Annotated in this window: 50 protein-coding genes; 27 read left to right on the top strand and 23 right to left on the bottom strand. The window is 33.7% G+C overall.

Going from position 1 to position 55,079, the window contains the following annotated elements; genetic code table 11:
* Both AA089_RS25595 and AA089_RS23880 read right to left on the bottom strand, forming a co-directional pair.
* Positions 1-4,339: PKD domain-containing protein (locus tag AA089_RS25595; RefSeq protein WP_241480012.1), on the bottom strand; the 4,339-nt coding region annotated here is incomplete at its 3' end.
* Positions 4,340-4,355: 16 nt separating this feature from the next.
* Positions 4,356-4,775, bottom strand: coding sequence for a hypothetical protein (locus AA089_RS23880; RefSeq protein WP_156169110.1), 420 nt, complete (start codon positions 4,773-4,775; stop codon positions 4,356-4,358).
* 376 nt (positions 4,776-5,151) lie between these two features.
* Here AA089_RS23880 and folE point away from each other — a divergent pair, with 376 nt between their 5' ends.
* The 16 genes from folE to AA089_RS25690 all read left to right on the top strand — a co-directional run bounded on the left by folE (position 5,152) and on the right by AA089_RS25690 (position 16,836).
* A complete protein-coding gene (gene folE, locus AA089_RS18185) occupies positions 5,152-5,832 on the top strand; it encodes a GTP cyclohydrolase I FolE (protein ID WP_046758419.1) in 681 nt (226 codons plus the stop codon).
* Positions 5,833-5,855: 23 nt separating this feature from the next.
* Positions 5,856-7,340: a cysteine--tRNA ligase gene (gene cysS / locus AA089_RS18180; RefSeq protein WP_046758418.1), complete on the top strand. Its 1,485-nt coding sequence runs from the start codon at positions 5,856-5,858 to the stop codon at positions 7,338-7,340.
* 38 nt (positions 7,341-7,378) lie between these two features.
* Positions 7,379-8,071, top strand: coding sequence for a hypothetical protein (locus tag AA089_RS18175; protein WP_046758417.1), 693 nt, complete (start codon positions 7,379-7,381; stop codon positions 8,069-8,071).
* Positions 8,072-8,076: 5 nt separating this feature from the next.
* Positions 8,077-8,325 (top strand): membrane protein insertion efficiency factor YidD, encoded by a 249-nt coding sequence (gene yidD, locus AA089_RS18170; protein WP_046758416.1) that lies wholly within the window; start codon positions 8,077-8,079, stop codon positions 8,323-8,325.
* A gap of 163 nt (positions 8,326-8,488) precedes the next feature.
* On the top strand, positions 8,489-9,352 hold the full coding sequence (gene lgt, locus AA089_RS18165; protein WP_046758415.1) for a prolipoprotein diacylglyceryl transferase: 864 nt from the start codon (positions 8,489-8,491) through the stop codon (positions 9,350-9,352).
* Positions 9,349-9,825 carry a DUF192 domain-containing protein gene (locus AA089_RS18160; RefSeq protein ID WP_046758414.1) on the top strand — a complete coding sequence of 159 codons (477 nt, stop codon included), beginning with the start codon at positions 9,349-9,351 and terminating at the stop codon, positions 9,823-9,825. The genes lgt and AA089_RS18160 overlap by 4 nt, the downstream gene beginning before the upstream one ends.
* Positions 9,826-9,924: 99 nt before the next feature.
* On the top strand, positions 9,925-10,062 hold the full coding sequence (locus AA089_RS24950) for a hypothetical protein (RefSeq protein WP_156169108.1): 138 nt from the start codon (positions 9,925-9,927) through the stop codon (positions 10,060-10,062).
* 3 nt (positions 10,063-10,065) lie between these two features.
* Positions 10,066-11,250: a glycosyltransferase family 2 protein gene (locus AA089_RS18155; RefSeq protein WP_046758413.1), complete on the top strand. Its 1,185-nt coding sequence runs from the start codon at positions 10,066-10,068 to the stop codon at positions 11,248-11,250.
* Positions 11,251-11,380: 130 nt separating this feature from the next.
* On the top strand, positions 11,381-11,542 hold the full coding sequence (locus AA089_RS25830; RefSeq protein WP_082113316.1) for a tyrosine-type recombinase/integrase: 162 nt from the start codon (positions 11,381-11,383) through the stop codon (positions 11,540-11,542).
* A 188-nt stretch (positions 11,543-11,730) separates the two neighbouring features.
* A complete protein-coding gene (locus AA089_RS18150) occupies positions 11,731-13,080 on the top strand; it encodes a hypothetical protein (RefSeq protein WP_046758412.1) in 1,350 nt (449 codons plus the stop codon).
* 225 nt (positions 13,081-13,305) lie between these two features.
* Entirely contained in the window at positions 13,306-13,983 is a 678-nt protein-coding gene (locus tag AA089_RS18145; RefSeq protein WP_046758411.1) for a CPBP family intramembrane glutamic endopeptidase, read from the top strand.
* 161 nt (positions 13,984-14,144) lie between these two features.
* Positions 14,145-14,801, top strand: coding sequence for a hypothetical protein (locus AA089_RS18140; RefSeq protein WP_156169106.1), 657 nt, complete (start codon positions 14,145-14,147; stop codon positions 14,799-14,801).
* 127 nt (positions 14,802-14,928) lie between these two features.
* Entirely contained in the window at positions 14,929-15,453 is a 525-nt protein-coding gene (locus tag AA089_RS18135) for a hypothetical protein (RefSeq protein WP_046758409.1), read from the top strand.
* A gap of 136 nt (positions 15,454-15,589) precedes the next feature.
* Positions 15,590-16,036, top strand: coding sequence for a hypothetical protein (locus tag AA089_RS18130; protein ID WP_046758408.1), 447 nt, complete (start codon positions 15,590-15,592; stop codon positions 16,034-16,036).
* A 116-nt stretch (positions 16,037-16,152) separates the two neighbouring features.
* On the top strand, positions 16,153-16,677 hold the full coding sequence (locus AA089_RS18125; RefSeq protein WP_082113315.1) for a tetratricopeptide repeat protein: 525 nt from the start codon (positions 16,153-16,155) through the stop codon (positions 16,675-16,677).
* Positions 16,678-16,710: 33 nt separating this feature from the next.
* Positions 16,711-16,836, top strand: coding sequence for a hypothetical protein (locus tag AA089_RS25690; RefSeq protein ID WP_262495029.1), 126 nt, complete (start codon positions 16,711-16,713; stop codon positions 16,834-16,836).
* 181 nt (positions 16,837-17,017) lie between these two features.
* On the opposite strand, the gene secDF is transcribed toward AA089_RS25690, so the two are convergent.
* From secDF to AA089_RS18095, 6 genes are all read right to left on the bottom strand, one after another.
* Positions 17,018-20,074, bottom strand: coding sequence for a protein translocase subunit SecDF (secDF, locus tag AA089_RS18120; protein ID WP_046758406.1), 3,057 nt, complete (start codon positions 20,072-20,074; stop codon positions 17,018-17,020).
* Positions 20,075-20,228: 154 nt separating this feature from the next.
* A complete protein-coding gene (locus tag AA089_RS18115) occupies positions 20,229-20,861 on the bottom strand; it encodes a hypothetical protein (RefSeq protein ID WP_046758405.1) in 633 nt (210 codons plus the stop codon).
* Positions 20,862-21,019: 158 nt separating this feature from the next.
* Positions 21,020-21,973, bottom strand: a complete 954-nt coding sequence (locus AA089_RS18110; protein WP_156169104.1) for a SecDF P1 head subdomain-containing protein — start codon at positions 21,971-21,973, stop codon at positions 21,020-21,022.
* A 131-nt stretch (positions 21,974-22,104) separates the two neighbouring features.
* Complete coding sequence (locus AA089_RS18105) at positions 22,105-22,758, bottom strand: hypothetical protein (RefSeq protein ID WP_046758403.1); 654 nt, start codon at positions 22,756-22,758, stop codon at positions 22,105-22,107.
* 289 nt (positions 22,759-23,047) lie between these two features.
* Positions 23,048-23,974, bottom strand: coding sequence for a malate dehydrogenase (mdh, locus tag AA089_RS18100; protein WP_046758402.1), 927 nt, complete (start codon positions 23,972-23,974; stop codon positions 23,048-23,050).
* An 87-nt stretch (positions 23,975-24,061) separates the two neighbouring features.
* On the bottom strand, positions 24,062-25,075 hold the full coding sequence (locus AA089_RS18095; RefSeq protein WP_046758401.1) for a DUF6588 family protein: 1,014 nt from the start codon (positions 25,073-25,075) through the stop codon (positions 24,062-24,064).
* 225 nt (positions 25,076-25,300) lie between these two features.
* On the opposite strand from AA089_RS18095, the gene AA089_RS18090 reads away from it, so the two are divergent.
* Entirely contained in the window at positions 25,301-25,582 is a 282-nt protein-coding gene (locus tag AA089_RS18090; RefSeq protein WP_046758400.1) for a hypothetical protein, read from the top strand.
* A gap of 62 nt (positions 25,583-25,644) precedes the next feature.
* Positions 25,645-26,025, top strand: coding sequence for a T9SS type A sorting domain-containing protein (locus AA089_RS18085; RefSeq protein ID WP_046758399.1), 381 nt, complete (start codon positions 25,645-25,647; stop codon positions 26,023-26,025).
* 70 nt (positions 26,026-26,095) lie between these two features.
* Here AA089_RS18085 and gyrB read toward each other — a convergent pair whose 3' ends face one another.
* Positions 26,096-28,033, bottom strand: coding sequence for a DNA topoisomerase (ATP-hydrolyzing) subunit B (gyrB, locus tag AA089_RS18080; protein WP_046758398.1), 1,938 nt, complete (start codon positions 28,031-28,033; stop codon positions 26,096-26,098).
* A 388-nt stretch (positions 28,034-28,421) separates the two neighbouring features.
* Between gyrB and AA089_RS18075 the strand changes: the two genes are divergently transcribed.
* Entirely contained in the window at positions 28,422-29,435 is a 1,014-nt protein-coding gene (locus tag AA089_RS18075; RefSeq protein WP_046758397.1) for a T9SS type A sorting domain-containing protein, read from the top strand.
* A 56-nt stretch (positions 29,436-29,491) separates the two neighbouring features.
* Here AA089_RS18075 and AA089_RS18070 read toward each other — a convergent pair whose 3' ends face one another.
* The 3 genes from AA089_RS18070 to AA089_RS24945 all read right to left on the bottom strand — a co-directional run bounded on the left by AA089_RS18070 (position 29,492) and on the right by AA089_RS24945 (position 32,773).
* Positions 29,492-30,526, bottom strand: a complete 1,035-nt coding sequence (locus AA089_RS18070; RefSeq protein ID WP_046758396.1) for a dipeptide epimerase — start codon at positions 30,524-30,526, stop codon at positions 29,492-29,494.
* Positions 30,527-30,730: 204 nt separating this feature from the next.
* Positions 30,731-32,395 carry an asparagine synthase B gene (asnB, locus tag AA089_RS18065; protein WP_046758395.1) on the bottom strand — a complete coding sequence of 555 codons (1,665 nt, stop codon included), beginning with the start codon at positions 32,393-32,395 and terminating at the stop codon, positions 30,731-30,733.
* 216 nt (positions 32,396-32,611) lie between these two features.
* Entirely contained in the window at positions 32,612-32,773 is a 162-nt protein-coding gene (locus AA089_RS24945) for a hypothetical protein (protein ID WP_156169102.1), read from the bottom strand.
* 350 nt (positions 32,774-33,123) lie between these two features.
* Between AA089_RS24945 and AA089_RS18060 the strand changes: the two genes are divergently transcribed.
* Positions 33,124-33,663 (top strand): DUF2911 domain-containing protein, encoded by a 540-nt coding sequence (locus AA089_RS18060; protein WP_046758394.1) that lies wholly within the window; start codon positions 33,124-33,126, stop codon positions 33,661-33,663.
* A gap of 394 nt (positions 33,664-34,057) precedes the next feature.
* Here AA089_RS18060 and AA089_RS18055 read toward each other — a convergent pair whose 3' ends face one another.
* The 3 genes from AA089_RS18055 to AA089_RS18045 all read right to left on the bottom strand — a co-directional run bounded on the left by AA089_RS18055 (position 34,058) and on the right by AA089_RS18045 (position 40,766).
* A complete protein-coding gene (locus tag AA089_RS18055; protein ID WP_046758393.1) occupies positions 34,058-35,683 on the bottom strand; it encodes an amidohydrolase in 1,626 nt (541 codons plus the stop codon).
* Between the two features lie 234 nt (positions 35,684-35,917).
* The gene (locus AA089_RS18050; RefSeq protein ID WP_046758422.1) at positions 35,918-37,678 is read right to left on the bottom strand and encodes a TonB-dependent receptor; all 1,761 of its coding nucleotides are present in this window, start codon (positions 37,676-37,678) and stop codon (positions 35,918-35,920) included.
* 52 nt (positions 37,679-37,730) lie between these two features.
* On the bottom strand, positions 37,731-40,766 hold the full coding sequence (locus AA089_RS18045) for a tetratricopeptide repeat protein (protein ID WP_046758392.1): 3,036 nt from the start codon (positions 40,764-40,766) through the stop codon (positions 37,731-37,733).
* 710 nt (positions 40,767-41,476) lie between these two features.
* Between AA089_RS18045 and AA089_RS18040 the strand changes: the two genes are divergently transcribed.
* From AA089_RS18040 to AA089_RS18025, 4 genes are read left to right on the top strand one after another with little or no spacing between them, the layout of a single operon-like run.
* Positions 41,477-42,157 (top strand): cell division ATP-binding protein FtsE, encoded by a 681-nt coding sequence (locus AA089_RS18040; protein WP_046758391.1) that lies wholly within the window; start codon positions 41,477-41,479, stop codon positions 42,155-42,157.
* Positions 42,150-42,887, top strand: a complete 738-nt coding sequence (locus tag AA089_RS18035) for a class I SAM-dependent methyltransferase (protein ID WP_053002557.1) — start codon at positions 42,150-42,152, stop codon at positions 42,885-42,887. The genes AA089_RS18040 and AA089_RS18035 overlap by 8 nt, the downstream gene beginning before the upstream one ends.
* Positions 42,887-43,783: a glycosyltransferase family 2 protein gene (locus AA089_RS18030; RefSeq protein WP_046758390.1), complete on the top strand. Its 897-nt coding sequence runs from the start codon at positions 42,887-42,889 to the stop codon at positions 43,781-43,783. Before AA089_RS18035 ends, AA089_RS18030 begins: the two co-directional genes overlap by 1 nt.
* Entirely contained in the window at positions 43,783-44,724 is a 942-nt protein-coding gene (locus tag AA089_RS18025) for a glycosyltransferase family 2 protein (RefSeq protein WP_046758389.1), read from the top strand. Before AA089_RS18030 ends, AA089_RS18025 begins: the two co-directional genes overlap by 1 nt.
* A 75-nt stretch (positions 44,725-44,799) precedes the next feature.
* Here the strand turns inward: AA089_RS18025 and AA089_RS18020 are convergent, their stop codons facing one another.
* Both AA089_RS18020 and AA089_RS18015 read right to left on the bottom strand, forming a co-directional pair.
* Positions 44,800-45,225, bottom strand: a complete 426-nt coding sequence (locus AA089_RS18020; RefSeq protein WP_046758388.1) for a sugar 3,4-ketoisomerase — start codon at positions 45,223-45,225, stop codon at positions 44,800-44,802.
* A gap of 3 nt (positions 45,226-45,228) precedes the next feature.
* Positions 45,229-46,314 (bottom strand): glycosyltransferase family 4 protein, encoded by a 1,086-nt coding sequence (locus AA089_RS18015; RefSeq protein WP_046758387.1) that lies wholly within the window; start codon positions 46,312-46,314, stop codon positions 45,229-45,231.
* A gap of 40 nt (positions 46,315-46,354) precedes the next feature.
* On the opposite strand from AA089_RS18015, the gene AA089_RS18010 reads away from it, so the two are divergent.
* On the top strand, positions 46,355-47,494 hold the full coding sequence (locus tag AA089_RS18010) for a glycosyltransferase (protein WP_046758386.1): 1,140 nt from the start codon (positions 46,355-46,357) through the stop codon (positions 47,492-47,494).
* A gap of 470 nt (positions 47,495-47,964) precedes the next feature.
* Here AA089_RS18010 and AA089_RS18005 read toward each other — a convergent pair whose 3' ends face one another.
* Together AA089_RS18005 and AA089_RS23875 are read right to left on the bottom strand one after the other, a co-directional pair.
* Entirely contained in the window at positions 47,965-48,423 is a 459-nt protein-coding gene (locus tag AA089_RS18005; protein WP_046758385.1) for a tRNA (cytidine(34)-2'-O)-methyltransferase, read from the bottom strand.
* Positions 48,424-48,972 (bottom strand): CIA30 family protein, encoded by a 549-nt coding sequence (locus AA089_RS23875; protein WP_053002555.1) that lies wholly within the window; start codon positions 48,970-48,972, stop codon positions 48,424-48,426. It abuts the gene before it with no gap.
* A gap of 502 nt (positions 48,973-49,474) precedes the next feature.
* Here AA089_RS23875 and AA089_RS17995 point away from each other — a divergent pair.
* Positions 49,475-49,978, top strand: a complete 504-nt coding sequence (locus AA089_RS17995; RefSeq protein WP_046758384.1) for a Dps family protein — start codon at positions 49,475-49,477, stop codon at positions 49,976-49,978.
* Positions 49,979-50,089: 111 nt separating this feature from the next.
* Positions 50,090-50,614 (top strand): hypothetical protein, encoded by a 525-nt coding sequence (locus AA089_RS17990; protein WP_046758383.1) that lies wholly within the window; start codon positions 50,090-50,092, stop codon positions 50,612-50,614.
* A 70-nt stretch (positions 50,615-50,684) separates the two neighbouring features.
* On the opposite strand, the gene AA089_RS25685 is transcribed toward AA089_RS17990, so the two are convergent.
* Genes AA089_RS25685 through AA089_RS17970 form a run of 4 tightly spaced genes read right to left on the bottom strand, consistent with a single transcriptional unit; the run spans position 50,685 to position 54,517 of the window.
* On the bottom strand, positions 50,685-51,248 hold the full coding sequence (locus tag AA089_RS25685) for an acyltransferase (RefSeq protein ID WP_046758382.1): 564 nt from the start codon (positions 51,246-51,248) through the stop codon (positions 50,685-50,687).
* 28 nt (positions 51,249-51,276) lie between these two features.
* Complete coding sequence (locus tag AA089_RS17980) at positions 51,277-52,578, bottom strand: O-antigen translocase (protein ID WP_046758381.1); 1,302 nt, start codon at positions 52,576-52,578, stop codon at positions 51,277-51,279.
* Complete coding sequence (locus AA089_RS17975; protein ID WP_046758380.1) at positions 52,575-53,678, bottom strand: DegT/DnrJ/EryC1/StrS family aminotransferase; 1,104 nt, start codon at positions 53,676-53,678, stop codon at positions 52,575-52,577. Before AA089_RS17975 ends, AA089_RS17980 begins: the two co-directional genes overlap by 4 nt.
* On the bottom strand, positions 53,675-54,517 hold the full coding sequence (locus AA089_RS17970) for a GNAT family N-acetyltransferase (protein ID WP_156169100.1): 843 nt from the start codon (positions 54,515-54,517) through the stop codon (positions 53,675-53,677). The genes AA089_RS17975 and AA089_RS17970 overlap by 4 nt, the downstream gene beginning before the upstream one ends.
* Positions 54,518-55,079 lie beyond the last annotated feature (562 nt).

The raw sequence follows: 55,079 nt of genomic DNA, 5'->3' as shown, positions 1-55,079 counted from the left end.
TTAAGTGATACGAAACACTTAAATCTGGATTGGCAATCGTGATTTCATCATTTTTAACCGTTAAGTCCGTTGGTGCTATTCCATCCGCCGTTTCATCGTCACAAGCTTCAAGCGTAGTTGGAGCGACAAAGACTGGTAATTGCGGTACTTGCAACTCAAAGCTTCCAACTTGAATACATCCGAGAAGATTCACAGCTCTTACCCATATGAACTGACCATCTGTACCATTTGTATTAGTAATTGCTCCTGCATTAGCATTAGCATCTGCTTCACTTAAATGGTATGATATTGTAAGACCTACTTGCCCATTTTCAACTACAGTTGTATGCGTAGTTAGATCGAACATTTCCATCATATCCGTTGGATTGTTCACATCACAGGCTATCATTGGAGGAATATTATCTAGGTTTGGAAGCGGATCTACTAGCAAGATAAATTCAACTACATCATAACAACCTGTTGTGGTATCTTCTACACGAGCATATACAGTTTCTAGAGATGGTGCTGTATGCAAGCCAATGATTTCAAAAGCTGGATCTGCTGTTTCGGCTGCTAGTTGATTTGTATAGTATGTTACCGTAGCTGTTCCCGCTAAGGCACCTAAAATTTCAGCATCTTTAGTTGTAAGATCAAATGCTCCTAAACCGTCGTCGTCGACTCCATTGGTATCATCACATACTGTAAAATTTGTTGGCGTTGTTGCTACAATACCAGCATTTACTTGTAGATTTAGCATTGTTGTATTAACACAACCTGTAACCGTATTTACAATACGAACAAATACCGTTTCATTGTCTGCTGTAGTATTTGTGTATGGTGAAGTTAGTGGTGTTCCTGTTCCTGCAAGTGCATCTGTTTGATTGTCATAGTATGTAATTGCCATTGGATCTGTAGATGTCTGAGCTGCAATGATTTCTGCATCCGCATCCGTTAAGTTAAATGGTATGAATCCATCCGTATCATCATCACATGCTTCTAATGTTGAAAGCGGTACTACTACAGGTAAAGGATTTACACGCACTTCAAAATCTGTGGTTGCGAAACATAAATTATTTACATCTGTACTACTTACTCTTACATATATTGTTGTTGAAGATCCTGTGTATGTTGTTGGTAACGCTCCTGTATTAAGATTTGCATCACCTGGTGTTGGATGGAATGTAACAGCTACATCCGCCATGTTTTGTGTTCCAATGATCGTTGCGATCTGAGTTGAAAGATCAAACGTTTCATTACCATCGTTTGAAGCATCATCACAAACAATCATATTAGCAGGTTGTGCCGCTGTTGGTTGTGGATCTACACAGATTTCAAAGCTTGTTGTATCGTAACATAGACTATTCAGACTGTTTGCAATACGTACATAGATGATTTCACAGTTACTTATCGTAGGATCATTTGTATATGGACTTGGCAATTCATTTGCGCCTGAGTCGGCATCTGCTTGTGATCCGTGGTAGGTAACAGAGAATACTGATGCATCTTGAGTTCCTAATATTTGCAGGTTATTATCTGTTAATATAAAGTCTTCAACACCATCATTTGAAGCATCATCACAAACTGTTATATCTGCAATTGGATTTGCTGTTGGTACTTGATCGACTCTGACTTCAAAGTCTGTTGTCGCATAACATAAATTATTTACATCCGTACTACTTACTCTTACGTATATTGTTGTTGAAAGTCCTGTGTATGTTGTTGAATACGCTGCGGTGTTATTATTAGCATCTGCTGGTGTTGGGTGAAAAGTCACCGCTACATCTGCCATGTTTTGTGTTCCAATTATGGTTGCAATTTGCGTTGTAAAATCAAAGGTTCCAATTCCGTCATTTGAAGCATCATCACACACCACCATGTTAGCTGGTTGCGCAGCTGTTGGTTGATAATCTACACAAATTTCAAAACTTGTTGTATCATAACAGTCAGTATTCGCATCATTTTCTATACGAACATATATGATTTCACATTGCGCTGTATTTGTATATGAGTTTGCCAACGGATTTGTATTGGCGTCAGCATCTGCTTGTGTTGGGTGAAACGTAACCGTAAATAAATTAGCGTCTTGTGTACCTAGCACTAATGGTTGTAATGTTGCAAAGTTAAACGTTTCAATTCCATCATTTGTATCGTCATCACAAACCGTAATATCTGCTAGAACGTTTGCAATTGGTTGTATATTTACAATGACATCAAATTGAGTTGTGGAGAAACATCCTGAAGAAATTTCAGTAACTCTTACAAATATTGTTTCTGGTGAAGCGCCGTTGATATATACATCTGGATTTGCTATAGGAACGGTATTAGCATCTGCATCTGCTTGTGTTGGATGGAAAGTTACATCAAATAATGTAGGATCTTGTGTCCCTAAAATTTGTGGAATTTGAGTTGTTAAATCAAAAGTTTCCGTTCCATTATTTGAAGCGTCATCACATTCTACCATATCAGCTGGTTGTACAACTGCTGGTCCTGCTCCGTAAGTGATTACTACGCTGTCTCCAATATCACAACCATTGTCAGTTACGATAACACTGTATGTTCCGCCAGTCATTCCTGTAACTACAAACGTTGGGTTTGTTGCTCCTGCAATATCAGTTCCACCTAAAGCCCATTGGTATGTAGCTGTTGGTGAGCCAATATCTGCATCTAGCGTTATATCTCCTGTACTTGTATCACATAAGTTTTGGTCTGGCCCTAAATCTACTACAAAGTCTCCTAAAATTTCTACAGTAACATCATCAGTAACTGTTACCGTATCTCCATTACAGTTTGTATAGATTACACGTGCGGTGTATACTTCTGTTGAAGGCGGACAAACATTGATTGTAGGTGTTGTTCCTACAACGTTTCCTGCTGAATCTAACCAAGCGAAATCAACAACACTCGTTCCTGCTGGTGTAAATCGCCATGCTTCATCATTTGTTACCCAAGGAGAATCAGAAGTGTTTCTTCCTGGCGGTACAAAAGCTGTTGTTCCAGCATCATTTTGAATTCCAAGTGCCGTAGCGCCACCTTGCCAAGTATTACATGTTGGCTTATCTTTTATATAAATATCTATTACGTTTGTTGTTTCATAAAAAACAACCATATGCGTCGCTAATAAACTGTTACATGCACTTGAATATAAAGGTACCTCAAAGTAAGAAACTGCCAATACTCTGTTTGGTGCTGTTCCAATAATTTCCCATGCTATTTCTTCAGAGTTACTTTGTGTAGGATCTATATCATGAATCGGAAGAAATACATTTCCATCTCCAAGTACATCATTTGTATTGTTTGGTAAATCTTGACTAAATGCATACCCACTAGCCGTGTCAGTAGGATCAACATCAAAACGAACTACTCCGTTGGATCCAATTTGAAATTGTGTTTCGGTATTGGTAAAGAAACAGAAATCGAACGGTAAATTTTCAACTGCTGACCATCTATCATCCGCATTTGGATTCAATGAGTTTGTTAAGCCACTAAAGTTAAATGGTGGTACAAACGGAATTTGATCAATTCGATAGGTATTGGTTTCTCCAATATTTAAAAATTCGGCGGTAATGTCAGTACAGCCCGAACTTGCACAATCTAATGTGACATCATCTCCTGCATCTACAAACGGATTTCCAGGTGTTGATGCACCTACAATGACTCGTAAATCAATGGTATTTGTATTTTGACAACCTTCTGCATCTGTAATTGTAAGCGTTACTACATATACGCCCGCAGTTGGATAATCGTGCGTTACTGTTTGTCCGTTTACGGTTGGTGTTCCATCTCCAAAATCCCAAGTATACGTTGCTCCTGTTCCATCTGAAGAAAATGTACCACTACCATTAAAGGTAATTGTTTCAGCGATATCAGCATTCACAATATTAGAAGCGTCAAGAGCAGGTACTGTACTATCTACATTGGCAATAATTTCCTGACATGCGCAGGTAACTGTAGCTTGCCAACCAATATTTACTCCTGCATTATCCGACACAAATCGGATTGTTAAACATCCTGTAGGATTCGTTCCTGAAGCCACTACAATTCCTGGCGAAGCCGTTCCTGTGTAGTTTCCGAGTAATGGAGCCGTTATGTCATCTCCATCAAAAATATCCATAAAATCACTTCCATTTTGAAGACCAAAAGACGTGAAATCCAATTGTACTCTTTCTCCTGGTGAGGACGGACAAATAGTTAAGACAAGATTTTCATTATTTGAATATTGTCCTGCGCCGCCGCCGCCTGTATCAAAAAATGTTGGAGAATCTCCACAGGTAAGAGAAATATTGCCATTTTGCATATTGAAATCTTGACTCAAAACAACAAAAGGCAATAAGAATAAAAGGCTAGTTATTATTTTTTTCATTGGTACTGCTTTTTTGTTAGTTCTTTTGAGATTTAATAAACAATATGTGTTGCTTGTCAATTCTGTAAATCACATCTTCATTTGAAAACAAATTGATGTCGTACTTTAATGGATTGAAACTACTTTGATTAAAAGAAAAATCTTTGTGAAGATTGCTATTGAAGGTTTTCAACAAAGGAACACTGGAAAGGTTTTGATACGCTTCTCCTTCCTTAAATTGTTGCTTGTAAATTGTGATTCGGTGTAATAAAAGTCTTTTGAAACTGTCAAAGCGAATTTTATCTGAGAAAATAATAGTTTCCGCTTTTTCTTGGTATACTTCTTTTATTAATTTATCTATTTGATGTGCTTTAAATCTGATTTCATTGTTTTGAGACTGTGCATTAACAAGCAATCCCATAAACAAGAACATCACATATACATAAAGTCTACGCATAATAAAATAGTGTTGGTTGTGTTAGTATTTCGATAGTATTTTATATGTTATAAGCCATTAACAGTTTGCCCTAAAAACAACTCATAACGCTCCTTAATATATATAACAACAATGTCTATATAAATCCGACATTGGGTTAAAAAAAATATTTTGAAACGCGGAAAATTAAGAAAATTTTGTGATATACATAATTCTTTAACACATTTATTTACGGCACGTTCCGTGAAATCATATGCAATAATTAATTATCTTTGCTGTCTTGTTAAATTTAGAAAAAACTTGTGTAAGGATACTATGCAATTTGAAGATTTAAAATCTTCTGTAAAATCAGTAAAATACATCACAATTTTTCTTACGTTAAAGAAATACCGAATAGATGAAAATAGATAAGGCGCTTGAAGAAGAAATACAAGCTATAGGAGACGATCATATGATGTCTTCATATGATACACCTTTGCGTGAAGATGCTTTTAATTTAAGTGACGACGAAAAAATAGCAAGCATCAAAAAAGATGTAGCTAACATTATGCATACGCTTGGCTTGGATATGACAGATGACAGCCTAAAAGGAACACCCAATAGAGTTGCCAAAATGTTTGTCAAAGAAATTTTTGGCGGATTGCATCCTGAAAGAAAACCAAAAGCGTCCACTTTTGACAATAAGTATAAGTACAACGAAATGCTTGTTGAAAAAAACATCACTGTATATTCTACCTGTGAACACCATTTACTTCCTATTGTCGGTAGAGCACACATTGCGTATATCTCAAACGGAACTGTCGTAGGACTTTCTAAAATGAATAGAGTGGTTGATTATTACGCAAAAAGACCACAAGTTCAAGAACGCTTAACCATTCAGGTTGTAAAAGAGCTACAAAAAGTACTCGGAACCGATGATGTTGCCTGTGTTATTGATGCCAAACACCTTTGTGTTAACTCTCGCGGAATCAGAGATATAGAAAGCAGCACCGTTACAGCAGAATTTGGCGGAAAATTTAAAAATGAAAAAACGCGTCTAGAATTCCTAGATTATATTAAATTAGATACAAAATTTTAAACAACCACATTTTATAGTACACCATGAAATTATACCAAGAACAAGAACTGAAAATATACAATTCCCTCACAAACGAAAAAGAAGTTTTTACACCTATTAATGAAGGTCACGTTGGAATGTATGTATGCGGTCCTACAGTGTACAGCAATGTTCACTTAGGAAACGTACGCACGTTCATGTCTTTTGATATGATTTTTAGGTATCTAAAACATCTTGGCTACAAAGTTCGCTATGTGCGAAACATTACAGATGCTGGACATTTAGAAAATGATGCGGAAGAAGGTGAAGATAAAATTGCCAAAAAAGCACGTTTGGAACAACTTGAACCAATGGAAATTGTACAACGATATACTATTGATTTTCATACCATTCTTCAAAAATTCAATTTTTTACCGCCAAGCATTGAACCAACGGCAACGGGACATATCATTGAGCAAATTGAAATTACAAAAGATATTATAGAAAAAGGATTTGCGTACGAAGTAAATGGTTCTGTATATTTTGATGTCTTAAAATTCAATGAAACCAATCATTATGGAAAGCTAAGCAAGCGAAATGTAGAAGATTTGGTACACAATACACGTGTTTTAGATGGACAAAGTGACAAGAAGAATCCACAAGATTTTGCACTTTGGAAAAAAGCCGAACCGACACACATCATGCGTTGGCCATCTCCTTGGAGTGATGGTTTTCCAGGTTGGCACCTAGAATGTACAGCCATGAGCACCAAATATTTAGGAGATCAATTTGATATTCACGGTGGCGGAATGGACTTAAAATTTCCACATCACGAATGTGAAATTGCACAAAATGAAGCGTCCAAAGGAACGTCGCCAGTAAACTATTGGATGCATGCTAACATGCTGACAATGAACAGTAAGAAAATGGCGAAATCGACAGGAAATAATATTCTACCTGGAGAAATTTTCACTGGAAATAACAAAAACTTATCAAAAGGATTTGCGCCTAGCGTAGCACGTTTCTTTATGATGCAAGCACATTACAGAAGCATTCTTGACTTTAGTAATGACGCTTTATTGGCTTCTGAAAAAGGATTCAATAAGTTGATGGAAGCAATGAAAACGCTTGAAAGTTTGCAGCCTGTTGGCGATAAAACAAGCTTTAATTTTTCAGTGTGGAAACGCAATTGCTACAATGCAATGAATGACGATTTCAACACGCCTATTTTAATTGCAGACTTGTTTGAAGCAGTAAAATACATCAATCAATTGAAAGATGGAAAAGCAACAATTCTCGCTGAAGATTTAGCGGCATTAAAAGAAAGCATGCATGCGTTTGTCTTTGATATTTTAGGATTAGAACAACAAAACGGTTCATCAGATGATGGCGATGCACTCTCAGGTGTCGTAGAATTACTAATCAGTCTTAGAAACGAAGCACGCGCCAATAAAGACTTTGCAACTTCTGATAAAATTCGTGATGAATTATTGGCTTTAGGAATTCAATTAAAAGATGGAAAAGATGGCACTTCTTTTTCTGTCAATTAATGTATTGCACATATAACTAACTTAATAACGTAAATCCCATGGATGGTTTAGGAATTATTTTCCTCATTGTTGGTGGTATTATTGTTTTGTACAATATTATCATTCAATTTTCGAATTTGACAAAAATTATTCAATATACATTTGCAACAAATTCACTTAGCAATTATTGGGAATATTATTTCAAAACCAATTTTAGCCTACGCGCTATCATATCATCAATCATAGGTTTAGTTATTGCCATTGCAATGTTTTTCATCATCTTACCGTTTGTATTGTACAGAAAATTTGTGCTAAAAAATGATGTAGAGAGTCAACTAGCTTCTGGACTTATTTTTGATTATAAAGAAGAATACAATACGGTTGAAGTTGGCGAAATTTTTAACACAAATATTGACTTTTTACATATCAAAGATATACATGTAGCTACTAGCGGCATGTTGAAGTTAGATTTGATGAGTATTATTGCCAAAATTTCTGAATACTGCGAAGCAAACAATAAAAAGGTAGATTTTGCTTTTATGGAGAAAGTAAAACTAAGCGACAAATCAGTTGCAACTGTTCCTGTAATGCTAACCGTCAATGAACGTAAATATCCGCTATATCTTATATATACACCTGAACATCAAGCGCAATATAATACGTTAAAAAAGAAGTTATTTGAAAGTGGTTACAGAGATACCATCTATTTTTCTATAGATCTAAATAACGTTCGTGTTTCTAATTTAAAGTAAAGAACATTAAAAAAATACTGATATATCCGTTTGTGTTACTGATTCGCTTTTATCAAGGCGCTATTTCGCCGTTTACACCTGCAACGTGCCGATACACGCCCACATGTTCACAATATTCGTTAGAAGCTTTACAAAAACACGGTTTGTTTCGCGGTGGAAAACTTGCGATAAAACGTATTTTTAGCTGTCATCCTTTTGGCGGAAGCGGATACGATCCTGTGCCAGACGAATTGCCTAAAAAGAAATCAGATTAAATGTTAAGCGTTTCAAATACATTTTTAGTTTCAAAATAATAGGTAGCAAAAATGCGCAAACTATTTCAAAACTGACTTTCATTAAAAATAACATTCCTTTCACTTTTTAGGACTTTGATTTTCGTTTCGTTTGCCTATATTTACACTTTATAAATAACTCCATATGCACTTTTTAAGTATTTCGTGGAATCCTAGTGAAATTTTATTCAGTATAGGACCAATTCAAATTAGATATTACAGTTTAATGTTTATTATAGCGTTTACCTTGGGCTATTTGATCATGAAACGTATTTACAAAGCTGAGAAAATTCCCTTAGAATATTTGGACTCTTTGTTTATGTATACCGTAATTGCTACGTTACTTGGTGCACGATTAGGAGAGGTTTTCTTCTACAATTGGGGCTATTACCAAGATAATTTGGTGGAAATTTTACTACCAATAAAAGCAGATCCAAATGCTACCTTAATGGGCTTTATTGATGGTTATAAATTTACTGGTTTTGCAGGATTGGCAAGTCACGGAGCCGCAATTGGAATCATTACAGCGATGTATTTATACAGACGTAAATACAAATATAAAACCTTACTTTGGATTTTAGATAGAATTGTAATTCCTGTCGCTATTGGTGGTGTTTTTGTACGATTGGGGAATTTCTTCAATTCTGAAATTGTTGGAAAATACACAACATCAGACTTTGGTATTATTTTCAAAGGAAGAGGCGAAACACTTCCGCGTCATCCAGCACAATTATATGAAGCTATTTGCTATGTGTTTGTATTTGTCATTTTATGGTATGTATATTGGAAAACGGACAAAAAAGAAAAACACGGTTACATTTTCGGCTTGTTTTTAGTACTCTTATGGACGGTTCGTTTCTTTGTAGAATTTGTAAAAGAAAGCCAAGGTGGATTTGAAGATAAACTCGGCGATATCTTGACGACTGGACAATGGCTCAGTATTCCGTTTGTACTTGCAGGATGCTACTTTATGTTTAGAAAAACAAAAAATAGCGAAGCCAAAGCATGAGAAAAATTATCCTCCTACTTTGCCTGACCATTACTTTTGTTGCATGTAAAAATGATGAAAATAGAAAAGTAAAAACGGTTGAAATAAAGTTTACCAAAGAAGGCGAACTAACACTTTATAAAGCCAATGGCGACGAAGTAGTTACACTTGATGTAGAGTTTGCTGAAACTAATTATGAGCGTGAAACGGGCTTAATGCATCGCACATCGATGGAAGAAAATCAGGGAATGTTATTTATATTTTCTGCGGAATTTCCTCGTAATTTCTTCATGAAAAACACTTACATTCCTTTGGACATTATTTATTTAGATCAAAATAAAAAAATTGTCAGTTTTCAAGAAAATGCAATTCCACTTGATACTACAGGATTACCTTCTGAAATTCCTGCTATGTATGTCTTAGAAGTAAATGCAGGCTTGGCTGAAAAATGGTTGCTCGAAATTGGCGATTTTATCTCTTTTGAGAAGAATTAAATTATAAAAAATACATTTTTCAATATTTCATAATCGCTTCACATTCGTGTTAGTTAATTTCTTTTTAGTATATTTAGATATCACAAAACTGAAACTATTATGAGTCTATTACATTATTTATCATCTACACTTTTCAACAAAACAAAGAAAAAACGTATTAGTGATCCATCAAAAATTGTTGGTGGCGCAAGCGACGAAGCAGAACAAAATGAAGTGGCTTCTTTTTATCACTCGTAACTTTTGTTACTATCCGCTTGCATTATCACAAAAAATGAAGCATCTAACATAAAATCTTGTCTTGAATCTATTAAGGATATCGCTGATGAGATTATTATATTAGATGCTTTTTCTACGGATGCTACACTAGAAATTGCTAAAAAATATACTGCAAATATTTACACTAAAGAATGGATTCATGACTTTTCATATGCAAGAAATTTTACTATTTCCAAAGCCAAAGGCGAATGGATATTAATTATTGACGCTGATGAAGTATTTACGTATGATTCACATTTCGCATCAAACTTAACAGCTACAAAAACGGATGCTTTTTCTATCACAAGAAAAGAAATATACCGACAGCATCACGACTTAAAACAGGTACAATTTCCTGTTCATATTATTCGACTGTTTAGACGCAGAACGAATGCTACATTTCGTTATCCAATTCACGAAAGACTGGATGATTATTTTATAGAAAATGCTATTCCTGTATCTATAAACCGGCATTGTCATTTGGATCATCATATCAGTTCGAATATCGGTTTTGTTCAATCAAAACAAAAGAAATATCTAGCACAAATAAAGCACTACTTAGAAAAACAGCCAACAGACGATTGGTTACGCTATCAAAAAATAAAAACGCTAAAGTATTTTAAACAGCATTCCAAAGCACTACAACTTATTGATACTTTTAAAACGAAAAACTACAAAATTTCTGTAGCAACTCGCGTTATTGAAAGTCAAATCCATGCTGAAAATGGCGCATTGGATAACGCGATCCGTATTTTAAAAAATATTCCAAAAGCCAGAAACAGTAGTATTGTACAAATGTTACTAGGCGATTTTTATTTCAAAAAAAAAAAGTTTTTTTCAGCGTTAAGACATTATCTAAAACTAAAAACTTCTACAAAAACCATTGATTTTGAAAATGCAATGTACATCGTGAGTTATTGCGAAAAGAAAGATAAGGTGTATAAAATCGCTAGTGTTTTATATGCGCTAAAATTATACTTTTGTTGCATTCTATTTTTGAATCTACATAAGAAACACTTACAAGCCGATTCACTACTGTTGTATGCTTTTATTTTCTTGAAGAAAGATAATATACCGCAAGCGCTATTATACATTAAAAAAGCGCGTGTTCACGATCCACATTGGAAAAAGTTAATTGCGCTAGAGAAAAAATACGATCAAACTATCTAAATTTAACATCAATTCTACATAAAAAATTAGTTTCAACCTTTTCTTTACCGAAGTATAGCGAAGATTTTCGTTAACAATTTTCGAATCCACATCATTTATTAATCTAAGTTTAAGGTAGAAAAACGGTTATATAACTTTAGCCGAAAGAACTAAGAAACTCATAAAATTTATAAAGAACTATTGTAACGAAGCAGGTCTTACAAAAAATGTAACTTCACACACACTCAGACATAGTTTTGCGATGCATTTATTAAAAAAAGGAATCAGCCTGCGATACATACAATATATATAGGACATCAAAATTCTAAAACTACAGAAATCCATATATTATTCAAACTGGTATTAAAAATCCTTTTGATGATTTTGACTTTAGGTAAGAAAATTGTAGTTTTAAAAATAACTAAATTCTTAAAAATAAATGTATTTGGTTATAGTAGAAATATACCGAATTCGGTATATACATACGTTACCTGCCATTAGATGAAAAACGCAAATCCAATAAATAAAAAACTTTTTGACATATATCTTCTCTTCACAAGAGAACCATTTGTCAGATATTTTTCAGAAGAATTAGAATTTTACACAAATGGAAATGGTGGATTATTAGGACTTATAACACTTGACTTAACAGATAATGACTTTTCAGTTTGTATTCTATCACGAGATAAATCTAAACAATATAGAGCTGAATTAATTGAAGTTAGCATTCCAACTATTGAAGAAGCAAGAAAGTGGATTGATGAAAAAATGGGTAGCAATTCAATTGTATTTCACGATAATAAACACGAATACTTTGACCTCTTTCAAGATTTAAATAATGAAGAAAAGCAACATCCAATTTATAAATTATTAAAATCTAATATTTCTCAATCAATGGCTAAAGAAACTATAAAAGAAGTTTCTTACCACTACAAAGATATAGACGGCAATTTTATTGACCAATTTCAATCAATAAACGGATTTGATTCCAGAGTTTGGGAACTTTTTTTGTTCTGCTTTTTTAGAGAACAATTCTTTTCTTTCAAAAGAAATTATAATGCTCCAGATTATATGATTGAAAAATTTAATCAAGAAATTGCTGTAGAAGCGGTTATTATTAGTAGAAAAACCGAATTAGAAAGCGAACCTAAAGAGTCTAAAGAAATTCAAGAAAAACTTGACAATGATGTTCCACTACTTTTTGGGAGTGCTTTGTTTGATAAAATGAAAAAGGAGTATTGGAAAAAAGAGCACGTGAAAGGTAAACCGTTTTTAATTGCAATTGCGGATTTTCACGATACGATGTCAATGACTTGGACTTTTAATGCTTTATCAGATTATCTTTATGGTTATAAATATGAGCATTCATTTGATAAAAATGGAAAACTCACCATTAAACCAGTCAAAATTGGAAATTATACAAAACCAAATGGAACAAAAATTCCAAGTGGTTTTTTCTTTCAACCAAATTCAGAAAATGTAAGTGCAATAATTTTTTCGTCTTGCGGAACCCTCTCTAAATTTAATAGAATGGGAAAACAAGCTGGACTTGGTAGCGATATTCCTATTTTACAAAGAATGGCTAGTTTTTATAATCACGACCCTAATGCTGACAAACCACATCTTGTTACATATACTGTTAGCGAAAAAAGCGGTGAAACTTGGTCAGAAGGAGTTGTTGTATTTCATAATCCAAATGCTAAAATCCCTTTGAATCCAGCCTACTTTGATGATAGAGTTGCTCAATGTTTCTTTGAGGATGAATTTATACATAGCAAGATGCCTAGATATTTTCCTTATAACTCATTTACACATAACTTGATTCCAAAAGAAGAAAAAAAAGAAAAATAACGGCAGGTAACAATGTATAAAAAAACATAGGGCGTTTGTGCTAAACCAAAAGTTCTGTGAGTATTAATAAAGTCTGCTAAATATAAAATTTGGCGTTTAATAGAACAAAAGATAAAAGCAAAATATTTATATTTAGCTAATTAATAAACCGAAACGAAAGTGCTTTTTAACTGCCCTACGTTTCTTATACTAAACGTTAGGCACAAGCTGAAAAAACCAACGATATTGAATAACGAATTGATAAGCATCCCAAAAGCCATTTTAGCTACTCTACTCTATCTTATTGGAATTGAACTTATCGGTTCTTGGGTTCTAATAGCTGAAATGATTGGATTTAAAAGCTATTATAAATATTATTTATTGATTCAAGGAACTTTACAATTAATTGGAGTTTTGATTTTTATCTATTTTATAAGAAAGCGGAATTTCAAAAATCTGATTAAAAAAACTCAGCGAAAATGGTATTTATTCGCCCTTGTTTTGGGAATTTCATTTGTATTTATGCAAACGCCTCTAAAATGGATTTACAACTTGTTATTCGGAACTGAATATTACATTACGTATAGATTTGACGGCTTACCAAAATTCAAGAATATAAATATGATTTCAGCTATCCTAATGATTCCTATCGGAGAAGAATTTTTCTTTAGAGATTATATTCAGAATAATTTACAGAAAAAACTAAATAAAATAATTGCAATTTTATTGGCTTCTCTATTGTTTGCTTCAATTCACTCGCCTTATATGAATTTGATATTGGAATCATCAAAAGAAAATTGGCATTTATTCTATTTGACAATATTTGGTGGAATAATATCTGGAATTCTATATTTAAAATCTAAATCAATTGGACCATCTATTGTATTTCATATGTTTTGGAATATCATGGTTTACATCGTCTGAATTGAATAAAAAACCAGTGCCTAACACCGTATATAATTTATTGCTAGTTCTAGCCTACTTACGAAAGTCCTCGCGGATTTTCTATCTGTGATTTATTTGCTAACTTTAGTGCTTGACTCACACAACAAAACATATACAAACACGTTGCCAGTAATATGAAAATGAGATTACTCACAATACTATTTACATCATTTATTTCTACTTGTGTATTTGGTCAAATTGACGAAAATCTAAATTCACGAAATAACATAATTACACCAAAAAAGATTGTAACAAAGCAAATAAAACATATTGATATAAAAGAATTTAAAATAATTGACACAATACAAAATCCTTTAGGTTATTTAATACAAAACCTTGAAAATGAATCCTATTCAGTTGCTTTGAAAAAATGTGGAAAATTTATCACATTCAAGTTGACAGATTATGAAAAGATTGATAGTATTTCAAGAGTCCAGCTGAATAAAAATAACTATAAAGAATTAATTATTTTTTTCAGTCAAGAATGGGAATGGTCTCACGCAGATTTAGGCTTAAAAGGAAATAGTGAATATTTGGCAGTTTTTGACCTTCATAAGATGGAAATTATTTTTAACGAAGAAATATCTAATTATGAAAATACCTGGGGACACAACAGTGACGGAATTGAATATAACAATGAAAAGTTTTTTAAATATGACATTGAACTAAATGAGAAAGAAATAATAATGAAAATTAATAAAGACTCGTCAAATGAAAAAAGTCCATTAATTATTTACGAATATAAGCGAAGGAAATTAATAAGGAAAAATACCATTGGAAACACTGCGCATAATTAATTATTAGTTTACTGCCGACTTACGAAAATTCCGCTGGAATTTTCTATCTGTGATTTGTTTGTTAACTTAGTTGCTTAACCACACAACTAACAATATACAACAACGCAGCGCATTTGACAAAAACAAAATGGGTAGTATTTTAGAAACTTTTGGATTAAAAAAAAACTTGAATTTGACTGTGAAAATGGAAAAGTCTGAATTCACTCAACTTTTAGAACAGAAAGTTAAACCAAATAGACTCTTCTTTTTTGACATATTTGATAGCCAACAAAAAGAATTTTACGGAAATGTTAATAAAGACAGTTTCTGGTTAAGACTTGGCTCAAAGTCAATTACTGGTGGTTCTTTCGCAAGTGCAAACGGAAAAATAAAATATTGTCCTAAGAAAACTGAAATGAATATAAGTATAATCGGTTGGAATTGGTTTATATTATTATGGTTTTTAGGTATTTCTCTAATTTTTGGTCTTGTATTTATTGACGCTCTTAAAAAAGATTCCTTTGGGCTTTTAGCTATATTTGGACCTGTATTTTTAATATTTTATTTAATTGGAATATTGAAAATCAGGAATGGCGTAAAAAGATTTGAAAAATTTATAACATCTGAATTTATAACAATAGAAAATAAAAACGTGCTACAACACCGTGTATAATTAATTGCTAGTTTCTCAATTATTTACGAAAGTCCTCGCGGATTTTCTATCTGTGACTTATTTGCTAAACTAGGTGCTAAAACACGCAACTAATCTTATACAAACACGTTGTCATTAATTTGGAATAACGAGCATAATGGAAATACCAAAATTCAAACTACAAACTGTTAGTCCAATTGAAAAAAGTAAAGTTGAAAAATTTTTCAACCCTCTTATTGAATTAAATGAAAAACAGAATTCGGAAATTTATTTAACTAAAGATGGTTTTTTTCTAAAGTATATAAAAACTGAACTTGAAAACTTTCTCATTGTTGAAATTCATTGTGTAATAAAACCATTGGAAAAATCAGCTGGATATAGCTTGCATGGACTAAGATACTTTTTAACCTTTTGCCAAGAAACTGACACTGAAATATTAATTATTGAAAATGGAAATAAAATTCAATGCTCAGAAGGTGCTTTAATGTCTGAATTCTATTCTTTTTACAGATTAGGTAAGCATAGAAGAGTAAAACATTATATAGAAAACCCTAAAGATAGGGAACGAATGAAAAAAACTAATACCAACACCATGGATAATTAATTGCTTTGGTAAGTGCTTATTTGGAAAATTACTTCGGAATTTTCTCTGGCAAGTTTTTGTTTATTAAATTAGTTGCTTAACCACACAACTGACCATACACAAACACATTGTAAGTAATGCCGAAAAATTTAATCTACATACTATCGATTTCACTTCTGTTGAGTTCTTGTGACTTTAAAACAGCCGAAGATTATTACAATTTGGCTTACGAACTTGAAGAACAAGGAAAATACCGAGAGGCGATTGTTTTTTTGGATAAAGCAATTGAGAAAAAACCTGACTTAAAACCTGCATTATTGAATAGAGGTTCGGACAAATCTGCGCTAAATGATTATAGTGGAGCGATTAAAGATTACAAACTAATCCTAAAATATGATTCTGACAATACGCTCGCTCTAATGAACATCGGAAACAATTATAAGCGATTAAAAGATTATAAAAAATCTATCGAATTTTATACTGAGGCATTGAACTCTATGGGAGCAATTAAATCTGACAGTATCTATCTTGAGATAAATTTCTCAAACGACTGGGACAAGGAATCGGATTATTATGTTCGCAAACACGAAATTGAGTTTGAACGTGGAATTTCATATGTGTACTTGAAAGAATACGCAAAGGGAATAAAAGATTTGAAATAAGCTATCAAATACAACTACGAATTACCAGATGCATTGAGTTGGATTGGAGAAGCATACTACGAATTGAATGACACGCTGAATGCGAGAAAATTTCTGACCGAAGCTTCAAAACACGGAATGATTGACGCAAAGGAATTATTGGAAAAAATAGATAAATGAACCTTTTGAAATAACTAAAGGAAGAAAAGCACAATCAACATGAAATGTAACAAACGTAACTTGTGAAAATTCAGTAATTATCTGTCATAAGTAGCTTTTTGATATATCAATAGTATATTTTTAAAAACAAAAAACGCCACTCAATTGAGTGGCGTTTTTTATGAATGTTATATGAAATTGCTTATTCAGCTTCTTCTAATCCTTTGTTGATATCTCCTTTTTTGATCGTATCAAACATTACAGGAGTTGCAATGAACATAGATGAATATGTACCTACAATAACACCTACAATTAAGGCAAACATAAATCCACGAATAGATTCTCCACCGAAGATAAAGATCGCTAATAATACAACTAACGTAGTTAACGAGGTATTCAGCGTTCTACTTAAGGTACTGTTTAATGCCGCATTTACCACCTTGCTTAGTTTCCAAGTTGGACGCTCGTCCATAAATTCACGGATTCTATCAAATACAACCACGGTATCATTCAGCGAGTATCCAATTACGGTTAATATTGCCGCAATGAATGCTTGGTTGATTTCCATGGTAAATGGTACATATTTCCAAGCTAATGAGAAGATTCCTAATACAATTAATACATCGTGGAATACCGCGATTACCGCTCCAAGCGAGAATTGCCATCTTCTGAATCGTAATAAAATGTATAAGAATACCACTACTAACGAACCTAATACTGCCCAGAATGAATCTTTTTTGATATCATCCGCAATCGTTGGTCCAACTTTAATAGATTTCATGATTCCGACTTGCTTGTCTTCTGCTCCATCAACAAATTTATCCAACGTCATATCTTTTGGTAAGAATGATTTTAACCCATTAAATAAGTTTTCCTTGATTTCATCATCAACTTCAGTTCCAGTTTCATTCACCTTATATTTCGTAGTAATTTTTAACTGATTGTCTTCTCCAAATGTTTTTACTTCAGGAGAAACGACAGCACCATCAACTACAAATTGTTTTTCTAATTCAGCTTTTACATCTTGTGGACTTGTAGTTCCTTCAAAACGAACTTGGTATGAACGTCCTCCGACAAAATCAACACCTTGATTTAACTGGTTTCCAAAGATAATAGATCCTAATCCTATTAGTATTACTGCTCCAGAAATGATATACGCTACTTTACGCTTTTTCAAGAACTCAACAGTATTGTTTCTAAATAAGTTTTTCGTTGCTCCTGTAGAGAATGCTAATGTGTTTCCTTTTTCAATATACCAGTCAATTAACAAACGTGTGATAAAGATTGCTGTAAATAATGAAGTGAAAATACCGATTAATAAAGTAGTTGCGAAACCTTTAATTGGTCCTGTTCCGAATAGGAATAAGATTAAGGCTGTTAATCCTGTTGTAATGTTCGCATCCAAAATAGAAGACATGGCTCCTTTCCAGCTAAACGCATGGTTGATAGCTTCTTTCAACGTTTTACCCTTGGCTAATTCTTCACGAACACGTTCGTACAGAAGTACGTTTGCATCCACCGACATACCAATGGTTAATACAATACCAGCAATACCAGGAAGTGTTAATACAGCTCCTAAGTTTGCCAATACACCAAATATTAATAGAATATTGAATACTAAGGCAACATCTGCAAATATACCAGCTCTACCGTAGTAGAAAATCATCCAAACTAACACTAATACTAATGCAATAAGGAACGACATTAAACCGCTATCAATTGCTTCTTGTCCTAATGATGGACCTACAACTTCCGACTGTAAGATATCTGCTGTAGCAGGTAATTTACCCGCACGTAATACGTTTGCTAAATCTTGCGCTTCGTTAATTGTGAAGTTTCCAGAAATTTGAGAGTTTCCTCCTGAGATTTTTCCGTTGTTTACACTTGGTGCAGAGTATACAATGTTATCTAAAACAATGGCAATAAATCCTCTTTCTTTATGTACTTCTTCGGTTAATTTTTCCCATTGCTTTGCTCCAATTCCGTTCTTTTGCATGTTCACGTTTGCTTTCCCGTCTTGTGCAAATCCTTGGCTCGCTGCATCAATTACATCACCTTTCATTTGAGGCTCTATCTTAGCGCCTTTTCTTTCTCCTTCTAATACATATAAATCTTGGAATCCTAGATCATCTTTTTCTTTACCAAATGCGAAACGAATAGCACGTAATTCTGCTGGCTTCACTTGCTTGATAAGATCATTGTTAAGCAATTTCATCACAGTGTCTTTGTCTGCTTCTTTTACTTTACCAACAATTCCTCCACCTTGGAAAGTGAAGTTAATTCTGTCGAATAATGGATTTACAACAGCTAAGCTATCTTCTTCAGTAGACGTTAATAAGTCTTCTGCTTTTTGCTCTTCTTCTCCTTCTGTAGTTTCTGTAGCTTCTTCTTTTTTGTCTTCATTTTGAGAAGCATATTGAGGAAGTTCTTTTAGTTTTTCATTCGCTGCTGCGAAGAACGTACTTAGTTTTGAGTTATCGTTATACGTTTTCCAGAATTCTAATTCGGCAGTTGTTTGCAATAACTTTTCAATACGAATTACATCTTTCGCACCTGGTAATTCAATTAAGATACGACCTGAAGTTCCTAAACGTTGAATGTTTGGTTGTGTAACACCAAATTCATCAATACGTTTGTTTAGTACTTCTTTTGCAGAAATGATAGACTCATTTATTTTTTGTCTAATAACACGTTTTACATCATTGTCAGGTGTATTAAACGTTGGAATATCTTCTTCTAACGCTTGTGTAAAGAAAATATCTGGATCTGCCAATAACAAACCTTCTGGCTTCAACTCGTCAAAGGCTCTAAAGAACGATTCTACGTAATCTTCTTGTGCTTCAGCTTGTAATACATCAGCTCTTTCTAACGCTTTGTTAAACGTTTCATTTTCTGTTTGATTCGTAAGTCCTCTTAAGATATCTTTTACAGAAATTTGAAGAATTACGTTGATTCCACCTTTAAGGTCTAATCCTTTGTTTAATTCCTTGTCTTTAGCTTCAGAGTATGTAAATGATGTGAAACCATAACTTATTGGTTCGTTTACATCAATAGAATCTAAATACTGTTTTTCAACAAGTGCTCTTTTTGCTGAGTTTTCTTTAGTATCAGCACCTTCAGTTGGTTTTGGTACTTGCGCTACCGCATAGGTTTTTGCTTCTTTTTCAATTTTATTCGTGATAAACGTAAACGATAATTGGTAAATACTTACCAATCCGAATAAAATGGCAAACAATTTTATTAATCCTTTGTTCTGCATTATTCAATATTTTTGGTCAAATTTTTTTAAAACGAGCAAATATATAATTTACCGTATGATTTGACAATTATTTTTTTCGTGATTTAATTGTGATGAAACAACCTTTTACCCAATAGAGAATGGCTGCTTTTAATTGAACCGTGTTCAATTGAGTTTAAGAATGTAAAGAAGAAGTAGGTCCTGCGCGCACATCAGGAATTTCGTATGAAATGTTTTCTTTCAGAATCGTTGTATAGGTTGATTCTGTATACGCTAATGCAATGGTGTTTTTAAATTCTCCCGTAAAGAATGTATGCGTGTTTCCAAATGAGTTTGGATTTGGCGATTTGTCGTATTCTTTTTGTAAAGCTAAGATGTACTTTCCATGAACTCCTGCATATGGATTTAACGACGTTTGTATTTCGTATACATCTAGTTTGAAAGTTTCTACATTGCCATCGTTTTGAAACGCAACTACTTTTTTGTTGTTGGGAAGTTCTTGAGAATCTTTTTCAGAATGAATTCCGTTGGCAGCAAGTATTTTTTTAATGTCTGCTACCTCAGCGTCACTGTAGTATGCTATTTTTAAGATACCATTTTCTTGCTCGGTAACTTGAATGTCCGTAACACCTACTGATTGTAATTGCGATTTGATCGCATCAATGATATTTTGTGAATCTTCAACTACGACTGCTTGATCTACAAATTGAAGTACAATTTCCTGATTTGGCACAGGAGTTTGCTTCGTGTAAAAACCAAGGAGTGTAATAAGTATGACTAAAGCACTAAAATACTTTTTTGCAATCATCCGCCAAATATAAAAATAAAGACTGCATTTTAGTAATCTTTATACAATTAATTTCATTAAAATATTGAATATGACATGACTACTCATTCTTTTTTAGTCAATGAAGCATTTATATTGTTTATTCTAGGTTAGGCTATTATTTTATAGGATTGAACTACTTATTGGATACTTTTCATTTCAGAAATTTTCACCTTTGGAAGCGCTCCCGAATGAATAACACTTGCTAGAATAGTGGCTTCTGATTGTGTAAAGCTTCCTGAAATTTCAGATCGTCCGCCTGATATTGGTCCAGAAGTAACAAATGGCGCTGAATATACAAGACCATCTATGACAATGGCAATATTTGATCGTGTTTGATATGCGTCTTCTGTGAGTTGTTCCCAAATTAATGCGCCTTCATCATTCAATTGAAAACTTACTACATAGTTTCCTTGAAAATGTGTTTCTCTTGCTGCGGCATTTACAACATAACTTCCATCTAAAGGAGCTTTGTTTTCTGAGGCAACAACCAATGCATATACTGGAAATGTACCGTTAGTTTTCTTCCCAAATAAAAATTTTATTTTTTTACCAATCGATGGTATGAATACAGGTTCTTTGTCTACTAAAAGTGAGGCAACACGCAATTTATTTTCTGCTGCTACATAGCCAAATATATAGTCTTCGGTTGGTGCAGGCGTCATTCCGATATAATCAAAAACCTCAATTGTAGTAATTTTTGTTGCGTTATTACTATCGACTAAAGTATCTTTCATGCGAGGTTTGAATGTTGTTTCAAGATGTGTAAATAATTCATTTTTAGACGAATGCACTTTAAAAAACTCCAGCTTTCCTACCATTTGAAAACTTTGCCAAACCAATATTGAATCGCCTCCTATTTCATAATTCACAGTCAATTTTTTGTTTTTACCCAAGATTTCTATGTTATTTCCACCTAGCTTGCGCAAGCGTTTTTGAATGACTTCTTTTGTTTTTTCTAATTGATTTTGATCTACATGATCAGCTACAATTTCTAGTTGCATTTGGTGCTGGTAACCTGAAAAAATTCCTTCACAAGCAGTTAGCAACACGATTAGTACGACGGCAAGATTTATAATGTATATTTTTTTCATGAAATCTATCATTTATTATGAATAAGAAAAGGCTGTCTAAAAAGCGAAATTTTCATCAAACCGAATCATACACTGAATGACGCTTTCTGATGCTTTTGGGACAACCTCTTTATAGTAGGTGTATTAGAAGTTTATTGGTCTTCCATATTTTTGTAACCTTCTGGCGGTACAGTACTGAATAAACTTTCAGAAACTTTTTCTTCTTTGATCTCCGTAACTTCCGTTGCAATTTTCATATCAATTCCCATTTGATTCATTTCAATGACAAGATATAAAGGAAAACCTTTTATTTTATCTCCATATTCCAATGTTTGCGGCGATATTATAGGAATTTCTTCTGTAGTAAATATTTCCATTTTTACGGTAGTTCCGTTTTTTGTGTTCTCAACGAAGTATTGTTGACATGTATATCCTAAAACCGTTTTTGTTTCAGTTCCTTTGGTTACTTTAATATTCTTCATGTCTTTTGCTTCGACAAGATTTTTTTTCAGCATATACATTTTACCCAACATTGGATTGTCCATAACCATTAACATCTCGTTTGTATCAGCATTTATCACTGTTGCTACTTTACCTGTTGTTGGATTTTCAATTACGGTACGCGAATTTTCACCTTTAAAGTGTGCAACAGATTCTACACTTCCCATGGCAGCAAACTGTTTTTGCATTTCTTCGTTGTCAGTTGACATTGTTTGTGTAGCAATAATTTTTCCTTCCGTGATTTTCTTTTGAGCAAAAACTGTAATACTAGAGAGTAATGCGATTGCAATAATTATTTTTTTCATTCTATATTTTTTAAGTTCTTATTGGTATGTGTGTTGTATTGTGTATGAATGTTACATTGACTTATAGAACTCGTTTAAACTTTTTTAATTTGCTAAAAAATTGCTCTTTTCAGCCCTGCTTTTACCTTTTTTTCGTTCCGTAGCGCTGCTATGAAACTCAAAAAAGCTGTCAACAGCACTTAAAACTGCTAATTTTCGCCTAAATCCGAAAAGTTTAAACGAGTTCATAACTAAAAATCCTCACGACAGATAATCATGAGGATTTTATAGTAGTATATTGATATCGAATTTATAATTCTAATAATCCGTTTGTTTTCTTAACACCTGCAGCACTTTCTTCCATATGTGCTTTTTCAGCATCGCTTAAATCGATTTCAACGATACTTTCAATTCCGTTTCTTCCTAAGATTACAGGAACTCCGATACATAAATCGTTTAATCCGTATTCTCCATCTAATAATACTGAACAAGGGAACATTTTCTTTTGATCACAAGCAATTGCTTGAACCAATCCTGAAACTGCTGCTCCTGGAGCGTACCAAGCTGAAGTTCCTAATAATTTTGTTAGGGTTGCTCCACCAACTTTCGTATCTTCTTTTACTTGATTTAAACGGTCTTCTGATAAGAATTCAGAAACTTTTACACTGTTACGTGTAGCATGTGCCGTTAACGGAACCATTCCTTTGTCACTGTGTCCACCGATTACCATTCCATCAACATCCGAAATTGGCGCTTCTAAAGCTTCCGCTAATCTGTATTTGAAACGCGCACTGTCTAAAGCTCCACCCATTCCGATGATTCTGTTTTTAGGCAATCCTGTTGTTTTGTGAACTAAATATGTCATTGTATCCATTGGATTACTCACGACAATGATGATTGTATTTGGAGAATGCTCAATTAAACTAGCAGAAACTGATTTTACAATTCCAGCGTTAATTCCGATTAATTCTTCACGTGTCATTCCTGGTTTACGTGGAATTCCTGAAGTAATAACACAAATATCGCTACCAGCTGTTTTTGCGTAGTCGCTTGTACTTCCTGTGATTTTTGTATCAAAACCATTCAAAGAAGCAGTTTGCATCAAATCCATAGCTTTTCCTTCTGCATATCCTTCTTTGATATCTAATAAAACGACTTCTGAAGCAAAGTTTTTAATCGCGATATATTCTGCGCAACTAGCACCAACGGCTCCTGCTCCTACAACTGTAACTTTCATATTCTTATTATTTTTATGTATTGTTTATAAGCTGCAAAAGTACAAATTAATCTCCTCTTTAGAAAAAAACCAATTCTTAAAATATACTTAAAATGAAAAGTTGAGTCCTAAGCTTGCAGCATCAAATTCTCCTATAGAATAATCAGCATTTAAACTAAAAAAGCCAAGTTTCAAATTTGCGCCTAAAGTTCCGCGGATTCCAGAGATATCCTGATCTATCGTGAATGGATCTGTGATGGTTTGTGAAAAGAAAACTCCATCTGTTACCGTATAATTACCAAGTAAATCTGTTTGAGAATCACCACTTATGTATCCTAAACCTCCGTAAAAGTTTACAACTTCAAATTTTGTTCCTACAATTAGCTGAAATAAAAGAGTGTTTACTTCTGTTTCTACTTGTTGATTATCACCGGCAACGACACTTGAATTTGTAAAATCGTAATTTGCATTTAAATGTGTGTAGGCAATAAGTCCAGAAACTGCTACAGGAAACGTACTTTCTGCTGGTAACCATGAGGTAAATTCTTGTTGAATACCAAAACCATATGTACTAAGTTCTACATCTTCTGTGTCTACTTTTGGAAAAAAACGTCCTTTTAGTTGCGTTCCTTTGAATGGTGAAAAACTCGCCTGAACGTATGCCGTTGGAATCATGTCTACATTTTCTGAACCAATTCCTGTTGGCAGTGTAAGCGTTACTTCTTGACTTCCGAAAATAGGATCGTCGTACGTTACAACAACTGTAACATCTGGTTCATTTTGCCCTAAAGCCGTAGCCACTGTTTTTGACGGACTGTTGTCTGGAAATCGTATATTTTCATAATCAGCTACATTGAGTTGAAATGATTTTTTGTCATCTTTGATAAATGAAGCATTTCCTACAATGGAAATTTCAAATCCGTAGCGTTTTGGCGAAGATGCACTGTTAAACCAACCATTATTGATTCCGTATGCCAAACCTTCTGAAGCTGGCGCTATATAATCGGTACTAAATCGTTTTGCATCATCAATACCTGCGGCTAATAATTCGTTAACATTGTCTTGCGAATGTGCATAAAAAGTTCCTAACAAGACCGTTAGTAATGTAGTAATTTTTTTCATGATTTGATCGAGTTTTTATTGATTGTAAAATTACAAAATAATTTACACCTCTTTTTCAAGATTTTAGATTTCTACTATATAATTCCCATCTCAAAAAAGATATTTACTGATATATACGTAATTGTCCTAAACTTAGTTTTTTGAAATAGAATGTAGTTTTGGTACTTGTTTACAAGATAAACAACGATAGTTATTTTTTGTATATTTATGTAAACTATTTACGACATGAAAAAAATTACACTATCTATTTTTACCTTCTTTTTCTTTTGTGTGGCATTTGCACAACAGGATTTGATTGATATTCCATGGAAGTTACATCAAATAATTATCGACGGAAATGTTACCAATATTGAGCCATTGCAAGGAATCAACAATGCAAAAATTACCTTTTTTGAGTCATCACCCAACAATTATGAATTTCTAGCAACCGCAGGAGATACTAATTATGCTTTTAATCCTGGTGCAACCTTAACTTTTACATCAGACACTTTTACGGTTGATTTTTAAGCGTAACTTTAGGAAACTGTATTTCTGCCTGCGCACTTGAAAGTCAATACCTTAACACCATTATGATTGGAAATAATTCTGTAATGAGAACTTTTGATTATGAAGTTATAGATTTAGGAAATGGCAATAAAAGGTTGATTATTGATACGCCTGAAGGCAACAGAGCTGTACATGGCAATTTTACGCTTTCGGCTAAAAAGTTTGATGAGAAAAAAATTGTGATGTATCCGAATCCTGTGAAGAAGAAGTTACATTTTGATTTTAAAGGATTTCAAGTAGAAAGTGTACGTATACTTTCGTTGATGGGTACAAGTATTTTTGAGAAAACAAGTTTGCACCAAGAAAATTCACTAGACTTATCATTTTTAAAGCCTGGAATTTATTTTATGAAAACTACATTTAAAGACGGAGACACTACGATTTCTCGTTTTATTAAAGAATAAAATTAACATAAAAAAAACGGCTGTTTAAAAAGTTTAAAACAGCCGTTTTCAATTTTATACATATTACAGTTTATGCATCAATGTTAGCATACACTGCATTTTTCTCAATAAATTCTCTACGCGGTGGCACTTCATCTCCCATTAACATTGAGAATACGCGGTCTGCTTCTCCTCCATTATCAATCATAACTTGTCGCAATGTTCTGAATTCAGGATTCATTGTTGTATCCCACAATTGTTCAGCGTTCATTTCTCCAAGACCTTTGTATCGTTGAATGTTGGCTCCTTGACCAAATTCTTCTAAGATTGTATCACGTTCGGCATCATCCCAAGCATATCTACGTTTTGCACCTTTTTTCACTAAATATAGTGGCGGCGCTGCAATGTAAATGTGTCCGTTTTCAATCAATTCTTTCATGTAACGGAAGAAGAATGTTAAGATTAGTGTTGCAATATGCGATCCATCGACATCGGCATCACACATAATGACAACTTTATGATATCTAAGTTTTGAAAGGTTTAATGCTTTGCTGTCTTCTTCTGTTCCGATCGTAACACCTAACGCTGTAAAAATGTTTTTGATTTCTTCATTTTCAAATACTTTGTGTTGCATTGCTTTCTCAACGTTCAAGATTTTACCACGCAATGGTAAGATGGCTTGAAACATACGATCACGTCCTTGTTTTGCAGTTCCACCTGCCGAATCTCCCTCGACAAGAAATACTTCACATTTTGCAGGATCTTGCTCAGAACAGTCACTTAATTTCCCAGGCAAACCTCCGATACTCATAACCGTTTTACGCTGTACCATTTCACGCGCTTTTTGTGCTGCATGACGTGCTTGCGCTGCTAGAACTACTTTTTGTACAATAGTTTTAGCATCATCTGGATGTTCTTCAAGGTAATCCGTAAGCATTTCGGATACTGCCTGACTTACAGATGCAGATACTTCACGGTTTCCAAGTTTTGTTTTGGTTTGTCCTTCAAATTGTGGTTCTGCTACTTTTACCGATATAATTGCGGTTAATCCTTCACGAAAATCGTCTCCTGAAATATCAAACTTTAACTTGTCTAACATTCCTGTACCTTCCGCGTATTTCTTTAACGTATGTGTTAAACCTCTTCTGAATCCTGATAAGTGCGTTCCACCTTCGTGTGTGTTAATGTTATTTACATACGAATGTAAGTTTTCAGAATACGAAGTATTGTATGTCATGGCAACCTCAACAGGAATACCATTTTTTTCTCCTTCAAAGGCAACTACATCGGCAATAATTTGCTCACGGTTTCCATCTAGGTATTTTATGAATTCTTTTAATCCTTCATCTGAATGAAAAACTTCTCCGATATATTCTCCTTTTTCATCCTTATTACGTTTGTCCGTAAGTGTGATGGTAATTCCCTTATTCAAATATGATAGTTCGCGCATACGATTGGCAAGCGTTTCATAGTTATATTCTAAGGTTTGTGTAAAAATGGAAGCATCTGGTCTAAACGTTACCACTGTACCATTTTTATCAGAATCGCCAACAGCTTTTACAGGATACATTGGTTTTCCGCGCTCGTATTCTTGTTCCCATACTTTTCCTTCTCTAAAAACGGTTGCTTTTAAGTGATCGGATAATGCATTCACACAACTTACACCAACTCCGTGTAATCCTCCAGAAACTTTATAGGAATCTTTATCAAATTTTCCTCCTGCACCAATTTTCGTCATTACGACTTCTAACGCTGATACACCTTCTTTTTGATGAATTCCGACAGGAATACCACGACCATTATCTTCCGTAGTAATCGAGTTGTCTTCATTAATGATAACACTAATCGTATCACAATGACCTGCTAGTGCTTCATCAATGGAGTTATCCACTACTTCATATACCAAATGGTGCAATCCGCGTACGCCAACATCTCCAATGTACATGGAAGGACGCATACGTACATGTTCCATTCCTTCTAGTGCCTGAATACTATCGGCTGAATATTGTTTTTTTGCTTCTTCGCTCATAAATATTCTCCTTATTTTTTTATAATTTTAGAATCGTTGAAAACGTTCTGATTTTTTATTGTTTAACAAACAAATATAACACATCAGAAATTGATTTTTAAACACTTTTAAGGAGCTTTTCAAATAGTTATTAACATTTATAACTTTTACAGAAAGTTGCTTAGAATAGCTTAAAACACCTTTTACGGCATTTTGAAGTGGTTTTTTTCATCACGTCTGATTAGTCAAAATAGATCATGTCTAAGAAGTGATATTTGAGCGTTTTGCTATTGGCATAAAACACTTACATATTTGATTTTACAGAAAGAAAACATCTTATTTTAACTGTTGTCGCCTTTGTTTTTAGTAGTTTTACAGTACTAACACTATTTTTACTAAATATTAATCAATGAAAACAAAATTACTTTTAGTCGCATTACTTTTCGGTTATGCTGCAAATTCACAAACAATTTCGTCATTTAATAGTGACCCAAACACGGATTTTACCATTGTCACGCCAGCAGCGCCGCTTGATCAAACACCAACAGGAATGAATGCTGTTTGGACGTTCGATAATTTGACTGCTACAGGAACAAATATTGACTCGTATGCGCCACCAACAGCCGCAGAATTGACAACATATCCTGGTACAACAGAAGTTTTATCTATTACAACACAAGGTGGCACACCAACAGTAAGTCAGTTTTTCCAAAGAGAAGACGGAACGGGAACGTATATTACAGGCGCTTCACAAGGAGATATTGTTTTAAATTATAGTACTACCAATGCTTTTGTGGGACTATTTCCTTTGACTTTTGGCGCAAATAATTCTGGAACTGCCGCAGGAACATTTTCATACCAAGGCACTAGCGGAACTTTTACAGGAACGTTTACAGCTACCGTGGAAGCATATGGAACATTGAATATTCCAGATCTGACTTTTTCAGATTACTCAGCTCCTGTAACACGTTTACGCGTTGATCAAGTATTGAGTTTTAGCATTCCGCCTATTTTTAATAATATCGGAACATTGACACAGACAACATATTATTATTATGATAATACTGCTGATAATATTGCTTTTAGATACACAAACGCTTTACTTGTTTCTGGTTTTTTAGGTATTAATGAAACTACAGAAACTTTTGAACGTAATACTGCTGTAACACTTTCGCGAAATACTGTAGATTCTTCAAACTTTCAGTTGTATCCAAATCCTGCAACTGATTTTATAACGATTGAATCGAAAGATAATCAAACGATTCAGCGTGTTTCTATTGTTGATGTACAAGGAAGAAATGTATTTACTTCAACTACTGCAACTGAACAAATTTCAGTATCAAGTTTACAACAAGGAATGTATTTTGTCACACTTGAAACAACAACAGGTGCCGTAACTACGAAGAAGTTTATAAAGCAATAATATTTTTTGCTTTTATATAAAACAAAAACGCTCAGCATGTAAAAATGCTGAGCGTTTTATTTTTGTAATTCACTATTTAGCAATGCTCCCGAACCATTTCCGTTAGCATATCGTATGTCTCCATTTTGAAACGTTACACCTTTAGCAATATCGTTTTGTAATAACAAAGCGCCATCAGCATCAATATAATCTAGTAAAGGCGCCAATTGGGCAAGATTTGAAATTCCAATGGTAGATTCTGTCATACAACCGACCATCACTTTTAAGTGTTTCGCTTTCGCGATTTGAATCATTTGCAACGCTGGTGTAATTCCTCCACATTTCATCAATTTGATATTAATGCCATGAAAAACGGCTGCACAGCTTGAAACATCTGCAAGTTTTTTACAACTTTCGTCAGCTATGATTGGTAGTACACTTTTTTCTTTTAGAATTTTCATGCCTTCCCAATTGTCAGCTTTTAGTGGTTGTTCAATGAATTCGACACCTAATTCTTTTAAGATTTTAGCATTTTTGAGTGTTTCTTCCACTGTCCAAGCACAATTGGCATCTACTCGAAAAACGGCATTTGTGACTTCGCGAAGTGATTGAATGATTTTGATATCGTTTTGTGTACCAAGTTTTATTTTATAGATTGGCCAAGGTGTTTCCAAAATTTTTGATTTCATTATTGCAACCGAATCAATTCCGATGGTAAAGTTGGTTTTGGGAAGTTTCAAATCGTCCGTACTCCAAAATCGGCGCAACGGTTTTTGTTGTTGTTTTGCATATACATCCCAATACGCACAATCAATAGCACACAACGCAAAGTAGTTGTCTTTTAGATACGGTTCGAGTTGTGTCCAAAGTTTGGTAGGATGTGTATGTTTCTCTACAGCTTCAAGTACAACTTTGACACTTCTGGCGGAAGCCTGTATACTTTCAACAGTACTATTATAATACGGATTTACCGTTGCTTCTCCATAACCTGTATAGTTTCCATCAGAAATTGAAACTACTACTGTTTGTTGCACCGTAACTGTATAACGCGAAATCGTAAACGGATTTTTTAGCGGTAATTCAAAGTTTTGTATTGTTATGGAAAGTTTCATGTTTTAAAGATAGTTTTTTTCTTTATGTAGAAAATAAAAAAACGCCCTATTGCTATAATAGGACGCTTTTTAAAAGTGTAATTATGTATAAAAGTGTGTGTGCTACTTTGTAAGTGTTTTTTGTTTTTAAAGTACTTCTCAATATGATTCTCTATTTATCTCGACTGCGCTCGATATGACACAGGAATGACAAGATACAACTATCTAATACGCTTCTTCGTGAACGTTTGCTACAGCTCTTCCTGAAGGATCGTTCATGTTTTTGAATGATTCATCCCACTCTAAAGCCGTTACCGAACTACAAGCCACTGAAGGAACCGATGGAACCGTTAATGAAGCTGTTTCTGATGGAAAATGCTCTTCAAAGATACTTCTGTAATAGTACTCTTCTTTGGCTCTTGGTGTTTGAATTGGGAAACGATATTTTGCATTTGCCAATTGCTCATCGGATACTTCGCTTTCTACTAATTCTTTTAAGGTGTCAATCCAACTGTAGCCAACTCCGTCACTAAATTGTTCTTTTTGTCTCCAGGCTACGCTTTCAGGCAAGTAGGATTCGAATGCTTTACGCAATACCCACTTTTCCATACGTTCGCCGTTGATCATTTTATCTTGTGGATTGATGCGCATGGCAACATCCATAAATTCTTTGTCTAGGAAAGGTACACGACCTTCTATTCCCCAAGCTGCTAATGATTTGTTGGCACGTAAACAGTCATATTGGTATAGTTTATCTAGTTTACGAACTGTTTCTTTGTGCAATTCTTCTGCGCTTGGTGCTTTGTGGAAGTATAAGTATCCTCCAAAAATTTCGTCGGCTCCTTCACCAGATAATACCATTTTGATTCCCATAGATTTAATAACTCTTGCCATGAGATACATTGGCGTTGACGCACGAATCGTCGTAATGTCGTAAGTTTCCAAATGATAGATTACATCTTTGATGGCATCTAAACCTTCTTGAATGGTAAAGGTAATTTCGTGATGAATGGTTCCTATATGATCGGCAACTTTTCTGGCAGCAGCCAAATCTGGCGAACCATCTAATCCTATAGAAAAGGAATGCAATTGTGGCCACCAAGCGTCACTTTGATCGTCTGTTTCTATTCGTTTTTGCGCATATTTTTTCGCAACAGCAGATGTAATTGAAGAATCTAATCCACCTGAAAGCAATACTCCATAAGGAACATCGGACATTAATTGTCTGTGAATGGATGCTTCTAGCGCTTCGCGTAATTCGTCAATACTGGTTTGGTTTTCTTTTACGGCTTCATATTCCATCCAATCGCGTTGGTACCATTGTTTTAATTCGCCGTCTTTGCTATCTAAATAGTGTCCTGGAGGAAATACTTCTATTTTACTACACACACCTTCTAAGGCTTTTAATTCGGAAGCGACATAGAATGTTCCGTTTTTGTCCCAACCCATGTATAAAGGAATGATTCCCATATGATCTCTGGCAACTAAGTAACGATCTTCTTGTACATCGTACACAGCAAAACCAAAGATTCCGTTGAGTTCGTCTAAAAACGTACTTCCTTTTTCTTTGTATAATGCTAGGATGACTTCGCAATCGGATTGTGTTTGAAATGTATATGAATCTTCAAACTGTTTGCGTAATTCTCTATGATTGTATATTTCGCCATTTGCGGCTAATACAAGTTGTTTATCTTCACTAAATAAAGGTTGTTTTCCTGAAGCAGGATCTACAATTGCTAAACGTTCATGTGCCAAGATGGCTTTTTCTGAACTATATATTCCACTCCAATCTGGACCACGATGACGAATTTTTTTCGACATTTCTAAAAGTTGAGGTCTTAGTTTCTCTTCTTTTTCTTTTAAATCAAAGGCACATACGATTCCACACATAATTTTTACTTTTTATTATAATTACACTACAAATATGAATCTAAACTTTCATTTTAAAAACATAAGTAGCTATTCTAGTTATAATTTAAAACTAAAAAAGATGCATTTGATAACATTTACAAATATTATCATCAAAAAAAGTAGGAATACTTTCAAATTATAAAAAAAGGAACGCTATAATGCATTCCTTCCCTTCTTTTGTGTTGTTCCTATTTATTATTCGCCCCAAGTACAATTGCGCAAATCGGTATTACAGACTTCGAAACAGGAATCGCCTGTAAAATCTCTTATACCACCTTTAAGCATATTGGTATTGGAAAGGTTAACAATGGTTTTTCTTTTGAATTGTAAGTGTTGCATGTGTTTTCTTTTTTTCATGATTTGTGTGTTTTAGTTATATGTACTTAAACTTATTATTTTTTTCCGAGATGTCTGTATGGCTTTACCTTACTATTTAACGTCAGTTTGACATAACTGATTTTAGCTAATAATTAGAAGTTTTCTGATATAAACCATATTTTCAGATTTTTAACGAAAAATTTCTGCTATACTTTGGAAAAGAAAAGTATCAAACTAAATTTTCACATCGAAATCATGTTATTTAAAAAACTCAAACGCTGAAAAGAAATTGTTTTTTTTGGAATTCTCAGAACTTTAACATCTGTAATGAAAGTTTAACATTATTCTAAGAATAAGTTTTAGTAGTTTTATGTCATAATTTATTCATCATGAAGAAAAGCTTCCTAGCTATTATTTTTTTAATCACATTTCTGTTTTGTAGCGTTGACGTTTCTGCACAGAAATTCAGTGATATTGATAAAAGTCCTCATGATATTAGTTATTTTAAATCGAAAAGAAATGCACCTCCTGTAATTAAAGTGGTTTATGGAAGACCACAAAAGAAGGGAAGATCTATTTTTGGAAACTTAGTTCCTTACAGCAAAGTATGGCGAACTGGTGCAAATGAAGCGACTGAGGTTACATTTTTTCAAGATGTAAAACTTGGCGAAACAGATATCAAGGCTGGAACGTACACTTTATTTACGATTCCTGGAAAAAAATCTTGGACAATTATTTTAAATTCAGACACGGACGTTTGGGGTTCTTATTATTATGATAAAGATAAGGATGTTGCCCGATTAGACGTTCCTGTACAAAATATTGACACTGTTGAATATTTTTCAATAGCGTTTAAAAAAGAAACTGATGGTACCAACATGATATTAGCATGGGACAATATTAGCGTTGCTGTACCGTTTAGTTTTTAATTATTCTTTATTTATTGTTATTATTGGTTATTTGAAGAACTCAGAAGTCAAAAGACTTCTGAGTTTTTTTCTTTATGGTTTTTTTGGTAATTGCATTGCTTGACGGTTTGGTATTTATTAGAGTGGAAATGACTTCTCGATACAAATTTGTTTTACAAATTCACTCGAAGTGATGTTTGGGAATTATAAATTGTGAATGCTGAATTATAAATGTTGAATTTTAAATAAAAAAGTATTTTAAGAACCAACGCGAAGCGACCAAAAAGCGAAGCGACCAAAATGCGAAGCGACCAAAAAGCGAAGCGACCAAAAAGCGAAGCGACCAAAAAGCGAAGCGACCAAAAAGCGAAGCGACCAAAATATTCAATCCTTCGCAAGAACAGACCAAAAAAATCTAATTTACTTTTTTACCCGCCAAATAGGTTTGTGCAACGTTTGTTGTAAGAATTTCTTTTTCAGGAACTTCCATAATATTTTTGTCTAAGACTACAAAATCCGCAAATTTCCCGATTTCAATACTTCCTTTTTCGTTTTCTTCAAAGTTGCTGTATGCTGCCCAAATTGTCATTCCTTTGAGTGTTTCTTCACGAGATAAGGCATTTTCTATTTGAAAACCACCATTAGGATATTGATCTGAGTCTTTTCTGGCAACAGCCGCATAAAAGGTTTTAAACGTACTTACATCTTCTACTGGAAAGTCAGTTCCGAGCGCAACTTGCCCTGAGATTTCAAGCAGTTTTTTATAGGCATATGCATCTTTTAAACGCTTTTCGCCCAAACGATCGCCTGCCCAATACATATCACTTGTTGCATGTGTAGGTTGCACTGACGGAATGATGTTTTTGTTTTCAAATTGCACAAAGTCTGCTTCATCTATTACTTGTGCATGTTCTACTTTCCAACGACGATCTGTCTGATCTTTTAGCACGTTAGCATAGGTTTTTAAGACTTGATAGTTTGCCGAATCGCCAATAGCATGCGTGTTCATTTGATAGTCCGTTTTTGCAATGCGTGCCGCAAGTTTTGACAATTCTTCAGGACTGATGACCATTGCGCCAAAGTGATTTTCTTTGTCTGTATACGAATCTTTTAATACAGCTCCACGTGAACCCAACGCGCCATCTCCGTATACTTTGAACGAACGCACATTTAGATGATCTGTTTTGTACGGTTCTTTGTTGATATAGTGTGCTACATTGGCTGGCGTATTGCTAATCATGGCATACACGCGCATGTGCAACGCATCTGCTTTTTGCAAACTGTCTATTAAATTGATAACACTTTTGTCTAATCCTGCGTCGTTTATTGTCGTTAAACCAAATGCAAAACATGCTTTTTCTGCATCTTGCAAGGCTTGAATTTGTTGTGTACGTGATGGTTTTGGAATCACTTCATCAATTAAATCCATTGGATTGTCTACTAAAATCCCTGTTAGTTTTCCATTTATTAGTTGAATTTCGCCACCAGCTATTTTTGTTTCTGGCGTAATTCCTGCCAAATCCAACGCTTTCTGATTTGCCAAATATGCATGTCCATCTACACGCATTAATGCTACTGGCGTGTCTGGAAATAGTTCATCTAAACGATCTTTTGTTGGAAATTCTTTGTTTTCCCAATCGTTTTGGTCCCAACCTCTTCCTACGATAAACGGAGCATTTTTTTCTTTTTGAAATGCCACTACTTTTGAAATGACTTCTTCAAAACTAGTTGTGCCAACCAAATCGACACTTTGCATGTTCATTCCTAAGCCGTAAAAGTGACAATGCGCGTCTATAAGACCTGGAAGAATGGTTTTTCCACCAACATTTATCTTTTTTGGAGCTTCATAATTGTCTAAAATGTCACTTTCGCTTCCTACAGCCACAAATTTTCCATCTTTTACTGCAAAGGCTTCTGCTTTAGAAAAATCTGAATCTACAGTATAGATAGTTGCATTGAAAATTATGGTATCCACTTGTTCTTTCTCCGAACAGGAAAAGAATAGCAATGTGAGTAAGAGTAATGCGGTTAGTTTTTGCATTTGGTAAATTATTTTAGGTTAGGTTTGATGTTGTTTAACTGTATCTCGACTGCGCTCGATATGACAATCGAATAAGACAACTCCTAAAGAGTTATTATTGTTTTTAACTTAAAGCTTTAAAAATACAACTTTTTGATGTGTTGATGAATTGGTTTTAGGTTTTGAAATAAAAATTCACAAAAAAAGCGCTCCATGTGAATTGAGCGCTTTTGTACGTTTATTATATTTTATCTTTTAGAAATCGAATTTATACGTTGCTCCTGCTAAGACTTGAAATTGCTGTACAGGGAAGTTTATCCAACGTTGGTAATCTTGATTTGCAATGTTGTTTGCTTTTACAAATGCAGTTAGTCTGTGATTGAAACGATATCCAAAATGTGCATTTACATCTATGAAACTATCCAACGTTACTTCTTGCACTACAGGAAAAAATGTTCCTGGTCCAAATGTAACTAAGTCTTTGCGTTCTCCAATGTAAAATATGTTAGCGCCTGCAAACCAGTGTTCTGTAATTTGATAATCCGCAAAGATGGATGCTTCCAAATCGGGTAAGTTCCACGCTTCTGTTTGTTTATCTGTATTGTAATTGAAATATTCTGCTTTTGCTCCAAATTTAAAGTTGCTAGTAATGTCAACATTTATTTCTCCAAATACCGAAATTGTATTTACATCGTCATATACAACATTGAATGAGTTTCCGTAGGTATAACCATTGTCGGAAGTTGCCGATGGATTGAATTCATTAACTTGAAATAATGCTTTTCCACTTTCAGACATGTACGAAGCTCTTGCGTTGTAACTCACATTTGCGTTTAGTTTTCCTTTGATTCCTAAGTAACCATTGTATTGCTGATCGGTTGGTGCAATTGCCAAAGTTGGCGATACAAAGTTATTTTCTTGTACAAAATCATAATACGAGTTTTGTTGTAAATCGCCTTTAATTCCCGCGTAAGCGATAACATTATCACCACTTAGTTTATATTGAGCTGTAATTCTTGGATAGATAAAGATGTCGTTTTTACTATTTTCAAGGTCTAAACCAACATAGATTCCCGCTCCAAAGTTTACCGTTAAATCATCCCTTAGAATGACTAAACTTGGCGAGATTCCAGCTTTTAGTGTACTGTAATCGATTCCGCCTGTTTCTTGAAAATTATTTTTGAATGTTCCGCCAACGTAATCAATATCTACGGTAGTTTTGATTAATTCGCCAGCAATTGCTACTTCGAATTCTGGTTGTAAAATTAATCTGTTTTCGCCAGAGCTAAACGCATCAAACATTCTTCTGTATAATACTTTTCCACCATTGAAAAACGAATCTTCCATGTTTACATCTGCGCCAACATAGATATTATGATACGTTTGTTGTTCGCTAATGGTTCCGATTTGGTCAGGTGTTAAAAAACCTTCTGGCAAACCGTACCAATTGTAAATTTGATGTTGATAGCCTAGTTTTCCTTTCCAGGAAAAATCACGACCTCGATTTATGTATGCTAAATCTAGTTTTGTATCGAAAAATTTGTCGTCTAATTGCACATTGTCAATTCCGCCTTGCGAAGAATGATGATTCAAAGAAATGTCAAATGTTTCGTTTCTACTGATCGCTCTACTTGTATAGAAATCAAGTGCGGCCGTATTGTAATTTCCTAAACCAAGCGATACATATGTATTGTATAGTTTTTCTCTTTTAGCTTTCTTCAACCCTTCTGCTTTTCCTTTTGCAGGTGTAAAAGTAGATGCTACTGGAAACGAGAAGATGGAGTATTTTATCTCTTTCTTTTTGTTCGTTTCTTTATCATTCAACGAAGGTGTTTGCTTTATTTTAAACGCATCTGAAATGGTTGGTGTATACGAACGTACCACATTTACCACTTCCGTTCCGATGTTTTTATCTTTGTCTTTGTCCTTCTTTTTATCATCGTCCTGAGCATTCGCCAAATTAGCGATAAAAAATATCACTAGAATAAAACTTGATCTTACTATTTGGTTTCGCATAAATTGCTTGCTTTGTATGTTTGTGTTTGATTTCAAAATGTCGTCTTTCAGATTAGTTTCCATCGTTATCTTCGGCTGGCGTTACAGATGAATTCCGTTTTGCTTCTGCCGTTTTTATTTTGGCTAATTCCTTTTGAGCTTCGCTAACTTCTTCCGTGAAATCCGTAAAGTTTTTAATAACACTTTCTAAAATGTACGTTGCTTGGAAAGCATCTTCTAGTGCGTAAAAGTTTTTCGCCATTAGGATGAGTCCTTTTGCACCAAATCGTTTGTAGCTTGAATAGTCTTTTACCAGTTTTTGAACTGCCGTGTTAGAACCGTCAAAGTCCTTTTCTTTGTTTTTGAAATATGCATCGTAGTACAACGCTTCAGCTGCTAATTTTCCTTTGGCAATTTTTTGCACTTCTTGGTAGGCAAGTTTTGCTTTGTCTTCATCGTTCGTAGCAATTGCCGAACGCGCAATGATAACGTGTGCATCACTTTTGATACGATCGTCCACTTTTTCGTTTGCCAACACTTTTTCTGCATAATTAACCGCTTGCGCATAACTGCTGAGCGCGTAGTTTGCTTTCATTAAGTTTGACTGTGCAAATGTGATGTTTTGAGGAAAATCGGCACTTTCTTCCAATCGTTTTAATACTGGAATTGCTTTTGTATACGTATTGGTTTCTAAGAAAACTTGTGCCAAACGCGCCAACGCTTGTTCTGTATATTCGTTACGTTCTGTTTGTAAAACATATTGATAATACGGAATTGTTTTTTGCGTTTCGCCTTTACTAAAGTACGATTGTGCTAAGTAGAAATTAGCTTTTGTCGCATGCAATCCGTTTGGAAATTGTTGTGTGTATTTTTCAAATCCTTCAATGGCTTTGTTGGTATTGTTTTGGATGAATTGTTTCTCCGCAGCTTCATACGTCGCATTGTCCAATTCGGCATCGGTAACATCTACAAAATCGAGGTTTTTTACCCAATTTGCATAGACTTCTACTTGCCCCAATTCAATGTAAATTAATTTTGCTGTTGCCACTGCCTGAACTGCTTCTTCCGTGTTTGGAAACTTTGCAACTACGGCTCTAAATTTTGTCAACGCTACTTGGTTTTTTCCACTATTGAAATTGATTAAACCTTGCTTTAGCAATGCTTTTGGCACATATGAACTTTTTGGATAGTCTTTAACTAGTTTTTCATACGTGTTTAAACCATTTTCAGTTTTTTCTTCGTTGATGTACGTATTTCCTAATTCGTAGAACGCATCATCACGTAAGGACGATGTTTTATATTTTTTTGTGAACGTATCCAATTCACTAATTTTCGTATTCGTTTTTCCTGTAAAACCATAACTAATCGCTTTTTGGAAATACGCATAATCTTCATCAACACCTTTCATGGCAATGGCTTTGTCATACGCTTTGATGGCATCAGCATAGTTACTCGTTACAAAATGACTGTCTCCTAAACGTAAATAACTGTCATTTACACGACCTGTATCATCTGCATTATTCGTGATAAATTTTTCAAAATTAGTAATTGCATTGGCATAATCTTTTTGCTTGAAGTATGTGTATGCCAAGTTGTAATCAATGGTTTGCGCTTCTTCTGTATCTGTAATGTTAGCATTGGCAAAAGATTGAAAACCTGTTAATGCTATATCATAATTATCTAATAAGTAGTTTGTTTCCGCATTCCAAAACGTTGCTCTTGCTGTATATTCTGCGGAAGCATTTTCCTTGAGCGATTTTTCAAAATAGGTCAATGCATCTTGGTAGTTTCCATCATTAAACAATTCTATTGCTCTGTAAAATGCTACTTTTTGATAGGTTTCTTTGTCGCTATATTTTTTACTTGCTTCTAGTAAATTTAGTGCAGCTTCATAATCTTTTGATGTGATGTATGAACTGACTAAGAGTTCTTCTAATTCCGCTTGATGTTCCGTTTCAGGATATTTTTTTAAGTACGATGTCAATACCGAAGGAACACTTTCGTATGGATTCCCAATTTCATAACTCAGTCGTGCATAGTTTAATCCTGCATCTTCCTGAATTTTTAGATCAAAATCCATTTGTGAGGCATTACGGAATGCGTTTAATGCTTGTTGTTTTTTGTCTGTGTTTAGGTAACATTCTCCTAAATGATAGTAGGCATTTTGTGCTACTGAGTTGCTTCCACTTACAATTTTGTTGAATTGTTTGATAGCATTTTCATAGTCTTTTTGCTTGTAATATGCATAGCCTAATTGGTAGAAATCTGTATTGTTCCATCTTCCTTTTTTACCTTTGTAAGCTTTTAAATATGGAATGGCTTCTTCATATTTTTCAAGATTGAAATAACTTTCTCCAATGATTTTATTGAGTTCCGAAATTTCTTTTCTGTCAGCATTTGGCAATTCTTTTTTGGATAAATCGATCGCTTTTTGAAAGTTTCCAAGTTTAAAATTCATGTCTGCTTTGAAATAAGATAGCTTTTCATTGAATTCGTCTTCTTCCGAAACACCTTCAAAATATTCGTTGGCCTCTTCGTATTTATCTTCTTGATACGCAATGTATCCTGTGTAATATTTTGCTTGTGAACCGTATTTTTGGGAGTCTAATAGTTTTTGGAAATACGTTTTTGCCTGATCGTATTTTTTAGACGTGAAATACGCGTATCCTTTTTTGAAATTATAATCTTCACGCTGCGAATTTGTAAGTCCTTTTTCGCCAGATTTATCATACCATTTTAGCGCACGTGCATATTTGCCATTTTCAAAATAGTAGTCTGCCACGTCAATATATGCGGAGTTTCGCTTGGTACTTGTTGGATAGCGTTTTACAAAATCTTCCATCATATTATCCGCGCCAAGCTGATTTAAACGAACGGCACAGTTGGCGATGTAATATGCACAGTTGGCTTCCGTTTCAAAATCATCAGTTTCGCCTTTGACACGATCAAAAAGTGCCTGTGAAGCCTGATATTGTTTGCTGTTGTACAAATGTAATGCTTCGTTGTAATCCTTTAAATCGTGTGTATACACTTTGGTTTTTTGAGCGTATGAGAATTGTACACATACGAACACGAAACATAGAATAAGTTGAAGATTTTTTTTGCTCATGAATCTTATTGTTTTATGAGTTTTGCAATGAATTGCGATTGTATTTCTATTCCTTACAAACTTAACGCAAATATATCTGTTACGCCAACTTTGTAGAATAGCTTTTTGTTAAGAAAAACACAATTGTTTAATGAGATAACGTGTGTTTTTTAGGATAAGTATGTTTGATGCTAGATTATTAGATTGTTGGACTGTAGGATTGCTGGAGTATAGTTAGTTTCTATAATTATAAATTTTAAGTGTTGAATGTTGAATTGTTTAAAAACAGCGTATAGAAAAAAATAGATTTTGAAGCAATCAAGTTAACGAATCAACAGATAGATAAATTAATACCAAAAGCATTATAAATTTTAAATGTTGAATGTTGAATGTTGAATTATTTAAAAACAACGTATAGAAAAAAGAAAATAGATTTTGAAGCAATCAAGTTAATGAATCAACAGGTAGATAAATTGATACCAAAAGCATTATAAATGTTGAATTTTTAATTTAAAACGTCATTACGAACGACAGTGAAGTAGTCTGTTTATTATTAAAAAGATTGCTTCGTCAAAATTCCTGGCAATGACGAATATTGAAGTCAACAAACACCCAAACAACCCAAGACCTAAAACCTGAAAACCGATTTCAAAACCGATTTCTGCATTTAATTTTTCAGTATTGGACTTTAATTGTTTACTTTGTGTATTCTATAAAATCATTCACAATACATGGAGCAAATTCTCAACCTTAGAGGCGTTTCTATTTTTCAAAGAGAAAATCTTATTCTTTCAGATATCAACCTTACGATTCATAAAGGAGATTTTGTATACCTGATCGGGAAAACAGGTTCGGGAAAAAGTAGTTTTATTAAAACATTGTATGGCGATTTGCCTTTGACAGAAGGCGAAGGAAGTATTGTTGATTTTAATTTGAAAAGCTTGAAAGAGAAAGAAATTCCTTTTTTACGAAGAAAACTTGGGATTGTTTTTCAAGATTTTCAATTGTTGAATGATCGAACGGTTGCCGCCAATTTGCAATTTGTACTGAAAGCTACAGGCTGGAAAGATAAAGACAAAATGGACGCCAAAATTGACGAAGTGCTAGATAAAGTTGGCATGAAGACGAAAAACTTTAAATATCCGCATCAACTTTCGGGTGGCGAACAACAACGTATTGCCATTGCACGTGCACTTTTGAATGATCCTGAATTGATTATTGCTGATGAACCTACTGGAAATTTAGATCCGCAAACCAGTATGGAAGTGATGCAGGTTTTGCAAGAAATCAACAAAAACGGACGTACTATTTTGATGGCAACACACGATTATGCGATGATTTTGAAATATCCTTCTAAAACTTTAAAATGCGACGGAGGCAAAGTCTTCGAAGTAGTGCAAAAAAATGTATAATACACTTAAAAACTTCGTAAAGAAGCTACTTCCGAATCGTTTTATTTTTAATAATGAACCTTTTTTTAGGTTTTTTCATGGTCTTTTTTACATTGGGAATTCACATCAATGTACGGTTTGTCAAAAAAAACTTCGATCGTTTATCAAACTTGAAAGAAATGATTTGTTGTGTCCTTTTTGCGGAAGTTTAGCCAGAAATCGTCGCCTTTGGAAATTGTTGCATTCTAGCTATGATTTACAAGGAAATGTATTGCATTTTTCGCCTTCAAGAAATATATATCGGAAATTAAAAAAGCGAGCTGATTTGTCATACATCACTTCAGATTACGAAGATGAATTTATTGCTGATTTTCAGTTTGATATTACAGATATTGACCAAAAAGACGCAACTTTTGATCGTATTATTTGTTTTCATGTATTGGAACATATTTCGGAAGATATTCAGGCAATGCAAGAATTGTACAGAGTTACAAAACCCAATGGAATTGTTTTTATTCAAACACCTTTTAAAGATGGTGCTATTTATGAAAATCCAGCAATTACAAGTCCTGAAGATCGCTTAACACATTTTGGTCAGGAAGATCATGTACGCGTATATTCTCCGGAAGGACTAAAAGATCGGTTAACAAGCGTAGGATTTACCGTAAAAACGCTTACTTTTGAATCTGTAGAACACGATGTGTACTACGGATACATTTCCCCTGAAACTATTTTAATTGCGACCAAATAATGCTATCAGTATTAATTCCAACGTATAATTATGACATTTACCCTTTGGTAAAGCAAATACACGCGCAATTATCTGAAACGGACTATGTTTTTGAGATTTTGTGTTTGGATGATCATTCTGAAAATACAGCTACTATACAACAAAACGAAGCTATTAATGTATTGCCAAATGCGACGTACACGGTTTTACCTGAAAATATCGGTCGTAGCCGAATTCGGAATTTGTTGGCACAGAAAGCAACTTACACATGGTTGTTGTTTTTGGATGCAGATGTGTTGCCAGTTTCAGACGATTTTATTACAAAATATGTTGCTAGCATTTCAGATGAAAAAGAAGTGATTTATGGCGGTATTTTGTATCAGCAAGAAAAACCTAAACAAGAAAATGTATTGCGTTGGATTTATGGAAAGGAACGAGAAGCACTGAGCGTGAAGCAACGACAAGAAGCTTCGTATTTACGTTTTTTAACCTTGAGTTTTTTGATTCGGAAAGATGTTTTTGAAAAGGTAACGTTTAATGAAGATATTCCGAATGCGCGACATGAAGATACGTTATTTGCCAACGATTTGAAACACCTGAAAGTGCATATGACACATATTCACAATCCTGTGTATCACTTGGGTTTAGACACAAGTGAAGGTTTTATTCACAAGTCGATGGAATCGGTAGAAGTGTTGATTTTGTTCCTTAAAAATGGTTTGATTGCTCCAAACGATATTTTGATTACCAAAGTATATACACGCGTTAAAAAGTTTGGATTGCATCATATTTTATCGCTCATGTATTCGTGGTTTGGAAATTATTTCAAAAAAAACCTAGTATCGAGCAATCCGTCGATGTTTATTTTTGACTTATATCGATTAACGTATCTTTGTTACTTAGATAAACGCCAATAATGCCATTATTTTCTGTAATTATTCCACTTTACAACAAAGCAATGTACATTCAAGAAACGATTGAAAGTGTATTGCAACAGCGTTTTACGGATTTTGAAATTATTGTGGTAAATGATGCAAGTACGGATGAAAGTGTACAGCTGGTAAAGAATATTTCTGATCCGAGAATTTCCATTATTGAAAATCCTCAAAATCTTGGTTTGTCTGCCACACGAAATGTTGGAATTTCACACGCAAGCGGAACTGTGATTGCATTGCTTGATGCTGATGATATTTGGCTTCCCAACTATTTAAAAACAATAAAACATTTGTACGAAACGTTTCCTGAAGCTTCTTTGTATGGAACTGATTATAGCGAAATTTATACTTCAAATGAAGCGATAGCGCCTAAAAAAAATATTTCTTCCGCTTTGAAAGGAACTGCTTTTGTGGTTCCAGATTTTTTTGAAGCCAATATGTTTCAACCTATTTTTAATCCGAGTTGTTTGGCATTTAAAAAGTCTATTTGTAGCGATGGCAACTTTTTTAATCCGAAAATTACGTTTTCAGAAGATATTGATTTTTACATTAAATATGGTTCTAAACATAAAGTGGCGTACCATTATGAAGCATTGGTTTCCATGCGTTTTGCCGTTCCGAATCAGATGACGCGAAGTAGCATTAGTCAAAAAACACTTCCCGATTTGGATCGTTATGAAGATTTGGCAACCGAGAATCATTCTTTAAAGAAGTTCTTGGACTTGTACCGTTATATTTATGCGTCTTTATATTATATAGAAAATGCGATTCCACAGAAGAATAAAATGTTGAAACATATTGTGTACAGCAATTTGACTTGGAAACAGCGTTTGTTATTAAAAAGTCCTCGTTTTGTAATTCTTTTTGTAAAGAAGATTAAAGAATTATTGTTGAAGTTGAATGTGAAAGTCACTTCGTTTTAGGTTGTTTTTGTTGCATCTCGACTGCGCACGATGTGACAGATTTTGAACACTCAATACTCACTACTATAGTTTACACTATTTCGAAAGTTTTATGTTTTCTTTTGTGATGACGAAATCTTGATAATCGCGAATGTAGTCCGCTTCATCAAATTCATCGGAAGCTAATACCAAACAAACGGCACCTGAAGAAAAGTTTTCCAATTCGCGCCAAATTCCGTGTGGAATGAGACAACCTTGATTGGGTTTGTTTAATAGTATGCGTCTTTTTTGCGTTCCATCTTTAAAAATTACTTCAAAACTTCCACTCAAAGCAATCAGCACTTCATGTTGCTCTACATGTGCATGTCCGCCTCTTTTTGCGCCACTAGGAATATCATATAAATAGTATACACGCTTGCATGTAAAAGGAATTGTTTCACCTTCAATTACAGAGATATTTCCTCTAAAATCTTCAATTTTAGGTATTGTTATCAGTTGTATATCAGCTACAGTTGTAGACATATTTTAGGTTTTTAAGAGGCGCATCCATTGCTGGAGTACGTTTTTTTCAGTAAATTTTTTTATGGAAGATACTGTATTTTGTTTACAATTCATATACAATTCAAAATTTTCGACCAACAGTATCATTGCATCTTTTAACTTCACAAAGTTTTGATTCTCAACGAGCAAACCATTGCTTTTGTGTTGAATAATCTCACTTGGTCCTGAGTTACAATCAAATGAAATTACAGGCGTTTGTTGTTTCAATGCTTCTATTAAAACCATCGGAAAGCCTTCTACCCTACTTGACAATACTAAGAATCTTGCATTTTTGAGATATTCGGCTACATTGTCTACAAATCCCATCAGTTTTACGTGCGTTATCAATTCTAATTCTTCAACAAGTTGTTGCAAAGATGCTTTATCTTCTCCATCTCCCAAAATTAATAGTTGTATATTTTTTTCTACCAAGTTGGAATCGTTGTACGTTGTTATCAAACGATCAAATTGCTTGATGTCATTTTGCAATCGTCCCACAGCGACAATATAGTTTTCTGGAAATGTTGTGTTTGATTGCTTCGTTTCTTCTGTATCAACATTGTAATTAGGAATGTAGTGTGTATTTGTAAACCCGTAATCCGCTTTTAATTTTTCTTCAATTCCCTTAGAAACTGCCACAACAGCTTTTGATTGATTGTAGATTTTTTGAAAAAATACGCCTTTTGGAATGTGCCAAGATGTATTGAAACTATGAATCATCATGACCATTTTTTTAGGTTGAAATACAAATTGATGTAGCAACCATTCCATAAAAACCCTGCTTCGAATTCTGAAATCTATATATACGTCTGCATTGCAATCTGTGTACGCTTTTTTAAAGGCAAAAAACTTTCGAATTTGTTTGATGATCTTTACAGAAGATTCACGCTGTCCTAAATTATATAATTTTCCTTCGTATGGATACGAAATTTCATCTTTTAAACAGATCAAAGAAACGTCAAAATGTTCCTTGTGGAGTGACTTTGAAAAGCTTGCTGCCTGCTTTTCTGAACCACCTATACTTAAACTATCGACAATTATACATATTTTCTTTTGAGAATTTTGCTGCATAAAGTTTTCCTGCTATCTTTCACGCAAATATACTGTTATTATGCGAATATTATTGGTTGGAGAATACAGTAGATTTCACAATTCATTGAAAGAAGGTCTACTGAAACTGCATCATGACGTAACGTTAGTTGGTCGTGCTGACAGTTTTAAAAATTTTCCAGTTGATATTTCACTTGATGTTACTTTTTTTAATAAAAAAATTCCCAATCTTTTTCGCCAGTTTGTGTATCGCATTACGAAAAAAGATATTGCTTTTTTGGAAGTCATGTATCGTTTTTGCAAACATCGAAAAGCACTTCAAAATTACGACGCCGTTCAGTTAATTAATGAGTTTCCTTTTGCAACAACGCCTTATGTGGAACAAAAGCTACTGAATTATGTTTTTAAGCATAATAAAAACGTTTTTTTGTCTTCCTGTGGCGATGATTTTCATTATTTGAATTACATTTTAAAAGCAGATCTTCCGTACCATATTTTAACACCTTATGTTCAAGATAAAACGGTAAAGAAACAGTTTATGTATTCATTGCAATATTTATCGAAACCACATGAAAAGTTGCATCATTTTGTTATTAATCATATCAAAGGAATTATTCCTGCAAATTTTGATTATGACATGGCGTACCACAAACATCCAAAAGCGTTGCCACTGGTTCCTTTTCCTATAAATGTAGACACGTTGCCTTTTAAACCACTTTCTTATGGTGGAAAAGTGATTATTTTTCACGGAGTAAATACGGTTAATTTTTTAAAGAAAGGAAACGATGTTATTGAAAAAGCATTAGCAATCGTTGCAGATAAGTATCCTGAAAAAGCGGTTGTTAAAACAGCGTACAGTTTGCCATATGATGAATATATTAAAACTTATGACGAAGCGCATATAATTATGGATCAAGTATATGGTTACGATCAAGGATATAATGCATTGGAAGCGATGGCGAAAGGAAAAGTTGTGTTTTCTGGTGCCGAAACAGCGTTTCAAGACTGTTACCAATTGGATAAAAAAGTAGTGATTAATGCGACGCCTAATGTGGATGATTTGGTTAAAAAGCTGAGTTTTCTAATTGAAAATCCTGCGGAAATGATTCAAATTGGGAAAAATGCACGTGAATTTGTGGAAAATTATCATGCGTATGAAGATATTGCCAAACAATATGTAGCGCGGTGGAAAGTGGATTGAGAGGTTTCAGTTCTCAGTGTTCAGTGTTCAGTGTTCAGTGTTCAGTGTTCAGTGTTCAGTGTTCAGTGTTCAAAACTAAAATAATTCCACTAGATTTTGAATTCAAACGTACACTTTGAAACTTATAAATTCCTTTTTTGTTCTTAAAGTTGTTTATTTGAAACTCATTCGTAAATAATACTTCTCGATACTAAATTCTTCCAGAATTTCACTCGAAGTGACGCTTGGTTTTTGTTGTTTGTTATTAGAAAATACTTTAACATTTAAAATTTAGCATTCAACATTTATAATTTCAAAATTCGTTATTCGTTATTCGTTATTCGTTATTCGTTATTCGAAAATACTTTTACATTTAAAATTTAGCATTCAACATTTATAATTTCAAAATTCGTTATTCGAAACTAAAAAATTCTATCACAAACTAAATTCTCACTACTCAATACTCAATACTAAATACTCAATACTAAAATCTACTTCTGCTGCAATCTACGAATGCCTTCAAACACAACTATACTGACTGCATTTGCTAAGTTTAAACTTCTAATATGTTCACTAAACATGGGAATTGTATATAAATCATCAGGATATTTCGCTGTGATTTTTTCTGGCAAACCGACAGATTCTTTCCCAAAAACTAAATATAAATCATCTTCATACGGAATTTCATCATAGGTTTTTGTTCCATGACTGGAAAGATACACCATTTTCTTGTCTGCATTTTTCGCATAAAATTCGTCTATGTTTTCATATATATGAACCGACAAATGTTGCCAATAATCCAATCCTGCACGTTTGAGTCGTGCATCCGTAATTTCAAATCCGAAAGGTTTTACCAAATGTAAGTTACTGCCTGAAGCCAAGCTGAGTCTACCTATATTGCCTGTATTTGTTGGAATTTCAGGTTCTATAAGTACAATATTGTATGCCATTTATTTAAAATCTATGTAGTCAATTTCTATTTTAAAATCGCCTGCTCTTTTTTCATTTGTCACAAATCCTAAGCGAAGTATATTTTTTAGTTCTTTTTTGGTTGGTGTTCCTGGTCGTTTGCGTCCTACGCTATATCGTATGAATTCTGAAAATAGTATTTCTTCGGTTACCCATTTCCAATCGGTATTGACCAAATCACGCTTATAATAAGGTAAAAACCAGCGTTTGTCCATTTCTAAGGTCATTGCCATGGTGTATCCTTTTGAACGATATTTGACAATAATTTTTGTGTATTTGGAAAGATTCATATTGGTAAATGGTCCTTTATACGATGAAAAACCTCCATTATTTCGCAATGAAACCGTTCCTTTGAAAGCTACACAATCATCTAGCATAAATGTTTCTCCTTCGGAAAGTCCTCCCATGACACCATCATTTATGATTTCCCAACGTTCTCCATCTTTGTCTTCTCCGAAATCAATTTTTTCAACTTGAGCAACATTAATTTGTGAATAGATACACAAAAATAGTAGTACAGTTTTTTTCATTCCTTTTTTGTTTAAAGATACAAAGATTTTACATTTTTCAAGTTCGATTTAAGCATGGAAGCTTTCTCAATTTAAAAGTGTTAAAATTTTGTTTAAAAACGATATATATTATTTTTCCTAATTTTTAACATAATTTTATAATTATTTAGCGTTTTACATGATTTTCGGTATATTTTATACAATTTCCACATCAAAATCCGACCAAATAACCACTATTTTGCACTTTATGCAATGAAATTTCACAATTCATAAAAATGCTAGTGTTAATTTTTTAACATTTAAGACTCTAATTTAACACTTTTTAACATAATTTTGAACTTAAAAAGTTAAGTATTGTTAAAACACTTGACTTTTTTTCTCCTGACCCTATATTGGAAGTGTGATTAAAACAAATCGCAATATTACTTACTGAGATTGAGTCTATCGATAGAAACAAAAGCTTTTATCAATCTTTGTAATTAAAAATATAAAATCAATTATTAATTAAAAATATTATATATACATGAATTATTTAAATATGAGTGATGAGGAATTAGTACCTGTGGTGGTTGAGTTAAATACGTTGTTAGCAGACTATCATGTGTATTACCAAAAGTTAAGAAGTTTTCATTGGAACATTTTGGGTAAAAGTTTCTTTGATCTACACAACAAATTTGAAGAATTATACGGAAACGCACAGAAAAAAATTGATGAAATTGCTGAGCGTATTCTAACCCTAAAATACCATCCAATTAGTAAAATGACAGATTATTTAGAGATTTCTAAAATTAAAGAATCTAGTCCATTATTAACTGATGAAGAAATGGTAAATATAATTTTAGATGACCATAAAATTTTATTATCACAGATGAAAATTGTAATTAATCATGCAACAGATGCTGGAGATGAAGGTACAATTGACTTGTTAGGAGCCTATGTACGTGAGCTAGAAAAATCGAGTTGGATGCTTAACGCATGGTCAAAGAAAACTACAGCACAGTTAAACAATTCAATGGTAAAAGCCTAATTGTTAATTGTATCGCGACATTACATTAAATGTCTCATAGTTTTCCACAGCTGTTAAAATATCATCGCAGCATAAAAGAAGTATGATATAAATTTAAAATATTACATAAAAATGAAAAATTATGTCAAATTATTAGTACCTGCATTATTATTATCAACCACTGTATCTTTTGCACAGAACGACACTTTAGAAGATGAAGTCGTACGTGAAAATACAGCCGAATATCAAGTTATCGAGATTGAAACAGAAGATGACATGAGAATTTTAAAAGAAACAAAAGCAACATATCCTGTAATTTTTGATGCAGATGATCAATATAAATTGAATCAAGACAGAGTTTTAGTAGATCCAATCTTAGAAACAACATACAAACTAGATGTAGATAATGACAGAGATTTTGAAAGAGAAATTACCATTAATTACACAAGACCAAGAAATTTTGATTATGACTTTATGTTAACCGAAAATGGATTAACAGTAGCGTATAATCGTAACGGAATGATGATGAAGGAAATTCACATGATTGACGAAAACAACACGAAGAGAAAAGTAAATATGTTATCTACAAAAGGAAAATACAACATCATTATGAATAATGGCGAAGTATACGAAATTGAAGTAAAAGACATGAAATAATATATAATCTGATTTTATATAGATGCTAGCCCAAGCATGAAACCATTTCGAGCAATCGGAATGGTTTTTTTTATGTAATAGTACTAATTATTTTTGCAGGAACGCCCGCGATAACTACATTGTCAGGAAAACTTTTTGTAACTACAGCTCCACTTCCTACCACAACATTTTTACCCAATGTAACACCTTTTAGAATGGTCACATTGTTTCCTATAAATACATTTTCGTCGATAAAAACTTCTTCAGGATTTGGATCTGTTTCATTGCGTTTATCAATCTCTAAATTGTGAAAATAACTATCACTTATATGACAATTGTAACCGATGACAGTGTTTTTTGCAATGGTAATTTTCTTTTCTGCCGTAATGACACATGAATTGTTGATTGCTACATTTTTCTCAAAAATAATCTCTGCTTGCTTTCCACGCGCTTCAATATAGCCGTAACCACTGAATAAATAGGGAGATTTGTAAATTCCGAAACTTGTATTTTCTCCAAAAAGAATGATGCCTTCGCCTTCTAATAACAACGGTTGTACTCGTTTTGGCTTTCCGCGTTTGGTAGCAATCGTACTTAAAAGAATGTATTTTACAACTTTGATTCGTAATATGATGTATTTCAAGAATTGCTTCATAGTTTCAAAAATACACTTTTTCAGTTAGCTATAGTTTTTCTGTTTCAATTTTACTGAATAATGACTTTCTAAAGATGGTTATTAACAATATCAATGCGATAAAACTGCGTGCACAATGTGCCATGACAACACCTTCAATTCCAACCTGATTGGTAAAATAAATACTGAGCGAATAGAACAAAATCAATGAACTTATTTCCACAAAAAGATAATAACCCAACATTTTTTTAGCAAATAATTGATACGCGATTACTAATGAAATTACTTTGAAAAAATCGCCTAAGAGTTGCCAAAAGAATAGACTTTCCGCAGGCAGAAATTCTTCATTATATATAAATTCAATAACCCAAATTCGCGCAACATAAATGATGATTAATCCGATAGTGAATACAGGAAGAATAGTTTTATAAAAGTTGAACACAATCGTTCTAAATCCTGCAATTGTCTTATTTTCAGAAAGTTTTGGCAACACATACAAGGTTAACAAAGAAGTTACAAAGATGAGATATTGATTGGATATTCGTTGCATTGCTTCCCAATAACCTGCTTCCGCTTCGCCAATGGTTTCAATCACGTGGTTTCGAACAAAAACATATATCATCGGAAATATAAATGCCGAAACTGCCGCCATTAAGGTGTACGATAAATATTTTTTCGCATAATCTTTTGAAAATGTACTTGTATTGAATGTTGTTGGCAATAAAATACATTCTCTATACAATAAAATGAGACTGAAAATGAGCAAGAATGAAGGTACAATACTCAATGAAATTAATGCACCGTCTAACGCATGTTTCCAAACCAAATAGACCGTACACAAAAGGTTTGCAATGTATCCAATAATATTTAATGTGATGATTTTTTTATACTTTTCAAATCCATTAATAATTCCTAAACACAATACATTTAAGGTATACAGAGGCAATACAAATGCTAGAATTTTGAAGATATAACTGAATTCTTTTCCTTTAAAAATCAACTCGTTCCAATAGTCCGCACCAAAAAATAACAGTGTTGACACAAGTACTGTTGCCGCAAAAATGATTCCTAAAGCCGTTGATAATACTTTTTGAAGTTCCGATTGATTGTGTTTGTGTTCGGCGGTATATTTTATAATTCCTGCGCTAATGCCTAACGTAGCCAACGCGTATATAGTTTTGAGAAAATCGCGCAAATTTCCGACAGAAGCCATTCCTTTGGTGCCTACAAATTCCGCTAATGCTTTCGAAGTTAACACACCAACCAACACATTGATCAAAATTGCAATACTATTAAAAGACGTAACTTTTAATAATAAATTGTTTGCAATATGCTTTTTTAACTTGTTCAAGAGAATTGATTTAGGACGGCAATAATTTGATCAATTTCAGAGGTTTTCAGTATGGGATTGATTGGTAAGCTCAAACATTCTGCATGAATTTTCTCGGTAATCGGAAAACTCAGCTGATTCCACTCTTTATACGCTTCTTGCTTATGTGGCGGTATTTCGTAATGAATCAACGTTCCTATTTGATGTTCGGTCAAATACGCTTGCAATTTCGCTCTGTTTTCCGTTCTAACCACAAATTGATGAAACACATGCGATTCGTCATTTGTATACTTTGGCAAGCGTAGTAACGGATTCTTAATTTCACTCAAATAACGTTTTGCTATTGTACGTCGAATCTCGTTGTCTGCATCTAAATGTGGTAATTTTACATTTAAAAATGCTGCTTGAATTTCATCCAACCGATTGTTGACACCTTTGTACTGATTTACATATTTTGAAGCGCTTCCGTAATTGCGTAATTTGGTAATAATTTCCGCTAATTGTTCGTCATTTGTAGTAACTGCACCAGCTTCTCCTAACGCGCCCAAATTTTTAGTTGGATAGAAACTAAAACCTGCGGCATCACTTAAATTTCCTGCTTTTTTATCCTGATTATTTTTTGCGCCATGTGCTTGTGCAGCATCTTCCATGACCAAAATATTATGCTTTTTTGCGATGTTATGAATTGTGTCCATTTCCACCAATTGTCCATACAAATGCACGACTAAAATTGCTTTGGTTTTGAGTGTTATTGCCGCTTCAATTTTTATTGGATCAATATTGAAAGTTTCCAAATCGGGTTCAACTAACACAGGTTTCAAACCAGCTTTTGTAATTCCTAAAATGCTGGCAATGTATGTATTTGCAGGCACAATCACTTCGTCGCCTTCGTGTAATTTCCCTAAGATTTTATACGCTTCTAAGATTAAAATTAACGCATCCAAACCATTACTCACACCAACACAATAGTCTGTTCCACAGTAGTTTGCATATGATTTTTCAAATGCTTTTACATTATTTCCCAATACGTAATATCCTGAATCTAAGAATTTCTTAAATTCTTGTTGAAATTCAGTTTCAAATCGTGCATTGAGTGTATGTAAATCGAGAAATTTTATCATGCAATCGGAATTTTATAAATGTCTTGTGTAACACATACACAGCCGAGTTCTTCTTTTTGCTTCAACAAACCGGCATTGTAACCAAGTTCGTTATCTGCATCAACCGTTCCCATGCTAAAATAGTGTATTTCTTCTTCTTGAAACTTTTCTATCAGATATATAAATAAATATTCCAACGCACGTAACGATTCGCCTTTTGCAGTGGTAGCGCCATATTGTGATTTTACTACGTTTTTATGTTTAAAAATCGTGATTCCGGCTAAAATTTCATTATCCAATTTCACGTTGTATTGGATAATATTTGCTGGAAATTGTGCTTGCAATTTGGTAATTTCGGCTAACGAATGTACAGGAGTTGCCTTGTATTTTTCTTGAAGTTTTGGTTGTAAAACATCATTCCAAAATTCGGTACAGTCTGACGTTTCTTCAATTTCAAAACCTACACGTTGATTCTTTTCATAATGTTTTCGTTTCGTTTTATGAATGTGTAATGGTTTTGTATAATCGATTACTAATACCAAATTTCTATCAATTAAACTTCCTTGTTTAGAAGCAAAATAATTGAGTTCGGCTGCTTTTTTTTCATAATAGAATTCAGGAATCGCTTTCAAAATTACTGTTGTGAAATTTTCCGCTTTCGCGTAATTGATCACGGTTTGCAACAACTGATTCACTTCGTGTGCGCCACTTTTTTTAGAGAGAATTAAACCGCCAAACGTTAAACCTTGATGCGAATACAGTACGTTTTCACGAATGTTTGCAGGAAACAACGCAATTGGCTTATCTTTCTTAAAAAGCACCAATGAATAATCTTCAAATCGATCTTGATGGTATTCCATAAAGTCTCGATAGAACAAAAATGAACTATTTTTTGCAGTGGAAACAAAATTGTCCCAAAGCGTTTTGTGTTCCGTTGTATATTTGGCTATTGTGTAAATTGAGGTTTGGTTTAGAAAAAGTGAATTTACTAATTTTAACGGGAGTTTGGTAGTTGTAGTGTGAAAAAGTATGCTTTAAGGGTATTTTGAGTGAATTTTGCATTTCGACTGCGCTCAATGTGACAGGTTTTGGGTCTTTGGTCTTTGGGTCTCGGTTTTTGGTTCTTGGGTCTTGGGTCTTTAGTCTATGCTCTATATTCTTTGTTCTTTGTTTAGTTGTGGAGTTGTTGAGTTGTTGAGTTGTTGAAATGAAGTACTAAATTTAACACTCAACATTTAGCATTTAATATTGATTTCTCGTCACGAATACACAAAGATTTGTTTTTGGGTCTTGGCTTTTGGCTTTTGGGTCTTGGTCTTGGGTCTTTGTTCTATGCTCTATATTCTTTGTTCTTTGTTTAGTTGTTTAGTTGTGGAGTTGTTGAAATGAAGTACTTGTACTTCCCTAAATAGAGTTGACCGT

The sequence above is a fragment of the Kordia jejudonensis genome, from assembly GCF_001005315.1.
In the GTDB taxonomy this organism is placed as follows: domain Bacteria; phylum Bacteroidota; class Bacteroidia; order Flavobacteriales; family Flavobacteriaceae; genus Kordia; species Kordia jejudonensis.
This window is presented reverse-complemented; position numbering and strand designations above follow the sequence as displayed.

Coding starts and splice junctions, on each gene's coding strand:
- AA089_RS23880 (WP_156169110.1), bottom strand. CDS start 4,775: ATGCGTAGACTTTATGTATATGTGATGTTCTTGTTTATGGGATTGCTT.
- folE (WP_046758419.1), top strand. CDS start 5,152: ATGAAAATAGATAAGGCGCTTGAAGAAGAAATACAAGCTATAGGAGAC.
- cysS (WP_046758418.1), top strand. CDS start 5,856: ATGAAATTATACCAAGAACAAGAACTGAAAATATACAATTCCCTCACA.
- AA089_RS18175 (WP_046758417.1), top strand. CDS start 7,379: ATGGATGGTTTAGGAATTATTTTCCTCATTGTTGGTGGTATTATTGTT.
- lgt (WP_046758415.1), top strand. CDS start 8,489: ATGCACTTTTTAAGTATTTCGTGGAATCCTAGTGAAATTTTATTCAGT.
- AA089_RS18160 (WP_046758414.1), top strand. CDS start 9,349: ATGAGAAAAATTATCCTCCTACTTTGCCTGACCATTACTTTTGTTGCA.
- AA089_RS24950 (WP_156169108.1), top strand. CDS start 9,925: ATGAGTCTATTACATTATTTATCATCTACACTTTTCAACAAAACAAAG.
- AA089_RS18150 (WP_046758412.1), top strand. CDS start 11,731: ATGAAAAACGCAAATCCAATAAATAAAAAACTTTTTGACATATATCTT.
- AA089_RS18140 (WP_156169106.1), top strand. CDS start 14,145: ATGAGATTACTCACAATACTATTTACATCATTTATTTCTACTTGTGTA.
- AA089_RS18135 (WP_046758409.1), top strand. CDS start 14,929: ATGGGTAGTATTTTAGAAACTTTTGGATTAAAAAAAAACTTGAATTTG.
- AA089_RS18130 (WP_046758408.1), top strand. CDS start 15,590: ATGGAAATACCAAAATTCAAACTACAAACTGTTAGTCCAATTGAAAAA.
- AA089_RS18125 (WP_082113315.1), top strand. CDS start 16,153: ATGCCGAAAAATTTAATCTACATACTATCGATTTCACTTCTGTTGAGT.
- secDF (WP_046758406.1), bottom strand. CDS start 20,074: ATGCAGAACAAAGGATTAATAAAATTGTTTGCCATTTTATTCGGATTG.
- AA089_RS18115 (WP_046758405.1), bottom strand. CDS start 20,861: ATGATTGCAAAAAAGTATTTTAGTGCTTTAGTCATACTTATTACACTC.
- AA089_RS18110 (WP_156169104.1), bottom strand. CDS start 21,973: ATGAAAAAAATATACATTATAAATCTTGCCGTCGTACTAATCGTGTTG.
- AA089_RS18105 (WP_046758403.1), bottom strand. CDS start 22,758: ATGAAAAAAATAATTATTGCAATCGCATTACTCTCTAGTATTACAGTT.
- mdh (WP_046758402.1), bottom strand. CDS start 23,974: ATGAAAGTTACAGTTGTAGGAGCAGGAGCCGTTGGTGCTAGTTGCGCA.
- AA089_RS18095 (WP_046758401.1), bottom strand. CDS start 25,075: ATGAAAAAAATTACTACATTACTAACGGTCTTGTTAGGAACTTTTTAT.
- AA089_RS18090 (WP_046758400.1), top strand. CDS start 25,301: ATGAAAAAAATTACACTATCTATTTTTACCTTCTTTTTCTTTTGTGTG.
- AA089_RS18085 (WP_046758399.1), top strand. CDS start 25,645: ATGATTGGAAATAATTCTGTAATGAGAACTTTTGATTATGAAGTTATA.
- gyrB (WP_046758398.1), bottom strand. CDS start 28,033: ATGAGCGAAGAAGCAAAAAAACAATATTCAGCCGATAGTATTCAGGCA.
- AA089_RS18075 (WP_046758397.1), top strand. CDS start 28,422: ATGAAAACAAAATTACTTTTAGTCGCATTACTTTTCGGTTATGCTGCA.
- AA089_RS18070 (WP_046758396.1), bottom strand. CDS start 30,526: ATGAAACTTTCCATAACAATACAAAACTTTGAATTACCGCTAAAAAAT.
- asnB (WP_046758395.1), bottom strand. CDS start 32,395: ATGTGTGGAATCGTATGTGCCTTTGATTTAAAAGAAAAAGAAGAGAAA.
- AA089_RS24945 (WP_156169102.1), bottom strand. CDS start 32,773: ATGAAAAAAAGAAAACACATGCAACACTTACAATTCAAAAGAAAAACC.
- AA089_RS18060 (WP_046758394.1), top strand. CDS start 33,124: ATGAAGAAAAGCTTCCTAGCTATTATTTTTTTAATCACATTTCTGTTT.
- AA089_RS18055 (WP_046758393.1), bottom strand. CDS start 35,683: ATGCAAAAACTAACCGCATTACTCTTACTCACATTGCTATTCTTTTCC.
- AA089_RS18050 (WP_046758422.1), bottom strand. CDS start 37,678: ATGCGAAACCAAATAGTAAGATCAAGTTTTATTCTAGTGATATTTTTT.
- AA089_RS18045 (WP_046758392.1), bottom strand. CDS start 40,766: ATGAGCAAAAAAAATCTTCAACTTATTCTATGTTTCGTGTTCGTATGT.
- AA089_RS18040 (WP_046758391.1), top strand. CDS start 41,477: ATGGAGCAAATTCTCAACCTTAGAGGCGTTTCTATTTTTCAAAGAGAA.
- AA089_RS18035 (WP_053002557.1), top strand. CDS start 42,150: ATGTATAATACACTTAAAAACTTCGTAAAGAAGCTACTTCCGAATCGT.
- AA089_RS18030 (WP_046758390.1), top strand. CDS start 42,887: ATGCTATCAGTATTAATTCCAACGTATAATTATGACATTTACCCTTTG.
- AA089_RS18025 (WP_046758389.1), top strand. CDS start 43,783: ATGCCATTATTTTCTGTAATTATTCCACTTTACAACAAAGCAATGTAC.
- AA089_RS18020 (WP_046758388.1), bottom strand. CDS start 45,225: ATGTCTACAACTGTAGCTGATATACAACTGATAACAATACCTAAAATT.
- AA089_RS18015 (WP_046758387.1), bottom strand. CDS start 46,314: ATGCAGCAAAATTCTCAAAAGAAAATATGTATAATTGTCGATAGTTTA.
- AA089_RS18010 (WP_046758386.1), top strand. CDS start 46,355: ATGCGAATATTATTGGTTGGAGAATACAGTAGATTTCACAATTCATTG.
- AA089_RS18005 (WP_046758385.1), bottom strand. CDS start 48,423: ATGGCATACAATATTGTACTTATAGAACCTGAAATTCCAACAAATACA.
- AA089_RS23875 (WP_053002555.1), bottom strand. CDS start 48,972: ATGAAAAAAACTGTACTACTATTTTTGTGTATCTATTCACAAATTAAT.
- AA089_RS17995 (WP_046758384.1), top strand. CDS start 49,475: ATGAATTATTTAAATATGAGTGATGAGGAATTAGTACCTGTGGTGGTT.
- AA089_RS17990 (WP_046758383.1), top strand. CDS start 50,090: ATGAAAAATTATGTCAAATTATTAGTACCTGCATTATTATTATCAACC.
- AA089_RS25685 (WP_046758382.1), bottom strand. CDS start 51,248: ATGAAGCAATTCTTGAAATACATCATATTACGAATCAAAGTTGTAAAA.
- AA089_RS17975 (WP_046758380.1), bottom strand. CDS start 53,678: ATGATAAAATTTCTCGATTTACATACACTCAATGCACGATTTGAAACT.
- AA089_RS17970 (WP_156169100.1), bottom strand. CDS start 54,517: ATGGAATACCATCAAGATCGATTTGAAGATTATTCATTGGTGCTTTTT.